General features: G+C 57.2%; 51 protein-coding genes, 1 tRNA gene and 1 pseudogene (1 of these 53 cut by a window edge). 34 read left to right on the top strand and 19 right to left on the bottom strand.

Features of this window, described 5'->3' with window-relative positions:
* Positions 1–742, bottom strand: a protein-coding gene (locus tag EAO82_RS15205) for an IS3 family transposase (protein WP_096348146.1) whose coding sequence is annotated in 2 segments (ribosomal slippage) — positions 1–487 and positions 487–742 — 1089 coding nt in all; it reaches 346 nt to the left of the window's first position. Because the reading frame shifts where the segments join, the coding sequence is not laid out codon by codon here.
* A 110-nt stretch (positions 743–852) separates the two neighbouring features.
* Here EAO82_RS15205 and EAO82_RS15200 point away from each other — a divergent pair.
* Together EAO82_RS15200 and EAO82_RS15195 are read left to right on the top strand one after the other, a co-directional pair.
* The gene (locus tag EAO82_RS15200) at positions 853–2757 is read left to right on the top strand and encodes a DEAD/DEAH box helicase (protein ID WP_179298434.1); all 1905 of its coding nucleotides are present in this window, start codon (positions 853–855) and stop codon (positions 2755–2757) included.
* Positions 2754–4205, top strand: a complete 1452-nt coding sequence (locus EAO82_RS15195; protein ID WP_096345070.1) for a hypothetical protein — start codon at positions 2754–2756, stop codon at positions 4203–4205. Before EAO82_RS15200 ends, EAO82_RS15195 begins: the two co-directional genes overlap by 4 nt.
* Positions 4206–4392: 187 nt before the next feature.
* On the opposite strand, the gene EAO82_RS15190 is transcribed toward EAO82_RS15195, so the two are convergent.
* Complete coding sequence (locus tag EAO82_RS15190; protein ID WP_096345069.1) at positions 4393–5100, bottom strand: metallophosphoesterase; 708 nt, start codon at positions 5098–5100, stop codon at positions 4393–4395.
* A gap of 98 nt (positions 5101–5198) precedes the next feature.
* Between EAO82_RS15190 and EAO82_RS15185 the strand changes: the two genes are divergently transcribed.
* The 15 genes and pseudogenes from EAO82_RS15185 to EAO82_RS15115 all read left to right on the top strand — a co-directional run bounded on the left by EAO82_RS15185 (position 5199) and on the right by EAO82_RS15115 (position 18978).
* Positions 5199–5684 (top strand): HAD domain-containing protein, encoded by a 486-nt coding sequence (locus EAO82_RS15185; protein WP_096345068.1) that lies wholly within the window; start codon positions 5199–5201, stop codon positions 5682–5684.
* Positions 5685–5951: 267 nt separating this feature from the next.
* Positions 5952–6287 carry a hypothetical protein gene (locus EAO82_RS15180; RefSeq protein WP_096345067.1) on the top strand — a complete coding sequence of 112 codons (336 nt, stop codon included), beginning with the start codon at positions 5952–5954 and terminating at the stop codon, positions 6285–6287.
* Between the two features lie 162 nt (positions 6288–6449).
* Entirely contained in the window at positions 6450–7994 is a 1545-nt protein-coding gene (istA, locus tag EAO82_RS15175) for an IS21 family transposase (protein ID WP_174958648.1), read from the top strand.
* Positions 7995–8008: 14 nt separating this feature from the next.
* On the top strand, positions 8009–8764 hold the full coding sequence (gene istB, locus EAO82_RS15170; RefSeq protein WP_153274255.1) for an IS21-like element helper ATPase IstB: 756 nt from the start codon (positions 8009–8011) through the stop codon (positions 8762–8764).
* A 64-nt stretch (positions 8765–8828) separates the two neighbouring features.
* Positions 8829–10508 carry a DEAD/DEAH box helicase family protein gene (locus EAO82_RS15165; protein ID WP_143520254.1) on the top strand — a complete coding sequence of 560 codons (1680 nt, stop codon included), beginning with the start codon at positions 8829–8831 and terminating at the stop codon, positions 10506–10508.
* Between the two features lie 92 nt (positions 10509–10600).
* On the top strand, positions 10601–10933 hold the full coding sequence (locus tag EAO82_RS15160) for a DUF6957 family protein (RefSeq protein WP_231703219.1): 333 nt from the start codon (positions 10601–10603) through the stop codon (positions 10931–10933).
* 300 nt (positions 10934–11233) lie between these two features.
* A complete protein-coding gene (ttcA, locus tag EAO82_RS15155; RefSeq protein WP_096344848.1) occupies positions 11234–12100 on the top strand; it encodes a tRNA 2-thiocytidine(32) synthetase TtcA in 867 nt (288 codons plus the stop codon).
* 174 nt (positions 12101–12274) lie between these two features.
* Positions 12275–12976: pseudogene (gene ttcA / locus EAO82_RS15150) on the top strand (tRNA 2-thiocytidine(32) synthetase TtcA); the annotation flags it as partial.
* Between the two features lie 34 nt (positions 12977–13010).
* Positions 13011–13682 (top strand): DNA-3-methyladenine glycosylase I, encoded by a 672-nt coding sequence (locus tag EAO82_RS15145; RefSeq protein WP_096344846.1) that lies wholly within the window; start codon positions 13011–13013, stop codon positions 13680–13682.
* A gap of 84 nt (positions 13683–13766) precedes the next feature.
* Positions 13767–14345, top strand: coding sequence for a C40 family peptidase (locus EAO82_RS15140; RefSeq protein ID WP_096344845.1), 579 nt, complete (start codon positions 13767–13769; stop codon positions 14343–14345).
* Between the two features lie 186 nt (positions 14346–14531).
* Positions 14532–15365 carry a phosphonate ABC transporter ATP-binding protein gene (gene phnC / locus EAO82_RS15135; protein ID WP_096344844.1) on the top strand — a complete coding sequence of 278 codons (834 nt, stop codon included), beginning with the start codon at positions 14532–14534 and terminating at the stop codon, positions 15363–15365.
* Positions 15362–16222 (top strand): phosphate/phosphite/phosphonate ABC transporter substrate-binding protein, encoded by an 861-nt coding sequence (phnD, locus tag EAO82_RS15130; RefSeq protein ID WP_096344843.1) that lies wholly within the window; start codon positions 15362–15364, stop codon positions 16220–16222. Before phnC ends, phnD begins: the two co-directional genes overlap by 4 nt.
* Before the next feature lie 33 nt (positions 16223–16255).
* Positions 16256–17062: a phosphonate ABC transporter, permease protein PhnE gene (gene phnE / locus EAO82_RS15125; RefSeq protein WP_096344860.1), complete on the top strand. Its 807-nt coding sequence runs from the start codon at positions 16256–16258 to the stop codon at positions 17060–17062.
* Between the two features lie 9 nt (positions 17063–17071).
* On the top strand, positions 17072–18082 hold the full coding sequence (locus EAO82_RS15120) for a phosphonate dehydrogenase (protein ID WP_096344842.1): 1011 nt from the start codon (positions 17072–17074) through the stop codon (positions 18080–18082).
* Positions 18076–18978, top strand: a complete 903-nt coding sequence (locus EAO82_RS15115; protein WP_096344841.1) for a LysR family transcriptional regulator — start codon at positions 18076–18078, stop codon at positions 18976–18978. The genes EAO82_RS15120 and EAO82_RS15115 overlap by 7 nt, the downstream gene beginning before the upstream one ends.
* Here the strand turns inward: EAO82_RS15115 and EAO82_RS15110 are convergent.
* Positions 18939–19655 carry a CPBP family intramembrane glutamic endopeptidase gene (locus EAO82_RS15110; RefSeq protein ID WP_096344840.1) on the bottom strand — a complete coding sequence of 239 codons (717 nt, stop codon included), beginning with the start codon at positions 19653–19655 and terminating at the stop codon, positions 18939–18941. The genes EAO82_RS15115 and EAO82_RS15110 overlap by 40 nt on opposite strands.
* Before the next feature lie 60 nt (positions 19656–19715).
* Positions 19716–20795 (bottom strand): hypothetical protein, encoded by a 1080-nt coding sequence (locus EAO82_RS15105; RefSeq protein WP_096344839.1) that lies wholly within the window; start codon positions 20793–20795, stop codon positions 19716–19718.
* A gap of 107 nt (positions 20796–20902) precedes the next feature.
* Between EAO82_RS15105 and EAO82_RS15100 the strand changes: the two genes are divergently transcribed.
* The 4 genes from EAO82_RS15100 to EAO82_RS15085 are packed head-to-tail and all read left to right on the top strand — an operon-like array spanning position 20903 to position 23529.
* Positions 20903–21208 (top strand): PepSY domain-containing protein, encoded by a 306-nt coding sequence (locus EAO82_RS15100; protein WP_096344838.1) that lies wholly within the window; start codon positions 20903–20905, stop codon positions 21206–21208.
* Positions 21192–21545, top strand: coding sequence for a PepSY domain-containing protein (locus tag EAO82_RS15095; RefSeq protein ID WP_096344837.1), 354 nt, complete (start codon positions 21192–21194; stop codon positions 21543–21545). Before EAO82_RS15100 ends, EAO82_RS15095 begins: the two co-directional genes overlap by 17 nt.
* On the top strand, positions 21545–22216 hold the full coding sequence (locus EAO82_RS15090; protein WP_096344836.1) for a response regulator transcription factor: 672 nt from the start codon (positions 21545–21547) through the stop codon (positions 22214–22216). Before EAO82_RS15095 ends, EAO82_RS15090 begins: the two co-directional genes overlap by 1 nt.
* Positions 22213–23529, top strand: a complete 1317-nt coding sequence (locus tag EAO82_RS15085; protein WP_143520253.1) for an ATP-binding protein — start codon at positions 22213–22215, stop codon at positions 23527–23529. Before EAO82_RS15090 ends, EAO82_RS15085 begins: the two co-directional genes overlap by 4 nt.
* Positions 23530–23545: 16 nt before the next feature.
* On the opposite strand, the gene EAO82_RS15080 is transcribed toward EAO82_RS15085, so the two are convergent.
* A complete protein-coding gene (locus EAO82_RS15080) occupies positions 23546–24709 on the bottom strand; it encodes an EAL domain-containing protein (protein ID WP_096344834.1) in 1164 nt (387 codons plus the stop codon).
* A 393-nt stretch (positions 24710–25102) separates the two neighbouring features.
* On the opposite strand from EAO82_RS15080, the gene EAO82_RS15075 reads away from it, so the two are divergent.
* The gene (locus tag EAO82_RS15075) at positions 25103–26311 is read left to right on the top strand and encodes an ammonium transporter (protein WP_096344833.1); all 1209 of its coding nucleotides are present in this window, start codon (positions 25103–25105) and stop codon (positions 26309–26311) included.
* 426 nt (positions 26312–26737) lie between these two features.
* Here the strand turns inward: EAO82_RS15075 and EAO82_RS15070 are convergent, their stop codons facing one another.
* Entirely contained in the window at positions 26738–27973 is a 1236-nt protein-coding gene (locus tag EAO82_RS15070) for an OprD family porin (RefSeq protein ID WP_410402914.1), read from the bottom strand.
* A gap of 279 nt (positions 27974–28252) precedes the next feature.
* Positions 28253–28849, bottom strand: a complete 597-nt coding sequence (locus EAO82_RS15065; protein WP_096344859.1) for an NADPH-dependent FMN reductase — start codon at positions 28847–28849, stop codon at positions 28253–28255.
* Between the two features lie 197 nt (positions 28850–29046).
* On the opposite strand from EAO82_RS15065, the gene EAO82_RS15060 reads away from it, so the two are divergent.
* A complete protein-coding gene (locus EAO82_RS15060; RefSeq protein ID WP_096344831.1) occupies positions 29047–30366 on the top strand; it encodes a Na+/H+ antiporter family protein in 1320 nt (439 codons plus the stop codon).
* Positions 30367–30388: 22 nt separating this feature from the next.
* Here EAO82_RS15060 and EAO82_RS15055 read toward each other — a convergent pair whose 3' ends face one another.
* The 7 genes from EAO82_RS15055 to EAO82_RS15025 all read right to left on the bottom strand — a co-directional run bounded on the left by EAO82_RS15055 (position 30389) and on the right by EAO82_RS15025 (position 40556).
* Positions 30389–32038 carry a methyl-accepting chemotaxis protein gene (locus EAO82_RS15055; RefSeq protein WP_096344830.1) on the bottom strand — a complete coding sequence of 550 codons (1650 nt, stop codon included), beginning with the start codon at positions 32036–32038 and terminating at the stop codon, positions 30389–30391.
* A 209-nt stretch (positions 32039–32247) separates the two neighbouring features.
* The gene (locus tag EAO82_RS15050; protein WP_096344829.1) at positions 32248–34215 is read right to left on the bottom strand and encodes an acetyl/propionyl/methylcrotonyl-CoA carboxylase subunit alpha; all 1968 of its coding nucleotides are present in this window, start codon (positions 34213–34215) and stop codon (positions 32248–32250) included.
* A 21-nt stretch (positions 34216–34236) separates the two neighbouring features.
* A complete protein-coding gene (locus EAO82_RS15045; RefSeq protein ID WP_096344828.1) occupies positions 34237–35034 on the bottom strand; it encodes an enoyl-CoA hydratase/isomerase family protein in 798 nt (265 codons plus the stop codon).
* Positions 35031–36218 (bottom strand): citronellyl-CoA dehydrogenase, encoded by a 1188-nt coding sequence (gene atuD, locus EAO82_RS15040; protein WP_096344827.1) that lies wholly within the window; start codon positions 36216–36218, stop codon positions 35031–35033. The genes EAO82_RS15045 and atuD overlap by 4 nt, the downstream gene beginning before the upstream one ends.
* Before the next feature lie 14 nt (positions 36219–36232).
* Complete coding sequence (gene atuC, locus EAO82_RS15035) at positions 36233–37849, bottom strand: geranyl-CoA carboxylase subunit beta (RefSeq protein WP_096344826.1); 1617 nt, start codon at positions 37847–37849, stop codon at positions 36233–36235.
* 1 nt (position 37850) lies between these two features.
* The gene (locus EAO82_RS15030; protein ID WP_096344825.1) at positions 37851–38720 is read right to left on the bottom strand and encodes an SDR family oxidoreductase; all 870 of its coding nucleotides are present in this window, start codon (positions 38718–38720) and stop codon (positions 37851–37853) included.
* A gap of 39 nt (positions 38721–38759) precedes the next feature.
* Complete coding sequence (locus tag EAO82_RS15025; RefSeq protein ID WP_096344824.1) at positions 38760–40556, bottom strand: acyclic terpene utilization AtuA family protein; 1797 nt, start codon at positions 40554–40556, stop codon at positions 38760–38762.
* Between the two features lie 135 nt (positions 40557–40691).
* Between EAO82_RS15025 and EAO82_RS15020 the strand changes: the two genes are divergently transcribed.
* Positions 40692–41339, top strand: a complete 648-nt coding sequence (locus EAO82_RS15020; RefSeq protein WP_096344823.1) for a TetR/AcrR family transcriptional regulator — start codon at positions 40692–40694, stop codon at positions 41337–41339.
* A 259-nt stretch (positions 41340–41598) separates the two neighbouring features.
* Positions 41599–42270, top strand: a complete 672-nt coding sequence (locus EAO82_RS15015) for an ATP-dependent zinc protease (protein WP_231703218.1) — start codon at positions 41599–41601, stop codon at positions 42268–42270.
* A 60-nt stretch (positions 42271–42330) separates the two neighbouring features.
* Here EAO82_RS15015 and EAO82_RS15010 read toward each other — a convergent pair whose 3' ends face one another.
* Both EAO82_RS15010 and EAO82_RS15005 read right to left on the bottom strand, forming a co-directional pair.
* The gene (locus tag EAO82_RS15010) at positions 42331–42861 is read right to left on the bottom strand and encodes a DUF2058 domain-containing protein (protein ID WP_096344822.1); all 531 of its coding nucleotides are present in this window, start codon (positions 42859–42861) and stop codon (positions 42331–42333) included.
* A gap of 52 nt (positions 42862–42913) precedes the next feature.
* Entirely contained in the window at positions 42914–43090 is a 177-nt protein-coding gene (locus EAO82_RS15005; protein ID WP_096344821.1) for a DUF2897 family protein, read from the bottom strand.
* Between the two features lie 66 nt (positions 43091–43156).
* Here EAO82_RS15005 and EAO82_RS15000 point away from each other — a divergent pair, with 66 nt between their 5' ends.
* Positions 43157–44413: a D-serine ammonia-lyase gene (locus EAO82_RS15000; RefSeq protein WP_096344820.1), complete on the top strand. Its 1257-nt coding sequence runs from the start codon at positions 43157–43159 to the stop codon at positions 44411–44413.
* A gap of 7 nt (positions 44414–44420) precedes the next feature.
* Here the strand turns inward: EAO82_RS15000 and EAO82_RS14995 are convergent, their stop codons facing one another.
* Positions 44421–45053 carry a TetR/AcrR family transcriptional regulator gene (locus EAO82_RS14995; RefSeq protein WP_096344819.1) on the bottom strand — a complete coding sequence of 211 codons (633 nt, stop codon included), beginning with the start codon at positions 45051–45053 and terminating at the stop codon, positions 44421–44423.
* Positions 45054–45213: 160 nt separating this feature from the next.
* On the opposite strand from EAO82_RS14995, the gene EAO82_RS14990 reads away from it, so the two are divergent.
* The 5 genes from EAO82_RS14990 to EAO82_RS14970 all read left to right on the top strand — a co-directional run bounded on the left by EAO82_RS14990 (position 45214) and on the right by EAO82_RS14970 (position 51266).
* Positions 45214–46380, top strand: a complete 1167-nt coding sequence (locus EAO82_RS14990) for an efflux RND transporter periplasmic adaptor subunit (protein ID WP_096344818.1) — start codon at positions 45214–45216, stop codon at positions 46378–46380.
* Positions 46377–49424 carry an efflux RND transporter permease subunit gene (locus EAO82_RS14985; protein ID WP_096344817.1) on the top strand — a complete coding sequence of 1016 codons (3048 nt, stop codon included), beginning with the start codon at positions 46377–46379 and terminating at the stop codon, positions 49422–49424. The genes EAO82_RS14990 and EAO82_RS14985 overlap by 4 nt, the downstream gene beginning before the upstream one ends.
* Positions 49425–49543: 119 nt before the next feature.
* Positions 49544–49620, top strand: a tRNA-Asp gene (locus EAO82_RS14980).
* Positions 49621–50300: 680 nt separating this feature from the next.
* The gene (locus tag EAO82_RS14975) at positions 50301–50447 is read left to right on the top strand and encodes a DUF4177 domain-containing protein (RefSeq protein ID WP_143520252.1); all 147 of its coding nucleotides are present in this window, start codon (positions 50301–50303) and stop codon (positions 50445–50447) included.
* A gap of 126 nt (positions 50448–50573) precedes the next feature.
* A complete protein-coding gene (locus EAO82_RS14970) occupies positions 50574–51266 on the top strand; it encodes a CPBP family intramembrane glutamic endopeptidase (protein ID WP_096344815.1) in 693 nt (230 codons plus the stop codon).
* Positions 51267–51290: 24 nt separating this feature from the next.
* Here EAO82_RS14970 and EAO82_RS14965 read toward each other — a convergent pair whose 3' ends face one another.
* Both EAO82_RS14965 and EAO82_RS14960 read right to left on the bottom strand, forming a co-directional pair.
* Positions 51291–52607, bottom strand: coding sequence for a sensor histidine kinase (locus EAO82_RS14965; protein WP_096344814.1), 1317 nt, complete (start codon positions 52605–52607; stop codon positions 51291–51293).
* Positions 52604–53281: a response regulator transcription factor gene (locus EAO82_RS14960; RefSeq protein ID WP_218838539.1), complete on the bottom strand. Its 678-nt coding sequence runs from the start codon at positions 53279–53281 to the stop codon at positions 52604–52606. Before EAO82_RS14960 ends, EAO82_RS14965 begins: the two co-directional genes overlap by 4 nt.
* Positions 53282–53625: 344 nt before the next feature.
* On the opposite strand from EAO82_RS14960, the gene EAO82_RS14955 reads away from it, so the two are divergent.
* From EAO82_RS14955 to EAO82_RS14945, 3 genes are all read left to right on the top strand, one after another.
* Positions 53626–54453, top strand: a complete 828-nt coding sequence (locus tag EAO82_RS14955) for a hypothetical protein (protein WP_096344813.1) — start codon at positions 53626–53628, stop codon at positions 54451–54453.
* A complete protein-coding gene (locus tag EAO82_RS14950) occupies positions 54450–55610 on the top strand; it encodes a hypothetical protein (RefSeq protein ID WP_096344812.1) in 1161 nt (386 codons plus the stop codon). Before EAO82_RS14955 ends, EAO82_RS14950 begins: the two co-directional genes overlap by 4 nt.
* Before the next feature lie 107 nt (positions 55611–55717).
* Positions 55718–56989: a nitrate regulatory protein gene (locus tag EAO82_RS14945; protein ID WP_096344811.1), complete on the top strand. Its 1272-nt coding sequence runs from the start codon at positions 55718–55720 to the stop codon at positions 56987–56989.
* Positions 56990–57298 lie beyond the last annotated feature (309 nt).

Below are 57298 nucleotides of genomic sequence, written 5' to 3'. Positions count from 1 at the left end.
GAAGGCAGCGACAGGTCTACTTCAATGCCAAGACCTTCCCGGTTGTAATCGTCAATCACATTGAACAGCCGGTAGCTGCGACCATCTTCTAACTGGTCGTGCATGAAGTCCATAGACCAGCTGGCATTGATTACCGTGGGCACCGCGAGTGGCTCGGGTTTCTCGCGTACCAAGCGTTTACGGGGCTTGATGCGCAGGTTCAGTTCCAGTTCCCGATAAATTCGATAAACACGTTTATGGTTCCAGAGGTATCCCTTTACGTTGCGCAGATACAGAAAACACAATCCAAAACCCCAGTTGCGCTGGTTATGGGTCAACCGAACCAGAAGGTCCGCGATCTCGGAATTCTCACTGTTGAGCCTGGCCTGGTAGCGATAGCAGGACTCACTGACACTGAAGGCTACACAGGCCAGGCGAATACTACAGCGACCAGCTGCAACAGTTTTTTGCGCCATCTCGCGGCGAAGAGATGGCTTTACCACTTTCCCTCAAGAGCCTCCTTGCGTAACTCGGATTTGAGGCGCTCTTCGGCGTACATTTTTTTCAGCCGCCGGTTCTCATCTTCTAGCTCTTTCATGCGCTTGATCATGGACGTATCCATGCCGCCGAATTTCGCTCGCCACTTGTAAAAACTGGCACTGCTCATACCGTGTTCGCGGCAGAGCTCCGGCACCGGTATGCCGCTCTCGGCTTGTTTCAGAATCGCCATGATCTGGCTGTCGGTAAAACGTGATGTCTTCATGCAGAATCTCCCTCCAAATAGCTTACGGAAAATTCTACTTCTAATCACCGCTGTTTTTTGGGGGGATTACCGTTACACGCCTACTGAATAAGCAATCTGTGGTACGAAATTTGGTCGATTACTTTAATCCGGACAGTAACGCTCAAGTGAGTTCAACCTCAATTGAGGTCAATGTCGATGAGGTTAAGTCCCTTTACGGCTTCAATGATAGTCAAGCAGAGGCCTTCGCTGCGCTGTTCAGGGTCCGGCCGCTCGGTCTTCTTCAGGGGCCACCAGGTACGGGGAAAACACGTTTCATAGGGGCGCTCATCCACTATGCGCTGACCAAAGGGTATGTACGTAACGTGCTTCTCTCAAGTCAATCTCACGAGGCTGTGAATAACGCGGCAGAGGCGGTACTTAAACTCTATCCGGCACTGTCGGAAGCCCCAAGCATTATTCGGGTAGGGCAGGAACTCAACGTGTCGGAGCGCTTACTACCCTTCCACGTTGCACGCGTCGAGCAACTCTACAAAGACAAATTTCAAGCCACACTGAAAGATCGCTTGATCGTCGCTGCAAGGGCCATCGGAATTCCCCAGGAAGTTTCAGCAACGCTCATTTTGCTCGAGATCACGGTGAGGCCTGTTATCGAACAGATCAACGCGCTAGCTGAAGACACAGAGCGTGACGGAGCCATTGATCGAATTGATAGCTTGATGAAAACCCTCGACACATTAAACGTTGATCATGAGTTAGAAATTGAATTGCCGAGCATGTCCGCACTCCCGGATCCAAAGTTGCTCGAAGAAGTATTTGATAAGGCTGCCAAGCGGAGCAACTGCTCGCTAGATCTAGTGGCTAGATTTAGGTCAGTAGCGCGTTTAACGCGAGACATTATCGGAAGTGTCTCTACCGCCGAGCGGAGCTTTGAGACATTCCTTGCGGGTACCCGTCAAATCGTTGCCGGCACCTGTGTTGGACTGGGGCGGTCCTCCCTTGGACTTACATCTACTGTGTTTGACTTGGTTGTGATCGACGAAGCGGCTCGATCCACTGCCAGCGAGCTGGCTGTTCCAATGCAGGCTGGAAGCTGGGTGGTGCTTGTAGGTGACCAAGAACAGCTAGAGCCCAGGTTCAAGGAGGAAGTCGTTTCTACTGTTGTTGATGAAACGGGATTCGCCGCTAACGAGATTGTTAAGAGCGATTTCGAAAGAGTCTTCGAGTCTCCAATTGGAAAAGAGATCGGCCGAAGAATAACAACTCAGTACCGGATGCTGCCACCGATTGGTCGTATGGTCTCGAACACATTCTATAACGGTGAGCTTGACTCGGGACGGGTTGTTTCTGAGCACAGCCCTGAGGTCTTTCCTGATAGTCTGAAGCATACTCTGACATGGGTTTACACGGACGACCTGAAAGAAAAGGGGTATCAGAAATCCGAGGTCGGCAAGTCTCGGAAGTCACTTACGAATCCTAAAGAGCTTGAGGTAATTATGGGGATGATTTCCGAGTGGGATAAATCTCCCGAGTTTATCCAGTGGCTAGAAGCTCGTAATGACTTGGATTATGCAATCGGAGTAATTTGTACATATGGTGCTCAGGCTACTGCCTTAAAGCAAAAACTACGAGTGGCCAGTGTGAGCAACGTAATGAGGCAGGCGATTAAGATTGATACTGTAGACAGTTATCAGGGGAAGGAAAACCTCATCGTGATTCTATCCCTCGTTCGCAATAATTCGGACGGTAGGATCGTTGATGGGAAGCCCACCATCCGGTCTGGGTTCATGAAAAGACCGAATCGAATTAACGTGGCCACAAGCAGGGCAATGGACAGATTAGTCATCGTCGGCGCCAAGCATGGCTGGGCTGCGGACGAACCCATGGCTGAGCTCGCCAAGAACTTCGATGCCGAAGTTGCAGCGGGAAATGCAGTCATCAGAGAGGCGTCGGATCTCTTGGAGGGACAGCGGGCGGCCCAAGAGGCTTCGGCCCCATCATCCAAGGCTCAAAGAGATTCTAAGGTGAGATTATGAAAGGTACTTTGACACTTAGAAGTCGAGAGCTGCCCTCCGGAGATGAACAGTCAGTCGATGTCGTTATTGGTGTTTACGATGCGCTGCTAGCCGGTCGCAACTACAAGATCGAGCATAAAGTCGCTGAGGTAGGAAAGGTGTCTCAGAGCACAGAGTTCCTATTACGATTGATCCACTCAGTGGATGGAATGCCCGAAGCGGACGTTACCAAGTTTTTTGATTTCTCCCCTCAGGAGATGACTTACCTGCTCAATGATGCAGTCAACCTTGGCTATGTGAGCCGCGACTCTGGTCGGCTTTGGACTACTCGCGCGGGGCGGGATCTCTTTGTAGCAGGGGGAGAGGAGCCTCAGATCTTCAATGTTGAAAAGCGTACATGGAATTTTGGTTTCGATCTCATCTCCTTTGCTCCTCAAGACTCCGTTAGGACTACTGCTTTTGATCACTGCTTACATTCTCTGGAAGTTGACCACGCGCTAGTCAGCAAGGGCAAAGAGCAGATCCCGGCTTCGTTCAAGCGACACTTTACTGAGCTAAACACCAAGCAGGGGTCACGTGCTCTGCTAAAACGTTCATTGTACTCGATAGATTCGGTCACTCCTGGGGATAAGTTCTCTGCCTTGGTGCCTGTGGTCGTCAAATCTCCTCAAGCATTCTTACATCAAGGAGAGCCAGATCTTCTTGAGTGGCGGCCGGAGCATGAGCTGGATGACCGGGTACAGGTGGCTACGGCAATTGGAAAATTTGTAGAAGATTTACGGTTGCATGTCCCAGAGAGCGCCGTTGACGACTATAAGATACTGATGGAATTAGCTCCTGAGTTTCTCCGGAGCTACACTCTTAAAACCGGATTTTCGGTTGAACGATACCAGCGTGATGCTGTTGCGGTGAAGGATCACAAGTTTCAGAAGAGACGGAAAACTATCGCTATAATAGGTCCATTCTTTACCCCCATCAATTCGGCTGTTCTTGACTTGGCTGTAACCCGAGCCGTCAACTACACACCAGCGACTTGTTTGCCCAGAAAGTTTTATTGGCATGCTCCCCGTAGGCCTTATTGGGGAACTACAAGGGTGCTTCCCACCATTATTCAACGAGTGCAGGACCAAATCGCTGAGAAGCTTGGTAGCGAGGAGCAAAAGCCTAGTGCAGTACTCTTGCTTGAGCGCAGCGCACAAGGCCCCCATAAAGCGTTCACGGAAAAACAACATTACCTGAATGACAGTCCCCCACAATCAGTCGAGATTTTCCTGGTGCCTGGTGTGGCGGCTGGTGTTTTGATTCATCTGCCTGGTTCATCTACCATCGGTCACGCTGTCCCAGTTGGGTTCATGAGTCTTGATCCACTAGTTGTCAGCAGAACGGAAAACTACCTCAAACAGTACGGTAGTATTGAAGTGCCAGAAGAGCGAGTATCAGAAGAAGACATTGATCTCTTGGAGGAGTGAAGTGTGGGGTTTCACGCCTGATTTCGAGGCCCAGATTAGTACCTAAACTCGAGTGTAGAGATCAGAGGCGAATCAGACCCGGCATCCGAGCCTGGGGTTGGTTATAAGCCTGGTCGTCAGGTGGTTAAAGCTGCAAACCACCGCCAGCCTGTGATTAAAGCGCGATTGCAAGTTCCTGGGCGATGGGCTAGCGGCTTCTTACAAGATCTAGTAATTCCTTTGCGCTCAGTAGGGTTGGTTGTCCGGTCCGTTCTAAAGTATCTATCCAAAGCTGGTTACCGCGTATGACAATCTTGTCTGTACCAATATGACCAGAGACAACAGCTTCCACATTCTGGATATATTCGCCATGCTGGTAGGCACGCGACCATGCCCAGGTACAGCACTTAGCCAATGATTCAGAGAAAACAATGTGCTGCATTTCGTTCCAGTCGTCGACAGGGCTTTGAGAATGGACCAGCCCAATCATCCCTATATCTGTTGGTACGCTATAGGATAAAGGGAAGTGAGTCTGTACGGCCTCTGCGAGGATACGCAGCTCCTCACTATCCAGCGAGTGGGTCCAAGCTCCACCCATGGCTAATCGTTTACTTGTGAGTTCGGGGTTCTGGACAGCAGCCCATAGCATAAGCTCATGGTTACCTATCACGCTGTGGCACCACGGGGTGGTGAGCACCCATTGTAGGGTTTGATAAGAATGGGGTCCGCGATCAATCAGGTCACCCAGTAATATTAGTCTGTCAGAGAGGGGGTTAAATTTCACTGACCTCAGCTGTTCCAAAAGTTTTGGCAGATGTCCATGAAGGTCTGAGCAAACCCAATCTCTTCCGTTCAAGTTAGCTGGAAGGATGCGGTGAACACTCAGCACTGGTGAGACTGGCTCATTAAGTCTCATTGGAAGGTTCCCATGACTTCATATATGGCGTTGGCATTCGGACTTGCCCAGCTTAGAGTACTACTCAGAGGGTTTATTATCATGCACAGGTTATCCAGATGCTGTTATTTCTCGATTACGATGGTGTCTTACATCCCGACGCCGTCTATAGGCGAGTGGATGGTCAGATCGAGCTCCTGTCTGAGGGCGCTCTGTTTATGTGGGCACCGCTGCTTGAAGAACTGCTCCAACCCTTCCCTGAAGTAGGTATCGTACTGTCCACGAGCTGGGTTAGGAACCTAGGGTTTCAGCGAGCCAAAGGTATGTTATCAGCCGCGCTTGCAGCTAGGCTGGTGGGTGCCACGTGGCATTCTGCTATGAAGCGAAACAGCACAGACACTGTTCTTTGGGATCAACAAAGTCGTTATGAACAAATTGCCACCTATCTCAATCGCTTAGGCCGATTCGATAGCTGGCTTGCAATTGATGATGATGGATCCGGCTGGCCAGAGGACAGTCTGCATAGATTAGTTAAGACTGATGGCATGCTTGGAATTTCCGAGGCAAGGGTTCGGCAAGAGATTATTTCTACCTTAAGGCGTTAGGTTCATGACAGCCTAGTTAGCGGGACAAACACAGTGCGGCTGGCCAAGGCGTTGCTTTCGTCTACTCTTGATGGTGACCCAAGGATCTCCACAAGGTGTTATTCCAATGGGGAGTAGGCGTTTCGTCAGTACGCGGCATTTGGCTAAGGCATTTCACACATGCGCGATTATTCGACGACGCTATGCAAAGCCAATTGACATTCACCACTTAAAATCACGGTACTGTGGCAAGCGGGTAAACAAGCTGCCAAGGATGGTTAAGCCTTTATGAAAAAGCTAAGCTGGTTCATACCTCTCAGCGAAGCAACGGTAGATACTCTGGTTGGCGGAGCGCCTCCTGATTTACTAAGCCTGCCCAAGTGCGAGCTCGCTGCTATCCATTTCGTGCTTCAGCTTTCTAAACCCCTAACATCACCCGTACGGTCTGCTCTCGACATGGAGCGGAAGTTTTCAAATATCTTCAATATTTCCAGCGATCAGCTTAAGGCTGCTTTAGCTGAAGTCTACGATACAGGGGGCTTCATTAAAGGCCTTGTGCATATTCCGGCCCATCGTGACCGCCCATTCCGTTTGAACGTGACCGCCTGTTCCGGGCTAACGTGACCGCTCATTCCGTTTTATCGTGACCGATTTTGGGTGATATCCCGGAATCACCGGTCACGATGCCGGAATCGTCGGTCACGTTCCCCCGGAATCACTGCCAACACACTGGAATTCTTCAACTTAATCGCGCATACCGCTTCCTTTTTTCACGAGGAAGAGCGGATGCCGGCTGCGAGGATTTCCATGCGACAGATCATCGAGGTCTTGCGCCTCAAATACGAAGCCGGTCTCAGTCACGAGCGCATTGCTCGTGCCTGCGGACTCTCCAAGGGCGTGGTCGGCAAGTACGTCAGCCTGGCCCAGGTTCAGGGCGTTACCTGGCCACTGCCGAAGGACCTGGACAAGGTTCGGCTGTACGCGCTGCTGTTCCCGGCCAAGGCGCCACCGTCACGCTTTGCCGAGCCCGACTACTTCGAGGTTCATCAAGAGCTCAAGACCAAAGGCGTCACTCTGCAACTGCTCTGGGCCGAATACGTAGAACGCCACGGCGACAAGGCGTATCGCTACAGCCAGTACTGCCACCACTACCGGCTCTGGCGTGGCCGGCAGCGCCGCAGCATGCGACAGGTCCACCGGGCTGGCGAGAAGATCTTTATCGATTACTGCGGCCCTACTGTGCCGGTGGTGGACCGCTCTACCGGTGAGGTGCGCAAGGCCCAGGTCTTTGTGGCAGTGCTGGGCGCGTCCAGTTACACCTTCGCCGAGGCTACCTGGAGCCAGAGCCTTCCAGACTGGATCGCCTCCCACCAAAGGATGTTCAGGTTCTTTGGCGGGGTACCGGAACTGCTGGTTCCGGATAACCTCAAGGCGGCGGTGACCAAGGCGGACCGCTACAGTCCGACGATCAACGAGACCTATGCTGAGCTGGCCTGCCATTACCAGACGGCGGTATTGCCAGCACGGCCCTACAAGCCCAAGGATAAGGCGAAGGCCGAGACGTCGGTGCTGTTGGTCGAGCGCTGGATCCTGGCCCGTTTACGGCATCAGATGTTCTTCTCCCTGGCCGAACTCAATGCCGCCATTGCAGCGTTGCTACCAGCCCTGAACCAGCGCCTGTTCCAGGGTCGAACCGAGAGCCGTCAGAGCCTGTTCGACGCACTTGATCGACCGGCACTGCGGCCTCTGCCAGTAGCGCCCTATACCTACGCCGAATGGCGCAAGGCCAGGCCAGGCATCGACTACCACATCGAGGTCGACAAACGCCTGTACAGCGTACCTCACGCCTTGGTGGGGCTGGTTCTGGACGTACGGTTAACGGATACCGCCCTGGAGGTCATGCACAAGGGCCAGCGGGTGGCATTACATCCCCGCCACGGGAAGAGCCGCTTCGTAACCCTGACCGAACACATGCCCAAGGCGCATCAGGCCCACAAGGACTGGTCGCCGCAGCGCTTCCTCAACTGGGCCAAGGACATCGGCCCCGGCACGCTGGAGGTGGTGCAGAGCCAGCTCAAGGACCGCCCTCATCCAGAGCATGGCTACCGCGCTTGTTTGGGATTGCTGAGTCTCAGTCGGCGCTACAGCCGTGAACGCCTTGAACAAGCCTGTGCCCGGGCGCTGTCGATCAACTCGGCCAGCTACCAGAGCATCACCTCGATCCTGAAACAGGGGCTGGACCAGTTCCCGCTGCCTCTGGCCGACGATGAGCGTGACCTGACCGACCTGCCGGCGCACACCAACGTTCGCGGCCCGCATTACTACCACTGATCCCGGAGAGACCTATGCTGACTCACAACACACTCAACACCCTGCGCCACCTCAAGCTAACGGGCATGTGCGACGCCTTGGAACAGCAGCGGGCGCAGCCCGCAACCCATGACCTGGCGTTCGAGGAGCGCCTGGCCCTGCTGGTAGACCGGGAAGTGCTGCACCGGGAGAACCGTCGGCTGGACCGGCTACTGAAGGCTGCTCGCTTGCGCGTGCAGGCCTGCATCGAAGACATCGACTATCGCCACCCGCGAGGGCTGGAACGTTCCCGTATGGCAGGCCTGGCCAGCTGTGACTGGATCGGTCAATCGCTGAATCTGTGTATCACCGGTCCCACCGGCTGTGGCAAGACATGGCTGGCTTGCGCCCTGGGCAACCAGGCCTGCCGCCAAGGGCTATCCGTCCGCTACTTGCGGGTGCCACGGCTGTTCGAGCAAGTGCGGATCGCCCACGGCGATGGCAGCTACGCCCGCCTGATGACGCAGCTGTTGAAAACCGATCTGCTGATTCTAGATGACTGGGGCATGCAGAAGGTCAATGCCCAGCAACGACAGGATCTGATGGAGGTGATCGAGGACCGTCATGGACGTGGTTCAACGCTCATTGCCAGTCAGCTACCCACCGAACACTGGCACGAGTACATCGGCTCCGCCACGCTCGCCGACGCCATCCTGGACCGGCTCCTGCACGGCGCCCACCGGCTCAATCTGAAGGGGGAATCACTGAGAAAGGCTAACGCTCAAAACGCGGTATCGATTGACCCATCGTGACCGCTCAGAGTACAAAACCCGTTCCAGCGTGAAGGCCGTGTGCAAATCGGTCACGATCACCGGAATGACCGGTCACGTTCGCCGGAATACGCACCTTGCACAGTTGTCTGAATTAGGAATAGGTATTGTCGATAACGAGAGCATCTCAAGGCATTCCTTTGTAAGGTCAGATGGATGTTGGAATTTTGATTTTGCTGAGCTTTACCGGAGAAAAAATTCGGCTTTGAATCACCAACTTGTACGACCTAGTGGCGTCACCACCAAATTAAGCGACCATCAGATTCGATTGATCAACAACATTCAGGCAAATCAAGAGGACTCCATAGAAGCTCAAGCTTACGCAGGCACGGGAAAGACGTTCGTTTTAGACGAAATCATGGCAAGAATGCCAGATCGAAAATTCATTTTTTTGGCAGACGTTGAACCCAAGCTCAGAGCGATTCGTGATCGCTTTCCTAAAGAACGTCTAAAGACTTCAACTTTTAAAAGATTAGCTGAGTCTCTGCTATCAAATGGAAGCAGAGCTCTACAAATTAGAATGGTAGAGGCATCTAGGTTAACACTATCTTATTCAGGTCTAGCTGAGCGAGCCTCTCTTAGTGGTATAGGCAGTCAGAGTGCGACTCAGGTAGCAGCAATATGCTGGGCAGCTATCTTCAAGTTTTGCATGTCAAAAGATCCTCAGATCACCCTGGATCATATTCCATTATTACCTGCTCAAGGGTATAGCAACTATGAAAAACAAATCTTGATAGCTGCGGCTACCACTCTATGGGTAAAGCTCTCACATTGGGACTTAGAAGCCCCTCTTCTACCAATCCGAGGCTACCATAGAATAAAACAAGCTTCATTGGCTCAGCTCTACATTCCTGAGAGCATTGACACGATACTGATCGACGAGGCTCATGACCTTACTGCGCCGATGGTTGAAATACTCGATAGATCTCCTCAAACGGTAATATCCCTCGGTGACCAGCTCCAAAATCTTGAAGGTAGTTATATTCCTCATAATGCACTAGTACGACATCGGGATATGAGTATTTCCCTCCGGGCAGGCCAGCCTTTAGTTCATCATATCAATCAAATCATAGAGCTTTTTCCTGCCGCGCCGTCAGACCCCTTCGTCGCGGATAAAGAGAAGGAGATGATTGTTGCAGAGTATCCGGCTAACTCTTTTCCACCTGAGCATACCGTGATACTTGTAGCAGATGATTGGGGGCTTTTTGATTGGCTTATACGCAGCCGTCACATGAATCAGAGTGTGGCCGTTGTAGACTGGGATTCGAGTTTTGAGCGGTTTTTAGAAAGCTGCCTTAATTTGTATTTACGCGATGAAAAACCAATATCGGGTCCGATTACACACTATAAAACGTGGGGTCAGCTTCGTGATCAGATGATGTGGAATGACGCTTTCGTCCGGGTTGAGCAATGGCTGGGGACGGTTGGTGCCAGATATGGTGTTTCAGGCCTTTATAAGTGTGCCCACATTGGCGAGCTTTCAAACAAAAGACTTGCACGATCATTAATCGCAACAGTTTTTACTGTCAAAAACTTTGAGTTCTCACGATTAACGATTTCTGAAGATCTGTACTATGCACCTGATTTAAGAGGTAAAAAGTTGATGTCTAAAAAGTTGGCATTGCTGTACACAGCAATGACGAGAGCTTCTGGTAAGCTATACATTCCTGAGAGTCATCGTGAGTGGACTTCATATATCAGACGCGAGTCAAGTTTTCTGAAATAACCTTTGCATAAGTTGGGGGGGTGAGCATGAGAGGTCTTGAAGAAATGTCACAACTTTTGTATGGCCCCGGCGTGGCCATGCCGGGGTCAAGCATGACCAAAGAAGATGCTCTTTTGTATATGCGAGAGCGACAAGATCTTAGACCGTACTGCATTGTACGCGACTGGATATGGGTTGATCTGGACTTAAATCAACAGCAGCTAAATGTCTTAGAGTCAACTGGTAAGCAGCCAGCTATAATATATGCGCACACTGTCCTGTTTGACTCCGAAAAACGCCTCGATATTGGTGATTTTGTGCGCACTTCGCCACTTGTTGCTTTCGAGGATGGGTACCTGTTTGCGACTGCAAACACAACTTATGTATTGCTGGGAAATGGTGTGCGTAAGCTTGCGAAGGTAGAAATGGTAGGACGTATTTTTTGAGGGCGAGTTGCAAGTGTGGCCGCAGAGGAAGAGGCATCATTGAGTCAGCCATTTTGAGCCAGCTCGGCTAGTTGCGTTTGCTAGCCCCTAGGCTTTCCTTCGACACTCACGGCTCAGCACAGCCCAAAATAGAGGGCATCCCTCTTGTTTCAGGTTTAACCTCACGCTTACTCGTTTTGGGTTCGCTTCCGTCCGAGAGAAGTGTAAAATTACACTGAAACTGATTGGCGGTTGATAGGGGTTTTATTATTTTTTGAAGAACCTCAGGCTAAATTTGTGACGAGACAAGGCGCATATCTAATGAGAGAAAAAGAGCAGCACAATGCAAACAAGCTCCTAAAGAGGCTTCGTGGCAATGTTGGAAAGGCTGTAGCTGATTTTTCGATGATTGAGGCGGGAGACAAAATATTAGCTGCGGTCAGCGGGGGGAAAGACTCATATTTTATGTTAGATTGCCTCCTGCATTTAAAGAGAGTAGCGCCGTTTAATTTCGATGTTGTTGCTGTCAACCTTGATCAGAAACAGCCAGGTTTCCCTGAGCGTATCCTGCCGGAATATTTTGAAAACAATGGAATTGACTACTTCATTATTGATAAGGACACATACTCGATAGTTAAGGAAAAAGTGCCGGAAGGTAAAACTACGTGTGCGCTTTGCTCGCGCCTTAGAAGAGGTTCGCTGTATGGTTTTGCAGAAGAAATTGGCGCTACGAAGTTAGCTCTGGGGCACCATATGGATGACATGGTTGAGACACTTTTCTTGAATATGCTGTTCAACGGGAAAATGAAGGCGATGCCTCCAAAATTGTTAAGCGATGACAAAAGAAATATTGTCATACGGCCCTTGGCGTATTGTCGTGAGAGAGATATTGCGAAATTGGCTGAGCTGAATAATTACCCAATAATCCCTTGCAATCTGTGCGGCTCCCAAGAAAATCTCCAGCGTCAGAATATAAAGCAAATGCTGCTTGATTGGGAAAAACGCCAACCAGGCTGCATTGAGAGTATTTTTAATAGCACGCAAAATATCAGTCCCAGCCAATTAGCAGATCGAGCTCTCTTCGACTTCCATAGCCTCGCTTTAAACAGGGAGGATGAGGTTAACCGTACTCAAGACATGCGTGTAGAGATATCTTCGACTAGTTTTATTGAGGCAATCAATCTCTGATATTGAGTGAAGTCGGAGGTTCAAATGCGAGTGCATCTTCATGTTTATACCCGGTTCGCGCATCAAGGATTTTATATTCTTTACAAAAAATTCCAATTGTGTAAAGGTATTTATGTCCAATAGTCCGTGTTATGAGCATCGCGGGGCTTTCTTTGATATGTTTATGGCCTATAAGGCAAAGACAGCTACACCTTGCTGGATATGCTGCTGCACCTGCAAAAGGTTGCGCCCATCCGCTTTGATCTGGTCGCGGTGAATCTCGACCAGAAGCAGCCTGGCTTTCCTGAGGAGGTATTGCCAGCGTACCTGCAGGCATTGGGAGTGGAATACCACATCCTTGAGCGCGACACCTACTCGGTGGTGATGGAAAAAGTGCCGGAGGGTAAAACCACCTGCTCACTGTGCTCGCGCTTGCGCCGCGGCAACCTGTACACCTATGCCGATGAAATAGGCGCGAATCGGTTGGCGCTCGGGCACCATCGTGACGACATAGTCGAAACCTTCTTTCTCAACATGTTCTACGGTGGCAGTCTCAAGGCCATGCCGCCCAAGCTGCGTTCCGATGATGGTCGCAATGTGGTGATCAGACCGCTGGCTTACTGTAATGAGAAGGACATAACCGCGTACGCCGAGCTACAGGCATTCCCGATTATCCCGTGCAACCTGTGCGGTTCGCAGGAAAATCTGCAGCGCAAGGTGATCAAGGAGATGCTGCAGGGCTGGGAGCGCGAAAATCCAGGGCGGGTGGAGAGCATCTTTCGCTCGTTGCGGCACATTCATCCGTCGCAACTGGCTGATACCCAGCTGTTCGATTTCGCCAATCTTCGTGTTGATGAAGCAGCGACGCCACGCATGGTCAAATTGATGAATCTGTGACGCTACAAAGCTGTTTTTTGCCTGGGGGGCCTAAATGCGTGACTATCGCTGGTTGCACGAGTTCTGTCTGAACCGTTTTGGCTCTGCCGCTGCGTTGGAGGCGCGGTTGCCGACGCCGCGCAGCCCCGAGACACTGCGCCAGATAGCCGACGACCGCTATCTCTCCACGCTGGCTCTGGGGGTATTCCGCGCGGGCTTGAAGCACAGTCTGGTGGACGCCAAGTGGCCGGCTTTCGAACAAGCCTTTTTCGGTTTCGATCTCGATAAGGTCGTGTTGATGGGCGGGGAGCATATCGAACGCCTGATGCAGGACGCGCGTTTGATCCGGCACCTGGGCAAGCTTCGCAGCGTACCGCGCAATGCGCAGATGCTGATGGATATACGTACGGAACACGGCAGCGTCGGCAACCTGATTGCAGATTGGCCGGTGACGGATATCACCGGGCTCTGGCGTTTGCTCAGCAAGCAAGGCAATCAGTTGGGAGGGCTATCTGCACCGCGGTTTTTACGCATGGTCGGCAAAGATACTTTTGTCGCTACCGACGATGTAGCCGCAGCGCTGAAGGCTCAGAACATTGTTGATAAAAAGCCGACCAGCCAACGGGATCTGGCCGCTACTCAGGCGTTTTTCAATGAATTGCACGCGCAAAGTGGCCGACCTATGTGCCAGTTATCTGTCATGTTAGCCAGCACCGTCAATAATTAAGTGGGTCGAATTTTGGGAAATAAGTTGACTATCTGGGACTTGAACGGCATGGTTCAACCATTGTCACACTTGCCGGTAGTCCCTATGCGCGTAAAAGCTCTCGCTGTTCTGGTCATGCTTGCCTTGGTGGCAGGGTGTTCCAGCGCGCCCAAGCCACGTGTCGCGGCCACCTCGACGCCCGCTTGGAATACCTCTACTGACTCCTCCTCGACCTCGTCCAGGTCAACCAAATCACCCAGATCAACCTCGAACTACGCTCCTCTGGTGCGCACTTTGCCGCCAATCAATCAGGATGTTGTGTTCCACGCCATCAGCCTGGTGGGCACGCCCTACCAATACGGCGGCAGCACGCCGGAGACCGGCTTTGATTGCAGTGGCTTGATCAACTATGTCTACCGCCAGGCTGTGGGTATGGCGCTGCCGCGCACTACTGCCGGCCTGAATGCCCTCTCTGCGGAAAACCCGGCTGTGGGTGCTCTGGAGCCGGGTGATCTGGTGCTGTTCGCGATGAACGGTGGCAACCGCGTTAACCATGCCGGTATCTATGTCGGCGATGGGCGTTTCCTGCACGCCCCCAGCAGTGGCGGCAAAGTCCGGATGGACAGTCTGCAGGCCAACTTCTGGCAGCGCACTTACACCGGCGCCCGCCGGGTACTCGAGTAATCCCGCTGCGTTTTTACCCCTCGTTTATTTGATGCTCAAGATCGGATTGCGCTTGTAGTTCTATTCAGGCGTGGCCGAGCTGTCGTTGAAATGTCATTGCCCCGTCACCGTCGTGTCATGAAATCACCCTAGCGTTGCATTGTGAGTTGCAATACAGCGGCTCGCATTATTGCAAAAGGTGATCATATGCCGCCGAACCTATCTCAACCGGCGATGCTGACGGTAGACAAGCTGGGAGTAATCTATCCCGGTGGCGTGGAGGCATTGCGCTCTACTTCCGTGAGCTTTCAGCGTGGCGAATTCACTGTGTTGCTGGGCCTTTCTGGCGCCGGTAAATCCACTTTGCTGCGTACGCTCAACCATCTGGTAACCCCCACTAGCGGGCAGGTCGTGTCCAGCGAATTCGGCCAGCTAACCGACGCCGCCAATCTGCGTCAACATCGCCGCAAAACGGCCATGGTCTTTCAACACCATCAGTTGATTCTGCGGCACAGCGCGCTGGACAACGTGCTGACCGGACGCCTGGGGTACCACGGCACCTGGCGCAGCTTCTTTCCGCTGCCCCGTGCAGATCTGCAACTGGCAATGCATTGCCTGGAACGTGTCGGCCTTGCCGACAAGGCGCTGATGCGTATCGACCAACTATCGGGTGGGCAGCAGCAGCGGGTGGGTATTGCCCGGGCCCTGGCACAGCAGCCAAGCATGATCCTCGCTGATGAGCCGGTAGCCAGCCTGGACCCGGCGACATCGGAAAAGGTTCTGTCGCTGCTCAAGCGGATCTGCGCCGAGGACGGCATCACTGCGGTGGTGTCCTTGCACCAGCTGGAATATGCGCAACGCTTTGCCGACCGGATCATCGGGCTGGCAAACGCTCACATCGTTTTTGACGCCACTCCTTCGCAGCTCAACGATAACCAGTTGGCGCGTATCTATGATGGCCATCGCCGGCCCCGGCCGGCTGAGACTGCCGCCTCTGCATTACCTTCCAATGCTGTTACTGAACTGGAGATCGCACCATGAATCTTTTTCGCACTGTTGTTCTTGCTGCAGGTTTGACCTTTGGCGCGGCCCAGGCCGCGATGGCTGCTGATGCCAATCCCGATACCCTGAAAGTGGCGTTGCTGCCGGATGAAAATGCTTCCGAGCTGATCAAGCGTAATGAGCCGCTGAAGAATTATCTGGAAGACAAGCTGGACAAGAAAGTACAGCTGATCGTGACCACCGATTACTCGTCAATGATCGAGGCCATGCGTTTCGGTCGTATTGACCTGGCCTATTTCGGGCCGCTGTCCTACGTGTTGGCGAAGAGCAAAAGCGAGATCGAGCCTTTCGCAGCGATGGTGATCGACGGCAAACCGACATACCGCTCGGTGATCATTGCCAACGTCGAATCCGGGGTTGAATCCTATGCCGACCTGAAAAACCACAAGATGGCTTACGGTGACCGGGCCTCGACCTCCAGCCACCTGATTCCCAAAACCGTACTGCTGGATGCCGGGCTGACAGCAGATAAGGACTACGAGCAGCATTTTGTCGGCACGCATGATGCGGTCGCCGTCAATGTGGCGAATGGGAATGCGGACGCGGGCGGGCTTTCCGAGGTGATCTTCAAGCACGTTTCCGAGAGCGGTCTGATTGATGCCAGCAAGGTCAGAGTGCTCGGTTACAGCGGCGAGTTTCCGCAGTACCCCTGGGCCATGCGTTCGAACCTGGATGCCGAGCTCAAGGAGCGTATCGCTGATGCCTTTATCAGCCTTGAAGACAAGGAAGTGTTGGGCAACTTCAAAGCAGAGGCCTTCGCACCCATTGAAGATGCTGACTACGACGTTATCCGCGAGATGGGCAAGCTCCTGAATCTTGATTTTGCCACCATGTAAGGGGTACCGATGAACATGCACTCCAGCGAAGCAATGCCCCAACCGCTCTCTGAGCATGAACAGACACTTGATCGCTACAGCCAGGGTTGGAAGCGGCGCCTGCTGCAGCTGCTGGTACTGCTCGGCATCATACTGACTGCCGCCTGGTATGTCGGCTTGTTGAACGCAGGCACACTCGCCGAGGGTGTACCGGCGATCATGACACTGGCGGGGGAGTCCTTCCCCCCCGACTTTGGCAACGCAGCCGACTGGTTTCTGCCACTGGTGGATACCCTGGCGATGAGTATCGCTGGTACGGCCGTGGCAGTGCTGTTTTCGCTGCCTCTGGCGTTTCTGGCGGCACGCAATACGTCGCCTCACCCAGTGGTGTTCCAGCTTGCACGCGTACTGCTGAATGCATTGCGTTCGGTGCCAGAGCTGATCATGGGCATCATCTTTGTGGCCGCCGTGGGTTTTGGCGCGTTGCCGGGCGTACTGGCGTTGGGTCTGCACTCGATAGGCATGGTCGGCAAGTTTTTTGCTGAAGCGATTGAGCATGTGGATGAAGCCCCGGTAGAGGCGGCCAGGGCGGCGGGCGCCTCGCCATTGCAGGTGCTCTATCACGCGGTGCTGCCCCAGGTGATGCCGCAGTTCGCGGACGTATCCATCTACCGCTGGGAATACAACTTCCGCGCGTCCACGGTGATGGGCATGGTTGGCGCAGGCGGGATCGGCTTCGAGCTCATGGGCTCGCTGCGCATCATGCAGTACCAGGAAGTGTTCGCCATTCTGTTGGTCATCCTGTTGATGGTCACCCTGGTTGACGCCCTCAGTGGCCGCCTGCGTAAAGCATTCAAATAAGAGAATTTTATGAAACCACGTGTAGTCATTACGCATCGGGTACATCAGGAAGTGCTCGACATGCTGGCGCCGCATTGCCAATTAATCACCAACCAAAGCGATGACACGCTGCCGCCCGAGGAAGTTCTACATCGGGTCCGCGATGCCCAGGCGATGATGGCGTTCATGCCGGACCGTGTCGGGGCTGATTTTCTTGACGCCTGCCCACATCTGCAGGTGATAGGCGCGGCGCTCAAGGGTTTCGATAACTTCGATACACAGGCCTGTAGCGAACGTGGTGTGTGGCTGACCTTTGTGCCGGACCTGCTGACAGTGCCGACGGCAGAATTGACAGTGGGACTGACGATCGGCTTGCTACGTCAGGTCAGGGCCGCTGACGCGTATGTGCGCACGGGGCAGTTCCAGGGCTGGCGGCCGCAGTTCTACGGGCTGGGTATCGAAGGTACGCGTCTGGGCATCATCGGTATGGGCGCGATTGGCCAAGCCCTGGCTCAGCGCTTCAAGGGCTGGGGTGCGCAGATTTGCTACAGTGAGGTACAGCCGCTGGATAAGGCGCAAGAGACGGCGCTGGAGATGCAACACTGCGCGTTGGATACGCTGCTCGAGGAGTCCGACGTGGTGATCCTGGCATTGGCATTGACGCCCAGAACGTTGCACACGCTGAACGCCGCGCGACTCGCGCAGATGAAACCTGGGGCCTTTCTGATCAATCCCTGCAGGGGCTCGGTAGTTGATGAGAAAGCCGTATTGAGCTCGCTGCAAAACGAACACCTGGCGGGCTATGCAGCCGATGTATTCGAAATGGAAGACTGGGCTCTGGAAGGGCGGCCGCGCTGCATTGATCCGGACCTGCTGGCCCACCCCAATACCCTGTTCAGTGCCCATATTGGATCAGCCGTCAGCCGCGTGAGGCTGGCGATAGAGCGTCGCGCCGCGGATAACATTTTGCAGGTGCTGCTGGGCGAGGAGCCGCAGGACGCGGCTAATCGGCCGGTCAATCCCCGGGCGGTTGTATGTTGAACCTCACCTGGATCAATACCTTGGTTACCTTGTTTCAGCAGGGCAGTTTCAAGGCCGCTGCTGACAGCCTGGGGTTGGCCCAGCCTACGGTGACCCAGCATATCCAGAAGCTTGAGGAGCAACTGGGTATCGCCCTGGTGCAGCGCGGCCGCAGTGGCTGCCACCCCACTGCGGGGGCCCAGCGGTTGATGCCTTTTGCCCTGAGCATGCTGAGCCTGAACCAGCGTGCACTGGCAGCGGTGCATGGCGAGCAGTGGCGGGTCGGTGCCAGCTCCAATATCGGCATCTATCTGCTGCAACCGCACGTACGGTCGTTTTTGGCCGAGCAAGGCGATGCCGCACTCGACCTGGTGATCGACAACAATCCGACTATTGCGCAGAAGCTGAGCCAGGCTGAGATCGATATGGCGGTAATGGAGTGGTGGCAGCCGCTCGATGGCTTCGAGTCCCGGCCGTGGCGCAATGAGCCTGTGGTGGTGATTGTGCCGCCGGATCATCCGTTCGCCTGCCTGGCAGAGATTACGCCGGAACATCTCGCCGGTATGGCACTGATAGGCGGAGAATCCGGTACGGGTACCGGGCGGCTGCTGGCTGAGTTCTTCGCACGCGCTGATCAGCTTCCCAGCGTGTCCATGCAATTGGGCAGCACCGAAGCGGTCAAGCAGGCGGTACGTGCAGGGCTGGGTATTTCGCTGGTGCTTGCGTCTACTGTAACGCAAGAGGTGGAGAGGGGTGCGCTCTGTGCTATTCCTCTGGCGGGGGCTGGCTTGAACAAGGAGCTGATGCTGGTTTGGCGCACGACCGCCGGAGCCCAGGTGCCGCATTTTATCCAACATTTACTTGCCAGCCCGGCGCCTCATTCCAGCGCTACCAGTAGCAGCGTCAGGCCGTTGTAGAGCGCGTGGGCAGCAATGCACAGGATCAACTGGTCGTATTTCCAGCGCAGCCAGCCGAGCAGGGCGCCGAGCAAGGCAATCACCAACACGCCCCCGGGGCTGTAGAAACTGTGCATTAAGGCAAAGATCAGCGTGGTCACTGGCAATGCCAGCCAAATGCCCGGGCGGGTGCGTTGCAGCGACTTGAATAACCAGCCGCGAAAGACCACTTCTTCGGCGATCGGTACCCAGAGGATGGCGATCAGTAGCCCGGCTATCAGGCGCGGCCAGGGTAGATCGAGCAACGGTGTAATGGCTTGGGGCCGACTGGGTGCTTCGGGCTCCAACGCGATGGGTAGGCGGATATCCAGCCAGCTGGCGAGCGGATCTGCGCCCAGCACCATGGCAACAGCAAACAGGCTGGCTAGCAGCAAACCGGGCAACGAGAGGCCGGCGCCCCAGAGCCAGGGCATCGGCTGGCGCGGTGAAAGTAACCAGGCAATAATCAGGCTGCCCAGAATGACTAACCCGGCAAACAGCGCATCCAGCAGCAGGAATTGCGTATCGATATGCCAACGGATGCCGCTCAATTGCATCAACAGGGCTGCGGCATGATGGCTGAACAGGGCGAGCAGGGCGTAGGCGATGGCCAGCCGCGCCAGGATCAGCGCATCGTCCAAGGCATGCCTGCTATCCATGGGCAGCGCCAGTTGGCGCCTCACGCGGCCAATCGACCAGGTGATTGCAGGTCCCTACTGTTACAGCGGCTTGATGCGTTCATGCATTTTTCCTGAGTCAGCCAATTCGAGAAATTCATCGCCGAGCCGCTGGCTCTCGGCCATGGCGGTGCGCCAGTAACGCTGGCGGCCAGCGTCATCGCCGAGAAAACGATTGAAGTCGCGCCTATCCGGCAACTTGCCGAAGGGTAATTTGGCGAGATAGTCGCGCGAGGGCGACATCAACAACACGTTTTTCAACTGCTCGAGATTACCCCGACGCCAGGGCAGGCTCTTGTCGAACCAGCCAGGGACAACGCGATCAAGAAAGTGCGGGTAAAGCACCACGCCGGGGGCCTGGTAAGGCAGGTCGAGGTGATAGTCGAGCAGACCGCCATCCCGATAGACGCCAAGGCGAGCGCCGGGAATATCGCGTACCCCCTGCATAACCCAGGGGATGGCGCCGGAGGCCATCAACGCAGAGCGCAGGTTGCCGGTGTTTAAACTGATGTGCTCACTGGGAAAGTCGACCAGGTCCGCCAACGGCGGACGCTGACGCGGATCATGCAGGATCACCCGTTCGAAATAGCGCTTCAGATGTCGGCGGCCCAGCAGGTTGGCGCCAATCACCCCGCCCAGCCCCAAACCCAGCCGCGAGCGCGTATCGTGTTGCAGCAGGCCCAGGCTTTTCACCACCATGATGTTCAGATGGTACTGGGGGTTGTGCAGAATGCTGTGCGCATCCCCACCCAGCAGGTCGTCGAGCATGGCTCCGCAGCGCTGGCTGATCTGCGCCATACTGATGCCCTTGGGAAACTGCATGCTGGTGTACAGCTCGCCGAGCCGACGAAGACCCTCTACCGGATCGGGCAAGCAGGCGCTGGCAAACCGCCAACTGCCAATCGATGCGCCAATCAGGCTGCGCGGTTGTGGCGTGCGCGGCAGCCAGTCACCGAACAGGGCCAGATCCAGACCCTGAATGCCCAGCGCCTTGGGGCCGCCGGCAGCACCGGGGATCATGTGCACGTCAGCCGGCTGCAGCCCTTGCTCACGGATATGCACTAGTGCCTGATGGCCGGCGCGTAGTTCCAGTGCCGGGGATGAAATATGTATTGCGGTCATGCGGTATCCTTGTTGCAGCCTGTTTTTCCAGGACCGACCGTTTTTAAGTTTGGCTTCAGCTTGGGCTACTAGTATGCAAGCGTACTCAAACAACGGAGATCTATAGTATGAAAAATCTTATCGCAATGTCCTGTGCTGCTGTTCTGACTCTGGGTAGTGCTGCTGTGTTGGCCGATGACGTACGCATTGATGAAGCTCAAAAGCTGATCACTGACGGTACTATTCAGTCCTTTGACAAATTGAACGAAAAAGCCCTGGCCACTCAGGCCGGTACCATTACTGATACCGAGCTGGAGCAGGAATACGGCCGTTATATCTACAAAGTCGAAATCCGCGATGCACAAGGTGCAGAGTGGGATATTGATATGGATGCTACCAATGCTGAAATTCTCAAGAATGAAAAAGACAGCTAATCGTTCCCGCAGTAACCAGAAAGCCGCCTTGCGCGGCTTTTTCTGTTGGGCGCTGTTAAGTTTGTCGCTGGGCTGGGCCACAGTCAGTTACGCAGGGCGGGATATCGATCAGGATGAAGCGCTGTATCTGGTCGAGCAGGGCGTGGTCAAACCCCTGCAGGAATTTCTCGACGATGCGCTCGAACGCTTCCCCGGGCGCTTTCTGGAGGCGGAACTGGAGTGGGACGATGGGCGCTATGTCTATGAGTTGGAAATCGTCACCAACGCGCACCGAGTCCTGGAGCTGGAATACGATGCGGTGACGGGCAAGCTGTTGGATATCGATGAGGAAGATTGATGCGGTTGTTACTGGTGGAGGACACCGTCGAGCTGGCGGACAGTCTGTGTGCTGTGCTCAAGGATGCTGGTTACGCGGTGGACTGGCGTGCCGACGGCCGCGATGCGCTGATTCTGGGTGAACAGGAGCCTTATGATCTGTGCATTCTGGATCTGGGTTTGCCGGGGATGGATGGGCTGGAGATTCTGACGCGTTGGCGCGCCGCCGGAGTCGCCTTGCCAGTGCTGATACTGACCGCCCGCAGCAATTGGAGCGAGCGAGTCGAGGGCTTGCGCGCCGGCGCGGATGATTATCTGATCAAACCCTTCCACTCCGAGGAGCTGCTGCTGCGGGTGCAGGCATTGCTGCGGCGCAGCCACGGGCGTCAACCGCAAGCGCTATTGCAGGCGGGCGGTCTGGCGCTGGATGAAAGCAAGCAGCAGGTGTCTGGAGCAGGGTTGGACGCTGTGCAACTGTCTGCTACCGAATTCAAGCTGCTGCGCTATTTCATGCTGCACACTGGCCAGTTGTTGTCGAAAACGCGGTTGTCCGAGCATCTGTATGAATATGAAAGCGAACGCGATTCCAACGTGATCGAAGTACAGATCAATCACCTGCGTCACAAGGTCGGTCGCGACAGTATCCAGACCCGGCGTGGGCAAGGTTACATATTTTGCGGGCGCGCGCAGTGAGAAGCATTGGCCGGCAACTGGGCCTGGGGTTGATTGCGATCATGCTGGCCACCGTCATGCTGGTGGGGCAGGGTAGTGTCTGGCTGTTCGATCAGGCCCTGCGCGGCTACCTGACTACGGTGCTGCAGCGGGAAACCGATAGCCTGCTGACCGCCCTGCGTTCCGGTCCCGACGGGCTGTATCTGGATGTGCAACGGATTGATCCGGATTATCAGCGGCTGTATTCAGGGCGCTATTTTGTCATCGACGCCGGCGAGCGCTGGCGCTCGCGCTCACTCTGGGACACCCGCCTGCCGCTGGACGCCGAAGGCCTGCACAACACTCTGGTAGCTGGCCCGGATGATCAACAGCTGTTGGTCTGGTCCGGGCGCTACGAGCTGCCAGAAGAGGCGGTGCGGATCAGCGTCGCCATCGATTACCTGCCATTGCTCAAAGCCTTTGATCGGACTCGCTGGCTGATCTGGGGGCTGGGCGGCGTAGCCATTCTGATCAGCCTGCTGGTCCAGCAATTGCTACTCAGGCGCGCGCTGCTGCCGTTGCGCCGCGCGCGGGGGGAGTTAGCCGAGTGGCATGTTGGCAAGCGCCTGCAGCTCAGTGAAGAAGTGCCTGAGGAGCTGCAGCCTCTGGTCGCCGAGATCAATCATCTGGGTCGCCAGGTGGAGCAGATCATCAAACGATCGCGTAGTGGCCAGGCAGACCTTGGCCATGCACTGAAAACGCCGTTGGCGGTCCTGGAAACGCTGGTAGGCGAATGCTCCGGACGCCTGCCAGAGGACAAGGTGCAAGCGCTGAAAACTCAATTGGTGTCGATGCGCGGGCAGATGGAGCGCGCCTTGCAGCGCGCCAGACTGGCGCCGGAAAGCCAGGCCGGACGACGTTTCAACGCCGCTGAGGATCTACCCTGGCTGTTGGAGTCACTGGAGCGTATTCATGGTGACAAGGTACGCATGCAAACCTTGATTCATCCCCAGGCGGCTGCGGACTGGCCGTTTGAACGCGAAGATATGCTCGAGCTACTAGGCAACTTGCTGGATAACGCCTGCAAGTGGGCGGGGGCAACAGTGCAGTTCGAATGCGCACTGAACCACAAGGAGCTGATCTTGCATGTCCGTGATGACGGTCCCGGCGTGCCGGAAGAAGAACACGCGCGGATCCTGCGTCGGGGTCAGCGGCTTGACCAAACCGTCAACGGCCAAGGTCTGGGTTTGGCTATTGTCGGTGATCTGGTCGAGGTTTACCGCGGGCAGGTGACCTTGGCAGAGGCCGCCCTGGGCGGCCTCGAGGTGACAGTGGTGCTGCCCTGGCAGAACTGATCCGTGGTCAGGTTGATCAGATCAATGCTGTATCGATGTCGACCAGCAGCAGATGTCGACTGTTGTCGATGAACAGCCCTGAGGTGATGCAGTACTGGTTGGTTGTGGCGTCCCTATAGCGGTTGGACAGGATCACCCGGCTGTCTTGCCCGGCTTCGGCGAGGATCTGATAGAAGTAGGGGCGCCAGGACCAGTTGTGATCCAGGTAGCGGGGGTCAGCCTGCCAGCTATTATTGGTCCACTCATAGTTGGGCGAAATCTGCGTGCCATGGGCATCGCAGAGAAAACAGCGGAGTAGCCAGGGGTAGGCTTTGGGCGAGGGCAGGTCGGTCGGTTTGCCGCCCTTGGCCAGCCATTGTCTTAAATCACCGAAGAGTACCGAGAGCGAGTTGCGCAGTTCCATCAGTTTCGCGCGCTCTGCCAGCTTGCCTGCCGCGTAGTCATCACGCATGCGTGAGAATTCTGCTTGTACCGCATCGGGCGGGAGAAAGTTCTCCGCGGGGCGAGCAAACAGGTAGCCCTGCACATAACGCGCGCCACATTCCAGAGCAAAGTGCAGCTCCTGTTCGGTTTCCACCCCTTCAGCAATAATCCAGCAGCCACTCTTTTCCGCCATCAAAGCCAGAGCCTTGACGAAATCGCCGCTATTGCCGTTGCCGCTGGCGGCCTGACGGAATAGCTGTATATCCAGTTTGAGAATATCCGGCTCCAGGGCCAACACGCGATCCAGCATGGAATAACCAGCGCCAAAGTCGTCTATCGCAATGCGGATGCCTGCTTCTCGATAGCGACGTACGGCGTCCGTGAGCTCCTGAAGGTCCCCTTGCAGCTCAGTGATTTCAAAGACCACCTGTTCCGGCGGCAGGCCTATTTCTTCCAGGAGTTGCAGGCTGGGCAAGGGCTTGCCCGGTTCAAGCCGGCTGACCCATAGCGGCGAGATATTGATGCTGATAAAGCCATCGGGGTTGTCCCTGAAGGCTTCCAGAGCCATGCGCCGGATCGTTCTGTCGAGTTCCAGCAGATCGTCAGGGTCTACACCGGGGTCGGTGAACAGCGGGCCGGCGCTGACAATCTGGCCCTGTTCGTCGCGAAGCCTGGCAAGGGCTTCGTAGCCAGCAATGCGACCGGTGGCGGTATCGATCAGCGGTTGAAAAAACGGCAGTGGTTGACCATTGAACACAACTTACTCCAATTGAGAGGGACAGCGGCTGGGCGGTGCATGCAAGATTATAGCCAAGGGAAATGAACGCGGTGGCATTACCGGGTTTAGACGGCCGCCTGCCTTTAGTTGAAATCTATCCTGTCTGTTATTGGTGCGTTGAAATCATCTTGGTATGGCGTTTGCACTCTTGTGGTGAGTTATTGCAGATGGTGCGCACGATTATGGTGCCAATCCATTCAGCCAGTAACCTACACCCTTAATAAATGTCTGAAAAACATAGAAAAAATTCACCGGACAGAATTTATGCGTAATTCCTATTGGTGTCGCGCTGGTGTGATGCGCACCATTTAGACGCTGAAACAGGTATTCATGCATTTATCTGGTGCGTTTTTCATATAAAAGAGGCTCGCTATGGAAAACCTGCACAGCGCTGTGGAAACACTAATGCATGGCGCCAACACCATGTTCATTTTGATGGGCGCGATTATGGTTCTGGCCATGCACGCCGGCTTTGCGTTTCTTGAGGTAGGCACTGTACGGCAAAAGAACCAGGTTAACGCGCTATCGAAAATCATCAGTGATTTTGCCATCTCTGGCTTGGCGTACTTTTTCATCGGCTACTGGATAGCTTACGGCGTGACCTTTTTTCAGGGGGCCGAGGCGCTGACCGACCAGAACGGTTATTCGCTGGTTAAATTCTTCTTCCTGATGACCTTTGCTGCAGCCATCCCGGCGATCATCTCTGGCGGCATTGCCGAGCGCGCACGCTTCGCGCCCCAACTGGTGGCGTCGCTGTTGATAGTCGGCTTTATCTATCCTTTTTTCGAAGGCCTGGTATGGAACGGCAACATGGGCTTTCAAGGCTGGCTGGAAGCACGCTTTGGCGCGCCCTTCCATGACTTTGCCGGCTCGGTTGTAGTGCATGCGGTCGGCGGCTGGTTGGCGCTGGGCGCGGTGCTGATGCTGGGTGCACGGCGCGGGCGCTACCGCGACGGGCATGTGGTGGCTATGCCGCCATCGAATATTCCGTTTCTGGCACTGGGAGCCTGGATCCTGACCATCGGCTGGTTCGGCTTTAACGTGATGTCGGCGCAAACCATCGATGGCATCAGTGGTCTGGTGGCCGTCAATTCGCTGATGGCGATGGTTGGCGGGACGTTAGCCGCGCTGCTGGTCGGCCGCTTCGACCCCGGCTTTTTGCACAACGGCCCGCTGGCAGGGTTGGTGGCGGTATGCGCCGGCTCGGACATCATGCACCCGATCGGTGCGTTGGCCACGGGTGCAATTGCCGGCGGGCTATTTGTCTGGACCTTCATCCTTACCCAGAACAAGTTGAAAATCGATGACGTGCTCGGTGTATGGCCCCTGCACGGACTGTGTGGCGTCTGGGGTGGTGTAGCGGCAGGTATCTTCGGCGCTCAGGCGCTGGGCGGTTTGGGTGGTGTCAGTCTGGTTTCCCAGGTGGTCGGGTCGCTGGCTGGTGCCATTTTTGCGCTGGCAGGCGGTGTTTTGGTTTACGGCGTGATCAAGGCTACCGCGGGTATTCGTCTGAACGAAGAAGACGAGTTCATGGGTGCGGATTTGGCCATTCACAAGATTGGGTCTGTGTCTGATGACTAATTGGGTCTTTTTCTAAGCGTAGGTTGTGTCCAGTCCCGTGCAGGGGCGCCGCTGGCTGTTAGCCTGTGCGCGACACGCTACAAGCCATCCTTGGGGCTCGGCGGCGCACATCCCTGTGCGCCGACGGTACGCGCACAGGCTAACAGCCAGCAACGCCCGAGAGCATTGAGTAGTCTGAACCATAAAAGCGGGTTTTCTTGTCGCACGCTCGGTGTCTGATTGGCGGTCTTGACCTGGCCCCGTCCAGGACCGTCAGAGCACAGGGATGTGCGATGACGAGCCCCAGGGACGGCTTGGAGCGTGTCCTGGACGGGGCCAGGTCAAGATCGCCACAGCACTCAATCCCAAGCCACAGCATGTCCCCAAACTCCGAAATCATAAAAAAGCCCAAGCATTTGCTCGGGCTTTTTTGCAATACAAAGACGATTACATCAAAGGAATGGTGTAGTTGACGATCAGACGGTTTTCATCCAGATCACCCGTAGCTGCGTTAGAGCGCACCATCGCATTACGCCATTGCAGCGCTACGTTCTTCAGCGGGCCGGACTGAATGGTGTAGGTGAAGTCGATATCCCGTTCCCATTCCTTGCCTTCTCCGCCGCCAACAGCAGTAAAGTTGTCGCCGCTAACGTAGCGGATCAGACCCTTCAAGCCGGGGATGCCGTATTGCGCAAAGTCCAGATCGTAGCGTGCCTGCCAGGATTTTTCGTCTGAGCGAGCAAAGTCCAGAATCTGAATATAGTTGGCGATATAGGGGTTGTTTTCGGCAAGGTAGGGGAACGCGGTGTCACCGTCGCTGTGCTGGTAGCCGAGGCGGAACACGTGTGGGCCCGTTCCGGCTGAGAGCATAATCGACTTCATCTGGTGATCGATATCGAGCGGCTGATTGCCGTTGTCGGACGTATCAAAGTACGCCAGATTGGCACCCAACGCCCAGTCACCCAGACTGACCGTCTGAATCAGGTTAACCAAGTTCTGCTCGTACACATCGTCCAGTTCGCCACGCCACAAACCGAGGGTCGAGCCGATTTCAGTAAACTTGTAGGTACCCCCCAGGTAGTTGAAACGATCAGAAGTACCGCCCACAGTCGCGCCGATGTCCTGACGATCCGTACTGGCGCGGTAGTTGACCTGGCGCAGCTGGCCGGCCTGAACATCCAGGTTTTCGATCTCACCCATGCTCAGGGCGCCGCCGGTATAAGTCTGTGGCAACAGACGGATGTCGCTGGCCTGGGCTATCGGAATGGTCGGGAACAAATTACCGACCTTGAGGACGGTGTTGGAGGCCTTGGCTTTTACCGTGCCGGTAATGTGGCTGTAACCATCCGGGCCTTCGTTGCCAAAAGCGCTGGGCAGCAAGCCGGTACCGGCAGTGTCGTCCTCGGAGTGGAGCTTAAGCCCCGCAGCGCCATAAACATCCAGGCCAAAACCGACAACGCCCTGCGAGTAGCCTGATTCAGCTCGCAAGATAAAGCCTTGAGCCCATTCTTCAGCTTTGGACGCAGCGCCGGGAGGAGTGGAGCGGAAATCGCGATTGAAATAGAAGTTGCGCAGTTGCAGCGACGCTTTGGTGTCTTCGATAAAACCAGCCGCGTTGGCGGTGGTGGCTAGGGGAGCTGCCAGAGTAAGGGCCACAGCAGCTGCCAGGGCGTTGGTCTTCACATGCTTCATTATTGTTCTCCTGGTGTGATCAAGTGCAGGCCGGTGCTCGCCGGGCGCGGAAACAAATAAAGCACTTAAGCAGGAGATGCTCTCTAAGACATTCGTCGAACTGTCATAATTCGGCCCAGACCGACCCTCGAGAGGCTGATCGACCTCGCGGCGAAACAGTTGTTTTTGACAGCTCGATGCCGCTGACAGCGACGTCAATCGTGACGGCCAGCGGCTATTAGACTTTAGCAGGGTGCCGCACTTTCAGTCATAAAAGCGCGGTGGGTGGGCTCACATGCCGTTGGCAAAATCCGGATTGCTCATGTCGATTTCACTGCGCAAAGGTTTGAGCGCCTGAGCATAGCGCAGCAGGATATCCAGGTTGTAATCCATTCGGGCGCGAATACGGCGGTCATCCTCAGCGACCGGTTCAGGCATGTTCAGCACGTTCTCCACGTTGCGCACGATCAGGTGCTCGGGGATGTAACAAAGCCGGCAATTCTTGTAGCTGGAGGCACGCAGTTCGCTGATCGGATAGGCGCCGCCAACGCCTGAGGAAATGCCGCCCAACATCGCCGGCTTGTGCGCCAGCTGCGCCTTGGTTGCATACAGGAAGAAGTTCTTGATGGCCGGACAGGCCATGCCGTGCCATTCGGGAGCAAGAATCACTAGCGCATCGGCCTTGGCCAGTTGCTTTTCAAACATGCTCCAAGGGCCAGTATCTTCTGCAGGCCACAGCGGTAACGGATAGTTGCCCAGGTCGATTACCGATACGTGTTCGGCATCCAGTTGATGCTGACTGATCAGCGCCTGGCGCATAAAACGCGCTACTTTGGCGGTCTGGCTGTTGCTGCGACTGCTGCCGGCGACGATGGCGACATTGAGCATGGGGCGTCCTCTGAAATGGATGATGCGCGACATGCTAGCGCTGCTGGCGGCAGGGCAATAGCGCAAAAAAGTGATCGAAACTATCGAAGGAGTCTGACGAGCAATTTTGCCCCGGGCTTTTTGACAGTTCTCGCAGCTTACGGCAGAGTACGCGCCCTTCGGCAATTGCCTTCCTTCCTTGATATGAGAACTGGACAATGAACGCTGTGATAGCCGCTGTAGCGGTGATGCTGGCCCTGAGTCTGTGCCGCGTGCATGTAGTAGTCGCGTTGATCATCGGCGCGGTAGTCGGTGGCCTGATGGGTGGCCTGGGCCTTGAAGCCACGTTAGAGGCCTTTCAGGGCGGCCTGGGCAAGGGCGCCAATGTGGCGCTGAGCTACGCCCTGCTGGGTGCCTTCGCGGTGGCGATTGCCAAGTCCGGCCTGGCCCATGCGCTGGCGGACAAGGCCCTGATTCTGGTCAACCGCCAGGAATCGGGCGGGCAGGGCATGTTGCGTGGGCTGTTGCTCATGGTGTTGCTGGCGGTGGCGATCTCTTCGCAGAACATTCTGCCGATCCATATCGCCTTCATCCCGCTGCTGGTGCCGCCCTTGCTGTTCGTCATGGCGCGCCTCAAATTGGATCGCCGTCTGGTGGCTTGTGTACTGACCTTCGGCCTGATAACGCCCTATATGTTTCTACCGGTCGGCTTTGGCGGGATCTTTCTGAATGACATCCTGCTGGCGAACGTGGCCGAGAGTGGCAGTGAGATCGAAGGTGTGAACGTGATGCAGGCCATGGCCTTGCCGGCACTGGGGATGCTGCTGGGTTTGGGCGTAGCGGTGTTTATCAGCTACCGCCGGCCACGTGAGTACGATGTGACACCAATAGAGACGGTCGAGCGCCTGGAAAAGGGCTACAACCCGCGCTCGCTTTTGGTCGCGCTAGTGGCGGTGGTCGCCGCCTTTGCGGTGCAGCTGTGGCTGGACTCGATGATCATTGGTGCGCTGGCCGGTTTTGTGATTTTTTCCATCTCCGGTGTGGTGCGCTGGCGTGAAGCCGATGACGTCTTTACCGAAGGCATGAAGATGATGGCGATGATCGGTTTCATCATGATCGCCGCGGCGGGCTTCGCCGAGGTCATGCGTGCTACCGGGTCCATTCAGACGTTGGTGGACAGCTCGGCGGGCATCATCGGTGATAACCGCGCACTGGCTGCATTGCTCATGCTGCTGGTGGGTCTGCTGATCACCATGGGCATTGGATCGTCGTTCTCGACCATCCCGATCATCGCGGCGATTTATGTTCCGTTGGCCATGCAGCTGGGTTTCAGTCCATTGGCCATCGTCGCGCTGGTGGGCACTGCGGCCGCACTGGGCGATGCCGGCTCGCCCGCGTCAGACTCAACTCTGGGCCCGACTGCGGGTTTGAACGTAGACGGTCAGCACAACCATATCTGGGACACGGTGGTGCCAACCTTCCTGCACTACAACCTGCCATTGATTGCCTTTGGCTGGTTAGCGGTGATGGTGCTCTAAAGGCCGCTTGAAGCTTCCGGGTCTAGATCCGGAAGCGACTTACCAGACCGTCGATCTGCTTGCCCAACTGGGTCAGATGCTGGCTGGCTTCGGCGGTTTGCTGCGCACCTTCGGTGGTTTCGCGGGCCAGTTCGGCCGCTTCGGTCACGTTGCGGTTAACGTCTTCGACCACGGTTGACTGTTGGGTGGTGGCACTGGCAATCGAAGCGTTCAGCGCGACCATCTGCTGCATGGAATGGGCAATCTGTTCCAGCGCAGCACCCGCAGCATTCACCTGTTCGACGCTCTGCTCGGAATACTTGTCGCTCTGATTGATCACGTCGACCACCACCTGGGTGTTGGTCTGCAGTTTGCTGATCATGTTGTGAATTTCTTCGGTGGACTTCTGCGTGCGCTGAGCCAGGTTACGCACCTCATCAGCAACCACCGCAAAGCCACGACCCATTTCCCCGGCCCGTGCCGCCTCGATAGCCGCGTTGAGTGCCAGCAGGTTGGTCTGCTCGGCAATGTTGCGGATAACGTCCAGTACCGAAGTGATCTCGTTGGCATCGCTGGACAGGGTTTCCATATGCTGCACAGCGGTCTTCACGCTGCCAGACAAATGCTGGATCTGCTCGATGGTTTTCTCTACCTGAACGCGACCGTTGTTGGCGCCTTCATTGGCATTTTCCACTTCCTGAGCGGCGGCGTTGGCGTTCTGCGCGACGTCCTGTACACCATAGGTGATCTCGTTGATCGCGGTCGCCATCAACTCCATACGTTCGGATTGGCTGGTCATGCCGCGCAGGCTGTTATCACTGATCTGGTCCAATTGCTGGCCCGCGCTGATCAACTGCCTGGCACTGTCGCCTAGCTGTTGCACAATGCCGCGCAAATTGGCGGTGAAGGTGTTGAAGTGCAGAGCCAGTAGAGACAGCTCGTCTCTGGCGTCATCATCGAGTTTGCGCGTCAGGTCGGCTTCGCCGCTGGCAATGTCACGCATGGCCTCGACCACGCGGTTCAGCGGTTTGGAGATGCTGCTGCCAATGACGAACAGAATAGCGATCATGACTGCGGTAATGCCGGTGATAATCAGCAGCAGACGGATCACCTCATCACGGAACTTGGCCTCCATATCTTCGATAAAGATGCCGGTACCGACCATGTAATCCCAGGGTTTGAAATGCTTGAAGGCGGCGATCTTGTCCTGGCCTACATCTTCACCGGGTTCCTGCCCGGGGCGGGTCCAGGTGTACTCGATAAAAGCGGTGCTTTGCGTACGGGCCATGTTGACCATGTCAACGATGACGTTACTGCCGCCGGTGGAACTGTTGATGTTGCTCAGGTCCATGCCTTCGGTCTGTGGCGCCATGGGATGCATAATCATGACGTTGTCCATGTCATTGACCCAGAAGTATTCTTTTTCGTCATAGCGGAGCCCGCGCAATGCGGCCAGCGCTTGCTGACGAGCCTGTTCGCCGGTTAGCTCGCCGCTGACTTCCAGGCTGTGGAAATACGCCATCATGTCATGGGCGCTCTCCACCAGATGGGTGGCCTTGGTAATCTCCGCCTGGCGAAACTCTTCACGCATGCTCAGAAGCGAGACCACGGCGAGCAAGGTCATACTTGCCAGCGCAACGATGAGTATCAACCAGATCCTTTGACTGATCTTTATCCGGCGCAACAAATTCATCTACAACCTCCAGGTTACCGCGGCCAACTGCTATTTTTATTAAGGGTCTAATGACCTGACACATCCTGCAATCTATGTCGGCAGCCGGAGGAAAAACCTGAGCGATATTTTCTTGGCGCCAATGATGTCAATTTGACGGCATTTGCGCTTTGATTCAATAGGCATTGATCTGTATAGCTGGCATCTATCGAGCACTATTGGCCAAAGCGTTATGGGCTGATTTCCAGCAACCGCTGACGATGCCGCACCTGTTGCCCGGCGCTGACCGCGACGCTGGAGATAACGCCGTCGCAGCCGGCTTTGAGCTGATGCTCCATTTTCATCGCTTCCATCACCATGAGCAGTTGCCCGCGGCTGACCTGATCACCTTCGCTGGCAAGTACGCTGACGATGGCGCCGTCCATCGGTGCATGCAGGCTGTTGCTGTCGGATGACTGTGCAGTGCTGGCTGGCCGCTGGCTGGCATCCCGTAACGTCAGACTGCCGTTTTCGCCCTTGAGCCAGATCTGCTGACCATCGATTCGATAGGCCAGGGGCATGCGCACGCCGTCGAGCTCAATCCAGGATGGCGGCTGATCAAGAGCTGGTAACTTGAGTTCGAGCAGTTGCTCGCCGACGCGGGCCTGCATCAAGCCGGGGGTAGTGGGGGCTTTCGGTGTGAGATAAACCGGATATATTTCGCCTGCATGCTCAAGCAAGTAGCGGCTGGGCAGACTTGCGCTGTTGCTCCAGCCCGGCATCCGGTAGCGCGCGGCGGACTGTTGAAAGAGAAGGGCCGCTGCCATTGCCAGTTCCGGAGCGGAGGGTGGTTGCGGCGTCAGGCTCGGGTCTGCGGCGAATTGTTCGGTGGTCAGCGCGGTGGTCGCCTCGCCTGAAATAAAGGCGGTGCTTTGCAACAGGTTGATCAGGAAGCGCTGGTTGGCGACAACGCCCAGCAGCACCGACTGCTCCAACGCGCGAATCAGTTTCAGGCGGGCCTCTTCACGGCAGTTGCCGTGGGCAATCACCTTGGCGAGTAGCGGATCGTAAAAGGAACTGATGATCTGGCCCTCTTTCAGGCCGTGATCCACCCTTACGCCGGCACTATCGGTGGGCTGCCAGCAGCGAATCTGGCCGGTCTGCGGGATAAAGTCGCGGGTGCTGTCTTCGGCGTACAGGCGCACTTCCATAGCATGACCTCGCAGGGCTATCTGCTCTTGCTGCAGCGGCAGCGGGCGCCCTTGGGCTACGCTGATCTGCCAGGCGACCAGATCCACACCCGTGAGCATTTCGGTCACCGGATGCTCGACCTGCAGGCGCGTATTCATTTCCAGAAAGTAGAAATCACGCTGCTCGTCGAGCATGAACTCCACTGTGCCGGCGCCATAATAGTCAACGCTGGCGGCGGCCTTGACTGCGGCATCGCACATGCGTTGGCGCAGTTTGGCGGTCATCACCGGGCAGGGCGCCTCTTCGATGACTTTCTGATGGCGGCGCTGCACCGAGCAATCACGCTCGCCCAGGTGCAAAAGATTGCCGTGCTGATCGCCAAACACCTGCACCTCGACATGCCGTGGCCGCAGCAGTGCTTTTTCCAGAATCAGTTCATCACTGCCAAATGCGCTGAGCGCTTCCGAGCGGGCGCTGCGAAGTTGTGCGAGCAACTCGCCGGGTTCGCTGACCAGGCGCATACCGCGACCGCCGCCACCGGCGCTGGCCTTGATCATCAGCGGATAGCCAATTGATTGGGCGTGCTTGCTCAGGGTCTCGTCATCCTGTGCGGCGCCTTCGTAACCGGGGATGCAGGGAACGCCAGCGGCGAGCATGGCGATCTTCGACAGGCGTTTGCTGCCCATCAGGCGAATGGCCGCAGCGGAGGGACCGATAAAGCAGATATTCGCCTGGGCGCAGGCCTCGGCAAAATCGGCGTTCTCGGAGAGAAAGCCATAGCCCGGGTGGATGGCGTCGGCGCCTGTGCGCTTGGCCGCAGCAATGATTGCCTCGATATTCAAGTAAGACTGGTTGACCTGCGCCGGGCCGATACAGATCGCTTGGTCAGCCAGCTGCGGATGCAGGCTGTCGGCATCTGCCTCGGAATAAACCGCTACGCTGCGATAGCCGAGAGCGCGCACGGTGCGCAGAATGCGACAGGCGATTTCGCCACGGTTGGCGACCAGTATGCAGTTGAAGGCGCTCATGCGGATTCCTTGGGCATTCGATTATTCAGCCCAGCTGGGCGGTCTTTTCTGCACAAATGCCTGGGTGCCCTCGGCGCCTTCGGCTCCGGTGACGGACTCGGCAAAGGCCTCGGCTGCCTGGTCGAGCAGGCTGTGCATCGACTGCTCGCCGCAGGCCAGTAACAGGTGTTTGGTACGGGCATTGGCCTGGGGTGCGCATTGGCGGATCTGCTGCAGATAGCTGTCGAGCTGCATTTGCAAGTCCTCGCTATTGTTCTCACTGTGGTGCACCAATCCCAGACGTAGCGCTTCGTCGCCATTGAAGCGGGCGGCGGTCAGCGCCAGGCGACGGGCCTGGGTCAGGCCGATGCGCTTGACCACGAAGGGTGCGATCTGCGCAGGAATGACACCCAGGCTGGTTTCTGGCAGACCGAAGCGGGCATCCTCCAGGCACAAGGCAATATCCGCTATGCAGGCCAGACCCAGGCCACCGCCCAGCACCGTACCTTCCAGCACCACCAGCACCACTTGCGGCTGTCGCTCGGCCAGCTCCAGCAGACGGCCGAAGTGCCTGTTCAGTTCGCGGTAGGCGTTCTGGCCAGTGGCTCTGGCGTTGGCCATGTCCTTTATGTCGCCGCCGGCACAGAAATGACCACCGGCGCCGCGCAGAACGATGGCCCGTAGCTGCTCGTCATTGGCGGCGATGGTCAGGGTATCGATCAACTCTTCAAGCATCGTCAGGTTCATGGCGTTGCGGCTGTCTGGCCGATTCAGGGTGATTTGCAGCACGCCGGGCTGCTGGTCCAGCAGTAACGTCTGGCAGGCAGGGTAGGTCATCACTGGGTGCCCTCACGCTGGGTGGGTGAGGCTGGCCGTTTGCCGGGCAGGGTGCCCATCAGCTTGCAGATGATGCCGAGCATGATTTCATCGGCACCACCGCCGATGGAGACCAGGCGCACGTCGCGATAGGCGCGGGCGACCGGGTTGTCCCACATATAACCCATGCCGCCCCAGTACTGCAGGCAGGCGTCGGTCACTTCACGGCCGAGCCTGCCGGCCTTGAGCTTGGCCATTGAGGCCAGTTGGGTGACGTCCTTGCCGGCCACGTATTGCTCGGTGGCCTGGTAGACCAACGCGCGCAGGCATTCGATCTCGGTTTGCAATTCCGCCAGGCGGAAGTGAATCACCTGGTTGTTGATCAGCGGCTGGCCGAAGGTCTGGCGTTCCTTGCAATAGGCGATGGTGCTGCTGATGCAATGCTCCAGGCCTTTGAGGATATTCGCTGCGCCGAACAAACGCTCTTCCTGGAATTGCACCATCTGCATCATGAAACCGGCGCCTTCCTGGCCGAGCAGGTAGCGCTGGGGCACGCGCACGCTGTCGAAAAAGACCTGCGCGGTTTCCGAGCTGCGCATGCCGAGTTTATCCAGTGGCTGGCTCAGGCTGATGCCGGGGGTGTTCATAGGCACCATGATCAGCGACTTGTTGCTGTGCGGCTTGCCGTCGGAGGTATTGGCCAGCAGACAGATGAAGTCCGCCGAGGGCGAGTTGGTAATCCACATCTTGCTGCCGTTGATCACATAATCATCGCCGTCCTTGCGCGCTGTGGTACGGATGCTCGCAACATCCGACCCGCCGCCGGTTTCCGACACACCGATGCAGCCGACCCATTCACCGCTGATGGCCGGGCGCAAAAACTCTTCGCGTAGCGCATCCGAGCCAAAGCGCGCAAGGGCCGGGGTGCACATGTCCGTCTGCACGCCGATGGCCATGGGCACGCCACCGCAATGAATGGTGCCGAATTCTTCTGCGGCAACGATCGAATAGCTGTAATCCAGCCCCATGCCGCCATAGGCTTCAGGTTTGGAGATACCCAGCAGGCCGAGATCACCAGCCTTGCGGAAAAGCTCATGCATGGGGAAAGTGCCGGCCGCCTCCCAGTCATCTACATGGGGATTGATCTCCCTGTCGATAAACTGCCTGACTGTGCGGCGCAGGGCGTTATGTTCTTCGGTAAACAGCATGGGATGATCTCCGATTACAGGCGGGCAACGCCAAAGGTGTTGGGGGACAGCGGCCGGGCCGCCGCTTCAGCGCAGATATCCAGCAGCAGGCCGAACAGCGTACGGGTGTCGCGTGGGTCGATCAGGCCATCGTCCCAGAGGCTGGCGGTGCCATAGAGTGCGCTGGATTGGCTGTCGAGCTTCTGCGCGGTGGCCTGCTCAAGCATATCCAGCATCGCCGGATCGGCAGTCTTGCCGTCGCGGGCGTGTTTGCCTTCGGTAACGATGCGCAGGACTTTGCCGGCCTGCGCGCCGCCCATCACCGCGGTGCGGCTGTTGGGCCAGGCGAAGATAAAGCGTGGATCCAGGCCGCGGCCACACATCGCATAGTTGCCCGCACCGTAGGAGCCGCCGACCACCAGCGTCAGCTTGGGCACGCGGGCGTTAGCCACCGCCTGGATCATCTTCGACCCATGTTTGATCACACCCTGGCGCTCGGCCTCGGTGCCGACCATAAAACCGGTGGTGTTATGCAAAAACAGCAGCGGGGTATTGCTCTGGTCACATAGCTGAATAAATTGCGCGGCCTTGGCTGCACCCTGGGGCGTGATCGGGCCGTTGTTGCCGATCAGCGCGCAGCGGTGACCGTAGATACTCAAATGGCCGCAAACGGTTTGACTGTCGAACTCGTTCTTGAACGGCAGAAAGGCCGACGCATCGGCGATGCGGGCGATAATCTCGCGCACGTCATAGGGTGTTTTCGGATCGGCCGGCACGACGCCTAGCAGCTCTTCGGCGTCATGCAATGGCGGCTCCCAAGGCTGGGCGACAGCCTGCGGTAAGCGTTCATTCCACGGCAGGCTGGCGAGAATATCGCGGGCCAGGCGCACACCGTCGGCGTCATCCTCGGCCAGATATTCTGCGGTGCCGGCGACCTCAGCGTGCATCTGCGCACCGCCGAGTTGTTCCTCAGTGGCGATCTCGCCGGTCGCGGCCTTGAGTAGCGGCGGGCCGGCGAGGAACATCCGCGCCTTGCCGCGTACCACCACCACATAATCCGACAGCCCTGGCTGGTAAGCACCGCCGGCGGTGCTGGAGCCATGCACCACAGTGATCTGCGGAATACCGGCAGCGGACAGCCGAGCCTGGTTGGCAAAGGCCCGCGCGCCTTCGACGAAGATCTCCGCCGCGTAACTCAGATTGGCGCCACCGCTTTCCGCAAGCGTAATCACCGGCAATTTGTTCTCCGCGGCGATCTGCTGCAGGCGCAGGGATTTTTTCAGCCCGCTGGGGGAAATGGTGCCGCCCTTGATCGCGCTGTTGTTGGCAATCACCAGGCAGCGCACCGCTGATACGTAGCCGATGCCGGCGATCAGCCCGCCGCCGGCCAGCGTGCCGTCCTTGTCGTCATGCAGCTTGTAGCCGGCCAGCGCGCAGAGTTCTATAAAGGGGGCGCCGGGGTCCAGCAGCAGGCCGAGACGTTCACGTGGCAATAACTGACCGCGTTGTTCAAAGCGCGCCTTGGCCTGCTGGGCCTTGTCCAGCACCTGCTGCTCGACGCTGCGAAAGCTGTCGATGGCGGCAAGCATGGCCTCGCGGTTGGCAGCAAAATCACTGTCAGACGGATTGATTTGCGATTCAAGAATGGGCATATCAGTCACCCTCTTTAAGCACGTCGGGGGTCACTGCGCGGTGGAAACCATCGAAAGGCGCATTGTTTTTTGCTGCCGGCAGCGGCCATACCGCGTTGCCCAGGCTGGCACCGCCATCAATGCGCAGGCTCGCGCCATTGATAAAGGCGGCTGCCGGGGAGAGCAGAAAGACAATTGCCGCCGCCACCTCTGCTTCAGTGCCCAGCCGCTTGAGCGGCACGCCGTCTTTCAGGCGCGGGATGATTGCCTTCATGGCGCCGTCGTAGGTGTCCATGCCGCTGGAGGCGATCCATCCCGGTGCGACGGCGTTGACCGTCACCCCGGCATGCGCCCATTCAAAAGCAGCGGTCTTGGTGAAGTTGTCCATACCGGCGCGTGCTGCGCCCGAGTGGCCCATGCCCGGCATACCGCCCCACATATCGGCGAGCATATTGACGATACGCCCGCCGGTTTTGCACATACTCTGATTGAACACCTCGCGGGCGACCAGAAAGCCGCCGACCAGATTGGTCCGCATGACGGTCTCGAAGCCCTTCTGGCTGATCGCCGCTAAAGGCGAGGGGAACTGTCCGCCAGCGTTATTGACCAGTCCATGAATCGCGCCGTGTTCTTGCACCAGGGTCGTGACTAACTGGCGCACGGATTCCTCCTCGCGGATGTCACAGCGCTGCCAGGATGCCCGCCCGCCGTCTTCAATGATTTCGGCGCAGGTGTTTTCCAGTTTCTCCGGCTGCCGACCTACCAGCACCACGTGGGCGCCCAGCGAGGCCAGCTCGTGGGCGGTGCAGCGACCGATCCCGCTACCGCCGCCTGTGACTACGATGGTCTGATTTCGAAATAAGTCGGGCTTGAAGATGCTGCTGTAGCTCATTGGTTTTTATCCCGTTATTGTTCTGATCAAGCACGTTGGTCAAGCGTGTTGTTGAAGTAAGTCGGGCGGAATGCTGATCGGGATTTCCAGCAGCTGCTGGGCGAAAGCCTTGCCCTGCGGATCGATGCGCAAGCTCGCCACGCCGCCGCCGCCCAGGCTGTTTTCCAGCAGAAAATTCAGGCTGTGGCAGCCGGGTAGATACCAGCGGGTTACCCGACCGCGCTGCGGGTCCAGTACATGGGCCATCCACTCGGCGACTGCCTGCTCGCTCAGAGCCGCTGCGATCCAGGGCAAATACTCCGCTCGCCGGGCCATGACGCCGATATTGCTGTGGTTGCCTTTGTCGCCGGAGCGAGCGACGGCCAGCTGCATCAAGGGCACCTGCATCAGCTTGGCGGTTTCCTTGAGGGGTGGTGCGGGTCCCGTTGCGGTCGATACCGGCCCGGTTGAGACGGCTGCCAGGTCAGGCAGCCCCACCGGCGAGGTCTGCCCATTCAATTGCACGCTGAGTTCGCAATCGGCTTTGTCGATGAGAAAAGAGAACAGTCGAATCATCGGGTATACCGTCGGTCGGCCGCCGACGATGCCGGTCAAGCCCGGTGCCATGCCGGTCGCGGCCTGGGCGATCTCTCGGGAGAACAGCACCAACGCCTGCTTGTTGGTATGGCTGACCGCCATCTTGATCACCACCTCCCGAGTGTCGCCCCGGCGCGCTTGGGGGCCGTAGGTAGCCTCGCTGCCGAGTAGCTCGATATCCACCCGGCGGTAATCTTCCCAGCCACGTTGGCTAAACATCTCTCGGGTTCTGTTGATAATCGCCTGACTGACGCGTTCCGCCTTGGCCACGGCTTCTACCCCGGCCATCAGGCAACTCGCTGTGCACTTGAAACCATCAGGCCAGGTAGCGCTGACTTTGTACTGGTCGGTGGGCGCGCGGCCCTGGGCTCCAGTGACTTCAACCAGATTTTCCGCGACTTGCCTGAGCTTGACCGCGGTGAAATCGCAGATGACATCAGGCAGCAGATAGTTACCCGGATCGCCGATTTCATACAGCAACTGCTCGCCTACCGTCAGTGGACTGATCAGCCCGCCACTGGCGTCGGGCTTGCTGATCAATATGCGCCCAGTCTGGTCTATCTCAGCAATGGGAAAACCGATGTGCTCAAAGTCGGGTACTTGCTGCCAGTCGGTAAAGTTGCCGCCAGTGCATTGCGCGCCACACTCGATCAAATGGCCTGCCAGTGCCGCCTGGGCGAGGCGATCGTAATCGTTCCAGGCCCAGCCGAACTCATGCACCAGCGGCGCGCTGACCAGTGCGCTGTCCACGATACGGCCGGTGATGACAATATCGGCGTCCTGCTGCAGAGCGGTGACAATCCCGGGTGCGCCCAGATAGGCATTAGCGGAAACGCATATAGCGGGGAGGGGCTCGTCACTGAACATGTCTTTCAGGCCCTGGCTTTTCAGCGTGGGAAGCTGAGGGCGCAGATCGTCCCCCAGCAGCACGGCGATATTCAGGTTTACACCTGCGCGTTGGCAGGCCGCTTGGAGCGCGTTTGCGCAGCCTTGGGGATTGATGCCACCGGCATTGCTGATGACCCTGATGCCGCCTGTGGCCAGTTGCGGCAGCAGCGGCTCGAGCACCTCGACAAAGTCGGTGGCATAGCCGGCGTCTATGTTTTTCATCTGGGCGCCGGCCATGATCGACATGGTGATCTCGGCCAGGTAGTCAAACACCAGATAATCCAGCTGCGCGCCATTGACCAACTGGGCTGCCGCAGTAGATGTATCACCCCAGAAGGCACTGGCACAGCCTATGCGTACAGCTTTATTCATGTGCTTCTCCGTTGCATCTGAACTCACCTTACCAAGCAAGCGCTTGGTTTGAAAAGTCATGATGAATAGCGTTTAATGCCTCCCACTGACGTTTGGCGTAAATGCCATCTTTCCTTCGTGAATCTAGAGAGCCTGATGCAGCACAGCGCCCCTGAAAATAACCAAAAAGTACTTGGCGAGCTGATGGCCGCGGGGCTGTTGACCGACCCGGCTACGCCGCGTGGCCGGTTACTGCAAGCCTCCGCACATCTGTTCAGCAGCAAGGGCTTTGAGCGCACAACGGTGCGTGATCTGGCCGCGGCGGTTGGCATTCAGTCGGGCAGCATCTTTCATCACTTTAGAAGTAAAGACGACATTCTGCGGGCGGTGATGGAGGAAACCATTCACCGAAATACTGCGCTGATGCGCATGGCAATCGAAGGTCTGGAAGATCCGAGGGAACGCCTGCTGGCGCTGATTCGCTGCGAGCTGCAATCGATCATGGGTGGTACCGGGGAGGCCATGTCGGTCCTGGTCTATGAATGGCGTTCGTTATCCGAAGAAGGTCAGTTACTCATTCTGGGGCTGCGTGATATCTATGAAGGCGTCTGGCTGGATGTGCTGCAGCAGGCTTATGAAACAGGTCTGGTAACGGTGGAACCTTTTGTCCTACGCCGTCTGCTGACTGGCGCATTATCCTGGACCATCACCTGGTTCAACCCTCAAGGGCAGATGAGCCTGGACGATTTGGCCGAAAAGGCCTTGGAAATGCTGACCTGTTCCGCGAATAAGCATCCGATTTAGCCTGGGGTAATCACTTGGCGGCATTGTGGTGGCAAACTAGACAAAAGCTATATGGATGATCTGTTTCAGCAGTTGAGAAACCAGGGTGAGCTCTCACGCCTGCTGGCGCTGCATGGCTTAGCTGACGCCGACTGAGTCTGTACGTTTTATGGAAATAGGCTAAAATGCCGCGTCCGTTCAGAGTGAAGCGGACAGGTTGATAGGGGGCACTTATGCCGAACTGCCCTGTCTACCCAGTACTCTCTTCAAAGGATTCCCCATGCAATCAGCTTTTAAAACGTCTTTTGTGGCCGCCCTGATGACGGCCAGTATCGCCTTTGCCGGTGCTCTGCATGCGGAGCCCGAAGAGAAGAAAAAAGGTAAACAGAGCTCGGAAGAAGTGCAGATCGACAACAAGGTCGTCGTCGGCTGGATTGAGAAGGGTCGCATTCTTCCTGAGCACACAGCGGTCAAGATCAAGGTCGACTCGGGCGCGCTCACCTCATCCATGCATGCCGTCAATATTGAAGATTTCAAGCGCAAGGGTAAGCAGTGGGTCCGCTACGACGTCCCGGTGAAGGATGCTGACACTGGCGAATTAATTGAAATGGAGTTCGAGCGCCCGGTCTTCCGGCGCATTCTGGTACGTGGCGCCGGTGGCGAGGATCGTCGTCCCGTGGTCAAGATGTCGATCTGTATGGGTGACCGCGTCTATGAAGAGCAGTTTTCCCTGCGTGATCGCGGCGACATGACCTATCCGGTGTTGATTGGCCGTCGGACTATTGAGCATATCGGCCTGATCGATGTGTCACGCACCTTCATGCTGCCGCTGGAATGCTCCAAATCGGATGAAGAAGAAGAGCGTGACAAGCAGGAGCGCATCAAGGATGACGAGGCGTTGGATAGTGACGTCGATGCACCTGAAGAAGTAGAGGAAGAGCACGAAGAGTAATCTTCAGTAGCATACTGACTAAGTGCTCTTGACCAGCATGTGGTGAACGTCTTTATTGACTCACCACATGAGGTCATCCGGTACCTGAAAGGCAGCGTAGGGGTCATCCTCTGCCGGGGCCTGCTGTTCCACCTTGGCAATATGCACGGGCCACTGCGGCGCCCGTTCACTGACCTTGTGCGCGATCTCAATCGGTATCAGTTCAAAGTTGCCTGACATCCGAACCACGCCCAGCTGGCCTCGGCTCAACTTGCCAAATTGCTCTTCGGTGACATAGATCTTCTTGATCTTGTTCTTGCTGGCGAACTGGTAGGCGGTCTCACCGCCGGCCCTGTCCAATTTGTTCTGTTCGATCAACTGCTTGGCCTGGGCCTCACGTTCCTTGCGTGCAGCGTCGTCCTTGCGTTGCTGATTGAGGGCGCGGTCGCGCTCGGCCTTCTCTGCACGGGCTTTATCTACCGCAGCAGCTGAATCATAAGACTTTTCCGGTTCGTTTTTCGCGGCTTTCTTTTTTGCCCGCTGGGCTTGTTTGAGCTTCTTCTCGTCGACCAAGCCGGACTTGAGTAACTGAGCTTGCAGTGAATTGACCATACTGGGGAGCTACCTGCCTCGAGCGGTGAATAATAAAGGGCACATTCTAACGTCAATCCTGCTCTTTTTCCCGCGCTTCCTGTGCTTCAACTTCAGCCTGCCGCGCCTTGATTCGCTTCATTTTTTCCTTGCTGATGGGCATTTTGTAAGCAGTTATGTAGACTTTATAGAGTGCACCCGCGACGGTTAACACCGCGAGTACTACGAATATCCAGCCAATTAAAGACATGAGCATTTTCCTCTGGGCAGTTGTCCATAGCTTCATGATGCTCAACACCCGTTAACAAGGCAAATTATGCTTGCACCCGAGTTGGCCGATACTCTGCGCGGCCGCATGCCCATGCTCTGGCTTAATCCTGGTAGTCGCAGCCTGGAAGATCCTTTATCCCCCGATCTGGTTGATGCCGCGGAGCGGCGGTTGCTGCGTGCCGGCCCATTGCTGGCAAAGATATTGCCCGGCTTGGCTGGTAGCGATGGCCTGATCGAATCGCCACTAATGGATGCGCAAGCCTTGCGTGATGCGCTGGGCGGTCAGTCACGCTGGCTGTTCAAGGCGGACAACCGTCTGCCGGTCGCGGGCTCGGTGAAAGCCCGGGGCGGGTTTCATGAGGTGTTGGAGTTTGCGGAGCAAGTCGCCCTGAGCCACGGATGGGATGGAGTCAATTTCGCCGACCTGGCTGAGCCGCGCTGGCGCGCCTGCTTTGCTACCTACCAACTGGTGGTGGGTAGCACCGGTAACCTGGGTATCAGCATCGGGCTGATGTCCCGCGCGTTGGGGTTTGCTGCCCAAGTGCATATGTCAGATGACGCCAAGCAATGGAAAAAACAGCTGCTGCGTGACCAGGGTGTAGATGTCGTGGAGCACGCCGGTGACTACGCCAAGGCGGTCGCTGCCGGTCGGGCCATTGCCGAAGCCGATCCGCAGGCGCATTTTGTCGATGACGAGCGCTCTCTTTCGCTATTTTGCGGTTACGCCGTGGCCGGGCGGCGCGTCGCGGCGCAGTTGGCGGAGCAGGGTATCGAAGTTAACGCCGCCAACCCACTTTTGATCTATCTGCCCTGTGGCGTCGGTGGCGCACCAGGGGGCATCACCTATGGGCTCAAGCAGGTGTTTGGTAACAATGTGCACTGTTTTTTTGCCGAACCACTTGAATCGCCCAGCGTGTTGGTGCAGCTGGCGTCCGGTGTGCGTGATCCGATGTCGGTGCACGATATAGGGCTGAGTAACCGCACGCTGGCTGATGGTTTGGCGGTAGGCCAGGCCTCAATGCTTGCGTCGACCTGCATGCAGGATCGTCTGGCGGGGGTGTTCACCGTGCCGGATACGTCGCTAGGCTATTATCTCGAGTTGGCCTGGGAAAAGCTGGGCGAGCGCGTCGAGCCCTCGGCAGCGGCGGCCTTTCCCGGACCTGGTTGGATCACTGGGTCGCAGGCGGGCCTACAGTGGTGTGCCCGGCATCAGATTGATCCTTCCCGAGCGACCCACATCCTTTGGTGCACGGGCGGCAGTCTGGTGCCTGACGCCGAATTCCAGCAGTGGTTAGGCCTGTAACGGGTATTCAGGGCCGCATCGAATGTCCAAGCATGCCAATGGTGTAGCTGATCAGCGCATCGGCATCGGGTAGATCCGTGGCCTTTTGATCCGGCTGACGGGCCTCCATGATCACGCCATGCAGTGCACCACGCAGAAAGTAAGCGGTCATTACCGGATCGGCCACGCGCTCTGGGCTCAGGCTCCCGTCGGCGATGCCCTGTTGCAACACCTCCACCATCAACTGCATGACCTGGTTACCGCAGCCTTGCAGTGCCTGGCTTTGATCGTCCTCATCAAGCAAATGCGGAAAAGTACCTGACTGGGTCAGCACGTCAAAATAATCAGGTTCCTCGCAGCTGAACGCGTAATAAGCCGCGCCCAAAGCCCCGACCTTTTCTATGCCCACGGCATCGGACTGGGCCACCGCGACAAACCTGTCACGCAGCGCCTGCACTGAGCGCAACATGATGCCGCGCATGATCGCGGTTTTGTCTTTGAAATACACATACAGCAATGCACGGCTCAGCTGCGCTGTACGAGCAATTTCATCCATTGAGCATTTATCGAAGCCCTTACTGAAGAAGGCCTTCTCGGCGGCGTCGAGAATGCTGTCCCGGCGTTCCTGTTTTTCCTGCTCACGACGTTGATCTAGGCTCATAGGCGTTCTTTTCAATCCTGTTCTGTTCTCTTTCATGCTACCCGAGGTCGTTCTGAAATACGCATTTGCTGGTTTGTTTTACTAGCTTGTTGACAAAATGTCAATTAATGACAATATGTAAAGCATAGGTTCCCCAGCGGCCGATATTTTGGAGTACATCATGTCAACGGCAACGGTTAAAGCTAATGCTCTCATACTCGCTCTGCTTGCTTCGGTCGTTTTCCTGAACGGTTGCGGGCCTGCTGGCAGCGCGGATGCGGCGATCAGTGCGCAGCCACATGTGGTGCCCGTACGCGCGGTGGAGGTCACCGGTAGTGTCGCCGCGGAGCCACTGCGTTTTGCCGGCTCGGTGCGTGCCAGAGATCGCGCCAGCCTGACCTTTCAGGTGGGTGGCGTGCTGCGTTCAAGGCAGGTGGAAATAGGTCAGCAGGTGCAGGCCGGCGAAGTGTTGGCCGCGCTTTACAATCCGGAACTGGTACCTGCGCGTGACGCCGCGCGCGCCCGATTGAATGAATTACAGGCGCAGGCAGAGCAGGCGCGTCGTGAGCAGCAGCGCGGTGAGCAACTGTTCGAGCGCGGCGTGCTGTCGACCCAGGAACTGGAACAACAGAGCGCCCGATTGGCGGCATTGGATGCGGGCGTTGGCAGTGCCAGGGCCGCATTGAAACAGAGCGAACAGTTGAGTGCTGAAAGCCAGCTGCGGGCACCTTTTACCGGCCGGGTAGAGGCGCTGCTGGTGGAACCAGGGGAATTTGTCGCGCCTGGCCAGGCGGTCATGCGGCTGGCTTCATCCAACGGGCTGGAAGTCGAGGTCAGGGTGCCTGCGCATCTGATCGGCGATCTGGTGGTAGGTCAAACGTTGCCGGTCTGGTCTAGCCTGACCGGGTCGAGCCTGACCGGGTCGAGCCTGACCGGGTCTAGCCTGACCGGGTCTAGCCTGACCGGTCCGCAGGCGGACGGGCGGCAGGCAGTAGGGCGGTTGTTGGAGTTGGGGCAAGGTGCTTCCCAGGCGGGGGTTCTGTACCCGATGGTGGTCAGCCTTGACTCGACCCAGTTCCGTTCCGGCGACGCGGTGGAGGTCGGCATCGAGCGCAACATGGGCGATGCTTTACGGGTGCCGCTGTCAGCGGTAATGCGCTCCGCCGATGGATTGGCGGTATTTCAGGTGACCGAGGAGGGCAAGGTCAAGCGCGTACCAGTCAGCGTGAGCGCAATGCAGGGCGAACAGGCGATTTTAAGTAACAGCCCGCTAAAGCAGGGTGACCAGGTTGTGTATGCGGGGCTGACACGCTTGGCCGATGGCGATGCCGTGGAACTGCTGCCATGAACCTTCTCGGGCTGGTACGCCCACGACTGATCAGCCTGGTGGTGGTCATGCTGTGCCTGCTCGGCATAGCCTCATACCTGACCATGGCCCGCCAGGAAGACCCGAGCTTTCCGCACCGTGCCGGGCTGATTACGGTGGTTTATCCCGGCGCGACGGCTGAAGCAGTAGAGCGGCTGGTGCTTGAGCCGTTATCAGATGAGCTATCCCAGGTCGAGGAGCTGGAATATTTTACCGCCACCGCGCGCACGGGTGTGGCGCTGATCAGCCTCACTCTCGAAGATGCGATCTATGACACGGATTCCGCCTGGGATCGGGTGCGCCAGGCGATGACGCGCGCCGAGCTGGAGTTTCCGGACGGCGTGGCGCAGATTTCACTGGATGATCGCATGATCGATATTCCCGCCGTGGTGTTGGCCGTGCGCGGCGATGCCTCGCTGGTGCACCTGGGGCTGGAGGCGGAACGCCTAAAGCGCGAGATGCTGGATATTCCCGGATTGTCGCGTATTGATCTGGAAGGCAAGGCTGACGAGCAGGTCACCATCGCCCTGCGTGACGCGCAGATGAGCCGCCTGGGCATTTCCCCCGCCTATCTGGCATCGATCCTGGCGCAGCGCAACCAGGTTATTCCGGGTGGCTTTGTGGTCTCCGGTGACAAGCGCATGGGCCTGTTACCCAATAGCGAATTTGTCAGTATTGATGCCCTGCGCGGTACCCAGATCCCACTGCCGGAAGGTGGTGAGATACCGCTGGAAGCCATCGCCGATATCTGGCGCGGGCCCCTGGAACCGGCTCAGCCGAAAGCCTGGTTCGACGGCGAACAAGCGGTCATCGTTAGTCTGACGGCGGTAAGGGGTCAGCTCGATGCGATCCGCTTCGGGGAGCAGGTGCGTGAACGCCTTGAGCAGTTGCGGCCCGAGTTTGCGCCGTTGCATATAGAAGAGATGTTCTTTCAGCCGGATCAGGTCAAGGAGCGGCTGGACGGGCTGGAGTGGAACCTGCTTGGCAGTGTGCTGATCATCGTGCTGGTGGTGTTTGCCGGCATGGGCTGGCGCATGGGCATTCTGGTCGCCACCATGCTGCCGATGGTCGCCCTTATCAGCCTGGGCATTTACGATCTTGGCGGCGGCATACTGCATCAGATTGCGGTAATCGGCATGGTCATTTCGCTGGGCATTCTGATTGATAACGCCATCGTCATGGTCGAAAACGTGCAGGATCGGCTCAACCGTGGCGAATCCCGAGCTCAGGCCGTGCGTCATGCCATCGCTGAGCTGGCCGGGCCTTTGGGCGCCTCGACAGCGACAACCCTGGCAGCTTTTACGCCCTTGCTCCTAGCCAAGGGTGGCACAGCCGATTTTACCCGGGGCATTCCAGTGATGATCATGCTGACGCTGACGGTCAGTTACCTTCTGGCGATAGGCGTCGCACCCTTGCTCGCCGGCCGTTTTCTCAAGCCAACGCAAACACGCTCTAGCCGGGTAATGGAAAATATCGGCAATGGCCTTGCCCGATTCAGTACCGGATCGCCGGTGTGGATGATCCTGCTTGGCGTGGTCATGGTTTGCCTGAGCCTGGCTTTGCTGCCGCAGTTGAAACTGCAATTTTTCCCCAATGCTGATCGGCCGTTAGTGGTGGTCGAGCTGTATATGCCGGAAGGCACCGACCAGCAGCGTACTGAACAAGTGGCCGCCGAGCTGGAGAGTCGGATTCGCCAGCGGCCCCAGGTCACGCAGGTGCATCGGTTCGCCGGGTCTGCCGGCCCCAGCTTCTATTACAACCTGATGCGCGCACCCCAGGCGCCTAATCGGGCGCGCATTGTTATTCATACCGAGGATCTGGCTGCCACTAACGGGATCATCCACTGGGTCCGCGAGCATGTGGCCAGCAGCATGCCTGAACTGGATGTGGTCGCCAGCACTCTGGGTCAAGGCCCGCCGCGGGCAGCGCCGGTCGAGGTGCGGCTCTATCACCCTGACGACAACGTGCGCATAGCCGCAGCCGAACAGGTGTTTGCGCTGCTCAAGGCCAGCGAGGGCGCGGTGGATGTGCGGCATGACATCGATCTGGGTGTGCCGATGCTACGCGTGGACGTGGATGATGCCCTGGCGTCGCGTTACGGTCTGACCCGAGCAGATGTTGCTCAGGCATTGAATACCCGCAGCCTGGGTCTCACCGTGGAGCAATATCGCCAGGAGCGCGATCCTCTGCCGCTGGTGCTGCGCTCGCCGGAGGGCACGCGGCAGTCGTTGGAGCGCTTGATGTCAGCCAGCGTATTCAATGACGAGGGCGAGGCGATTCCGTTGACGGCATTGGCGCGTATCCAGCCGGGCTGGCAGCCAGCGGGTATCCGCCAACGCAACGGGGTGCGGGTGTATACCGTTACCGCGGGCCTGGAGGACGGTTACAGTTTCAGTCAGGTGCTTGATCATATGTATAGCGGGCTGGCCGAAACACCGCTGCCAGCCGGCGTGCGGCTGGAGCTGGGCGGTGACAGTGAGGGCTCCGGTGATGCCAACAGCGCGATCTTTACCACCGCGCCCGTGGGTATGCTTCTGCTGCTGTTTTTCCTGCTACTGCAGTTCAACTCCTTTCGCCGTGTCGGCATCATTTTACTCACTGTGCCCCTGGCCGCAGTGGGGGTGTTTCCGGGTCTGGTATTTTCCGGTTCACCGTTCGGCTTCCAGTCGGTGCTGGGAATTATCGCGCTGGTAGGAATTGTAGTGAACAATGCCATTGTGTTGATCGATGTGGTGGATCAACGTCTGTCAGAGGGTATGGATATCAAAGAAGCGGTCTACGAGGCGATAGTGCGTCGTACGCGGCCGATCCTGTTGACCACGGCCACGACCATCGCCGGGTTGCTGCCGCTGGCATTCTCCTCCTCCACGTTATGGCCGCCTATGGCCTGGGCGATTATCTCCGGTTTGCTCGCCTCCACGGTACTCACTTTGCTGGTTATTCCGGCGGTATGCCGCCTGGTATTGAAGGCGCCCGCGAGTTCGTCATTAGCGATTGAGGGCCATGCTCAGACATCGAATGAATAACTGCGCTAACTGCTTGACTGGCTTCGCAGAATGTTTACAATGCGCGCCTGTTCAGACGGACGGGTTAGATTGAATTGGCGCTTGCGCCAGCCAATGGACCTCAGCCGCTGTACCGATGCGCAGCGGTAGTTCAGTTGGTTAGAATACCGGCCTGTCACGCCGGGGGTCGCGGGTTCGAGTCCCGTCCGCTGCGCCATCTTGTAGAAGCCCCGAGTAGCGATACTCGGGGCTTTTTTTGTTTGAATCCCCGTTTTTCTACTCCTCCATGTTCACGCAATCTTGGCCCGCTATGTTTGTGACCTGGCGGCTCAGGCAATCTTTTGCCGGGCCGCATCACCAGCTCATTCCAAACCGGAGGTCCCAGGATGCTACACCGTCATTGTCACTCACACCGCCGATCCTTGTTGCTAGGCTTCGCTGCGCTGATATGCGCCGCCGCATTGTATGGATGCGTATCGAGTGCCGAACGGCACCAGGCGAACTTTCAGGAAGATGCCAATACATGTGCCAGTTTCGGGTCGACATATGGCTCGGCTGCTTATAACGAATGCATGCTTACGCAGCAATACCGACGCGACGTCAAGCAACGTGAGTCGCTTGAACGAACCCAGATGACCACCGAGATCGCTAGAAACGCTCAAATCATGGCTGATCGGGCGCGCAAACAACGCTGTGATCGCGATCCGGATCGAAAGGAATGCCGACAATAGAAGGGGAAAGTTTACTAACTGTCTTTCTCAGGGGCCGAATGCTTTCAGCTCTGGTAGGGCGTACCCAACTTGCGCAGTCTTATATGCAAGGTATGAGGTTTGGGAGATGGCGATACGGCCCTGGAACACCGATTGAAATTTTCAACAAAATTAGCGGGAGATACACATGCTTTGGGAATACTTAGTGATCGAAAAGACGCTCAATTCCGACAAACTGAACGAGCTAGGCGCGCAAGGGTGGGAGCTCGTCGCAGTCGTCTCACCGGGGCATTTCGTGCTGCACTACTTTTTCAAACGTCTGCTGAAAGAGTGAATTCGTTCCGTCAACTTGCTCCAGAGAGGCCTCACTGCCGCGACTCAGGTTCTGCCGAACGTCTGTAACCCAAGATGGCTGTCAGTTGCATTTCTGCACGCCGGATTCGCCTCATTGGAGTTGAATATGGAAACGATTACGAACCCCAGGCTCGATACGCCAGGTTGGCCGGAAGTCGCAGTTGGCCTCATAGCCTATGTTGTGCTGCTTGTCCCCTTGGCATTAGCCTTTGGGCTTCTTCCTCACGATCAACCCGTTCTTCTAGGCGTCATTGGGTCGACGGTGGGAGGTTTGGCTGGTACGGGCGCCTTCGCTGCGGCGGTTGGCTTGCGGATCCGGTCTCTACGGCCTTTTGGTTTCAAGCCCGTCGCCACGCGTTGGCTCATAATTGCTGCGGGGCTGGGTATCGCTGGTTACGGTCTCAATCTGATCATCCAGTCCGTCTATGTAGCCTTTTTTGGATATGACGATCCCCAGGGGATTCTGCATGCGGCAGCGCGAGGCGGTGCTCTTCCTTTCATCGCGTCTCTGATTGGCGGCGCCGTTTTCACCCCGTTCGGGGAAGAAGTCTTGTTCCGGGGAGTCGTCGCAAATGCCCTCAACCGCTACGGCTTACTGGCGGGCGTTGGTCTCAGCTCGATCATATTCGGGCTGGCGCACGGTGTGAGCGTAATCCTGCCCGTGGCAATCATGGTCGGGGCGCTGTCTGCTATTCTCTTTCGCCAAACAGGGGCCATATGGCCCTGCATCATTTTGCACGGCGTCTATAACGGCGCGAATAGCGTTGCCTCCGCGCTGAGCTTTACACCAATGCAGTGACGATACCACGCGCGATCGTCAGCGTCAGCCTGCGGTGAGATCAACTCGCACGATCGTACCGCCGCCAGCCGCGTCGAAGAGTGATACCCGCCCACCATGCCGCTCTATCACCTGCCGCACCAGATTGAGTCCAAGACCGCTTCCCGTGGAGCGTGGGCGAAGCCGGTGGAAAGGCTCGAACACGCGTTCGCGCTCCTCAGGCGGTATGCCGGGGCCGTCGTCCTCTACCTCGAACGCGGCTCCGATGACACGTACCGTGACATGGCGGCCGCCATGTTCGATTGCGTTCTGGACCAGGTTAGTCACCACACGTTCGAGAGCCGCCGCATCGCCGTGACACGGCAGCCTGTCATCGATCCGCACCTCTATGGTTCGATCGGATGCAATCAGTAGGGGAGCCAGATCCCCTACGACCCGGCGGACCAGCTCGGCGAGATCCAGCTCATCGGTTTTCATGTCGTTATCGAGTCGTTGAATGTCGAGCAGCTGCTCGGCCAATGTGGCCAATCGCTGCACGTCTGCGCCGAGGCTGCGCGTGGCCGCATGCTCCGCGCTATCCACCTTGACGCTCAGGATGGCGATGGGCGTGCGTAGTTCGTGCGCAGCCGATGCGATAAACCGCCGTTGCTGCTCGTAACCTTCATCAAGACGCTGGAGCGCTTCGTTTACCGCGCGAACGAGCGGCGCAATCTCGGTCGGCACATGTTCCTCGCTTAGCCGCCGGCCGCGCCGATCCGTATCGATCTGCTCAGCCTCTTGTGCTATGCGAGACACGCCGGCAAGCGATCGCCTCACAATCCACGGGGTCACAATGAGAGAAGTGAGGGCCAGCAACAGGAAGATCGGCAGAATGACGATGTTGGAAGCCATCAAGACAATAAAATTCAGCTCGTTGAGCTTGCCATGAGCGAGAATCGTCAGCGGCCCGGCTGCCCCGTCCTCCCTGCGAATCACCGCTGCCAAATCATATGGTGCCTGGCGATCCCGCAGTTGGGCATAGGACAAATCGCTCAGGTTGCCAATAAGTGATGAATATTGCGGGGGCACTTGCCCGAATGCGACGCTTCTGCCAGCGTCATCTTCGGACACGAACCACAAGTCGGGTGAGGTCGCGCGCAATTCCTCCAGTTCTGGCGTCATACGCACGGCAAGCTGACCATCGTCCTGACGTACTATCGCGCGGGCGATCACCGGGATGATCTGTTCGTCGGCATAGGGGCCGCCGCTGTCGATGCGGATTGCCACAGCGAGCAGGATTGCGAACGAGACCATCAGCGTGGCCAGATGAAAGATCAGCGGATAGATGATCAGCGGCCGCTTGAGGGAGGGCGGCTTTCTCACGACGACTCGCGCAGCAAGTAGCCGACGCCTCTGATCGCGTGGATTTCGATCCCCGCCCCGGTTTCCTGCAGTTTCCGCCGCAGCCGTGAGATATGCGAGTCCAGCGTATTCGACTGCACCTCGTCATCGAACCCGAAAACTGCCTGCTCAAGCGACTCGCGCAGCACCGTTCTGCCGCGTCGCTTCAACAGCGCCGCCAGCACACGCAGTTCACGGCGCGGAAGCTCCATGCGCACTCCTGCCACAGCCACTTCCTCGTTCGAGAGATCGAAGACGAGGGAGCCGGCACGGATCTCCTCACCGGCCAGGTCGGCAGGACGCCGCCGTATTGCGCGGATGCGGGCTAACATTTCGTCCAGTGCGAACGGCTTGATGAGGTAGTCATCAGCACCCTCATCGAGCCCAAGGATACGGTCAGAGACCTCACCGCGCGCGCTGAGAACGATGATGGGAAGGCCAGGATTGTTCGCACGCAGGACTGGAACGAGCGCCAGCCCTTCGCCGTCCGGCAAGGTGCGGTCCAGCAAGACCAGGTCGAAGGAGGTGAGCAGCGCCGCCTCCCGCGCGCTCGCCAACCGGTCGGCATGATCAACGATGAAGCGTTCCCGCTCCAGCGCCGCGCGTAACGTCTCAGCCAACTGAAGTTCGTCCTCGACCAGTAGAATTCTCACCATAGCACCTCGTGTCGGCGCCGCCGATCGCCAATAAACGCTGAGTATGCCCGCAATAGGTTGCGGCAACATTGCGTCACCGGCAAGGGGGTCGCTCTTGAGTTGGCGCGGCCCAGTCGGCACGGCGCAGATCGACGATAAAACCTTTATGAGTACTTCGAGCCTGATTGCCGACGATGGACGTCTCGCAATGCGAACAATAGCCTGGTTTAGCGGGCCCTTCGCCGGAAGTCGCAGCCTTTTGTTTGTGTGACTTCCGGCGTAAGAAACCCACTGGTGCTGGTACGGATGCATCCGCCAAGCCGCAGGCGTAAACTCGTCTGACCTCTCCCCGTGCGAGTGATGCATTGCAAAGCCTTTATATTCTTCAGCTCACGGCAGCTTTCTTCCTGTTCGGCTGGCGCCACTTGCCCGAGCCGTACCTGGGATGGCTGTTGCTGCCGGTCTGGGCGGTGGCTGGTTACCTTATCTTTGCCTCCAGCATCGAGGCCGCACGCCTGCGTCGCAGCGCCTGGTTGAACCAATACCTGCTGGCTGATTCGCTATGGCATGTGCGGCTGCGGGGTGGTTGGCTGCTGAATAGCTGGCATCTGCTGCTGTCAGCCGTACTGGCGCTTTTCATGCTGGTCAAACTGCTGTGGCTGAGCCCCTGGTTATGGCTGATGTTGCTGGTCGGCCTGCCACTGCTGTGGTGGCTGGACAGCAAGCTCCGCAGCAGACTGCAAAGCCATGTAAAACCGCCGTTACTCAATGCCGTGAGCCGCCGCCTGCTGGTACCGTTGGGTGCTGCGCTATTTTTGTGCGGTTATCTGCTGATGTCGCTCAGTCTCTCGCAGCCGAATATGCAAGGCATGGACTGGATCGATGCGCTGGGCAGGCATATGCAGGATAGCCAGAGCAGTCTGCCGCTGCTGGCGCTCAGTGAAAGAGCCCACCAGATACTGGAGCTGAGCGTGCAGTGGGCGCTGCAGAATACCCTGGGTGATGCTGATAACAGCGGTATCCTCGGGGTGCTGGCGTGGAGCCTGCTGTTGATCAGTGGCAGCGCCTTTATCTGGGCCTGGATGCGCATGCTTACTGGCATTGCTGCGCTTCGTAGCAAGCCCGCTGGCGTGAAGAATGCTGAGACCCAAGCCGGCCACAGGCAGGCCGCAGCTGCGCAGGAGCATCGATGAAACGCCTTTATGCAAGCCGTTGGGCCAAACCGCTGGCCATGCTGGTGATGGTAGCACTGCTATTCGCCGGCCTGACTGCGGGCGTGCGTTTGCTGCAGGAGCGGGCCAGCGACAATCAGCTGTTTGCGGTGCTGATCAACGATCAGCAACTGATCCTCGACGGCGCTACCCTGAGCCGGTTCAACACGGACCTGTCGCGCCTCAGCACTCAGCAACGCCGCCATGCGGACAGGTATATTCAGCAGTGGCTGGACCGCTGGCTGGATGACAGTTTCGCGTTGGCACATCAGGCGTTGCCCGGTTATCTCGACTGGTATTATTCGATGCCCGGTTCCTACAGTCGTCTTTACTATGCGCTGAGCGGGGATCTGGATGACTATCTGCAACGGCGCCTGAATACTCACTTACTGAAGCAGTCGGGATTGGACGCCAGGCTAGCGGCGCTGGAGTCCGAACTCGATACCGAACTTTCCCGGGTGTTGGCGGAGCAGGCAGATGTAGTGCGCCGACAGTTGCTGGGTATCTATGCCCAGCAGCAGCCTACTGCGCCTGCCAGAGAAAGAGCGATTGAGTTTAATCTGAACGTCGATGCTGCGTTGCAGCGCGGCTTCAGCCCGACAGAGGCGGACCGCCAACGCTGGCGAGTCAGTTCCCAGGCGTCCATGGTGGCTGGCACCGGCGCCTTTGTATTGCTGGCGCGCCGCGCGCTGGTGCCGAGGCTGATGGCGCTTTCATCCATGCAGGCGGCCCGTCGCGTATTGGCGGGCTTTGCCGTGCGGTTGGCGCCACGCATGGCCTTGGCGATTACGGCTGGCGGCAGCGCGGCGGCGGTTACCGCGCCCACTGGTCCCGGAGCGCTGGTGGCCGGTGGAGTGGCTTTTGTCACGGCCGCAGGCACCATTGTGATCACCGATTTTGCCCTGCTCAAGGCTGAAGAGATGCTGTTGCGCGATGAGAAGCAGCAGCAGGTCAGTGATGAGTTGCTCGCCAGTCAGGTAGCACTGCGTGAACAGCTGCGCGCACAACTGGAAGAGGCGGGCAGCGCCTCGCAGGCATTTATTCAGCAGACTTTGGCGCGCAGTTACGATCAGTCCGGTGTCGAACAGCGCTTTCATATTCTCGGTCGGCCCGCCCCGGGCTCCGCCGCCGATCGCTGACAGAGCCGAAACCGATCCCTCTTCTTTGGGCCCCTTCTTCAGGCATGAAAATTGCCTTGTTTAACCTGAGGTCTTAGCAGCTTAACCGCGTCATCTGGAGGGCAGTCATGGCGAGTGCGTTGGATTTCATGCTCGCCGCCCGGCGTAGCGAAATGCAGGGTCTACGCAGTCTGGAGCTGACCTGCGAACTGGTCGGCTGCATCGGCCGTTTGATCCATGCACTGCAACGCGAGCGCGGCTTCTCGAATATTTATCTGGGCAGCCACGAGGAGCGTTATCGCGCAGGCCTCGACGACCTGACTGCAGATAGCCAGCGCATGCAGCAACAGGTAGTTGAGTGCTTCGCCCGCATTGATCTGGAATCTGGCTGCGGGGCTGACAAGGCGCGGCTGTTCAACCATATCGCTTATGTACTGCACTATTTCGAGAGTTTCGCGGAATTACGCCGGCGGATTCGCTTGCTGCAGATTCTGCCCATGGACGCGACCCGCGCCTTTAGCCGGCCTATCAAAGGGCTGTTGAATGTGGTGTTCGAGGCAGCCGATACGGCCGTCGATCCGCAAATTACCCGCCATCTGGTGGCGCTATTCAACTTTATGCAGGGCAAGGAGCTGGCTGGGCAGGAGCGGGCGGCGGGGGTTGCCGGTTTCACGCTGGGCTATTTCGATCCTGCAGCGCAGGCGCATCTGCGCTTTCTGGAGGACGCGCAAAAGCGCTGCTTCGAGATTTTCAATGACTATGCAGAGCCGGGCCTGCGCCGGCTATGGCGCAACTTACGCGCTGATCAGACGGTCGTGGAGTTGGCTAGACTTAGGCAGGTTGCCCTGCGCTCTTCGCAGGCGTCACCCATTGCCCCTGCGCTGGCGGAGATCTGGTTCGAGCTGGCCAGCCAACGCATTGATGTGATGAAACAACTCGAAGATCAGATGACCGAGCACCTGCACAGCCAGTGTCAGCGCAAGATCCTTCAAGCCCAATCGGATCTGGATAACCATCGAGCGTTGTTGAAACGCCTGGCTAGCCTTGATGAAGACGCCAGCCTCTTGGCCACCCGGGTTTTCAATCTGCAGTCAACCGATCTGGATGCGTCGGATTCCCTGGGAGGCCAGCTCAATCGCTCGGTGATGGATGTGTTGCATGCCCAGAACCTGCGTTTGCAGGCGTTAGGCGTCGAGCTTGAAGAGGCCCGCCGGTCGTTGAACGAGCGCAAGCTGATTGATCGCGCCAAGGCGCTGTTGATGAAGCAGCACGGGCTCACCGAAGACGCGGCCTATCGCATGTTGCAGAACGCGGCCATGGAGCGCAGCCAGCGACTGGCTGATGTGGCGCAGCATCTGCTCAATTACGCCGAGCTGCTGCAGGGCAAAGCGAAGCTCTGATTGCACGGTGCTCCCCGCCACCGAAACGCACCTGCTCAGCGCATTCGCAACCCGCTCGCCCCGTTACTGTGCGAGCGCCCCGGCACTTTCAGCGACTAGCCCAGCCATCAACCTCTTCGATAACCAGAAGTCTTTGTTTTTGCAATGATTCAGATTTTTGGCACGCATTCTGCTTTATACCGGTAGGCCTGAGTTATCGACTGGCCTCTACATATGAATATGGGCAACGGCGTCCACCCGAGTTTCGAGCTATTTATCGAAACCTGCGTGTACGCCGTTTTTTTTGTGCTTTTTTCAGGGGATTGAGCA

The sequence above is a fragment of the Halopseudomonas pelagia genome, assembly GCF_009497895.1.
GTDB lineage: Bacteria > Pseudomonadota > Gammaproteobacteria > Pseudomonadales > Pseudomonadaceae > Halopseudomonas > Halopseudomonas pelagia_A.
The sequence above is the reverse complement of the archived record's forward strand: the minus strand, read 5'-3'. Positions and strand labels throughout refer to the sequence as shown.

Excerpts from the sequence above, each read along its gene's own strand:
- phnC (WP_096344844.1), top strand. The coding sequence starts at position 14,532 with ATGCCGCCGAACCTATCTCAACCGGCGATGCTGACGGTAGACAAGCTG.
- EAO82_RS15010 (WP_096344822.1), bottom strand. The coding sequence starts at position 42,861 with ATGGTCAATTCACTGCAAGCTCAGTTACTCAAGTCCGGCTTGGTCGAC.
- EAO82_RS15190 (WP_096345069.1), bottom strand. The coding sequence starts at position 5,100 with ATGAGACTTAATGAGCCAGTCTCACCAGTGCTGAGTGTTCACCGCATC.
- EAO82_RS15090 (WP_096344836.1), top strand. The coding sequence starts at position 21,545 with ATGCGGTTGTTACTGGTGGAGGACACCGTCGAGCTGGCGGACAGTCTG.
- EAO82_RS15060 (WP_096344831.1), top strand. The coding sequence starts at position 29,047 with ATGAACGCTGTGATAGCCGCTGTAGCGGTGATGCTGGCCCTGAGTCTG.
- EAO82_RS15145 (WP_096344846.1), top strand. The coding sequence starts at position 13,011 with ATGCGTGACTATCGCTGGTTGCACGAGTTCTGTCTGAACCGTTTTGGC.
- ttcA (WP_096344848.1), top strand. The coding sequence starts at position 11,234 with ATGAGAGAAAAAGAGCAGCACAATGCAAACAAGCTCCTAAAGAGGCTT.
- EAO82_RS14970 (WP_096344815.1), top strand. The coding sequence starts at position 50,574 with ATGGAAACGATTACGAACCCCAGGCTCGATACGCCAGGTTGGCCGGAA.
- phnD (WP_096344843.1), top strand. The coding sequence starts at position 15,362 with ATGAATCTTTTTCGCACTGTTGTTCTTGCTGCAGGTTTGACCTTTGGC.
- EAO82_RS15100 (WP_096344838.1), top strand. The coding sequence starts at position 20,903 with ATGAAAAATCTTATCGCAATGTCCTGTGCTGCTGTTCTGACTCTGGGT.
- EAO82_RS14960 (WP_218838539.1), bottom strand. The coding sequence starts at position 53,281 with ATGGTGAGAATTCTACTGGTCGAGGACGAACTTCAGTTGGCTGAGACG.
- EAO82_RS15140 (WP_096344845.1), top strand. The coding sequence starts at position 13,767 with ATGCGCGTAAAAGCTCTCGCTGTTCTGGTCATGCTTGCCTTGGTGGCA.
- EAO82_RS15015 (WP_231703218.1), top strand. The coding sequence starts at position 41,599 with ATGCAATCAGCTTTTAAAACGTCTTTTGTGGCCGCCCTGATGACGGCC.
- istA (WP_174958648.1), top strand. The coding sequence starts at position 6,450 with ATGCCGGCTGCGAGGATTTCCATGCGACAGATCATCGAGGTCTTGCGC.
- EAO82_RS15050 (WP_096344829.1), bottom strand. The coding sequence starts at position 34,215 with ATGAGCGCCTTCAACTGCATACTGGTCGCCAACCGTGGCGAAATCGCC.
- atuC (WP_096344826.1), bottom strand. The coding sequence starts at position 37,849 with ATGCCCATTCTTGAATCGCAAATCAATCCGTCTGACAGTGATTTTGCT.
- EAO82_RS15075 (WP_096344833.1), top strand. The coding sequence starts at position 25,103 with ATGGAAAACCTGCACAGCGCTGTGGAAACACTAATGCATGGCGCCAAC.
- EAO82_RS14975 (WP_143520252.1), top strand. The coding sequence starts at position 50,301 with ATGCTTTGGGAATACTTAGTGATCGAAAAGACGCTCAATTCCGACAAA.
- EAO82_RS15105 (WP_096344839.1), bottom strand. The coding sequence starts at position 20,795 with ATGACCGCAATACATATTTCATCCCCGGCACTGGAACTACGCGCCGGC.
- EAO82_RS15110 (WP_096344840.1), bottom strand. The coding sequence starts at position 19,655 with ATGGATAGCAGGCATGCCTTGGACGATGCGCTGATCCTGGCGCGGCTG.
- EAO82_RS15025 (WP_096344824.1), bottom strand. The coding sequence starts at position 40,556 with ATGAATAAAGCTGTACGCATAGGCTGTGCCAGTGCCTTCTGGGGTGAT.
- phnE (WP_096344860.1), top strand. The coding sequence starts at position 16,256 with ATGCCCCAACCGCTCTCTGAGCATGAACAGACACTTGATCGCTACAGC.
- atuD (WP_096344827.1), bottom strand. The coding sequence starts at position 36,218 with ATGCTGTTTACCGAAGAACATAACGCCCTGCGCCGCACAGTCAGGCAG.
- EAO82_RS15055 (WP_096344830.1), bottom strand. The coding sequence starts at position 32,038 with ATGAATTTGTTGCGCCGGATAAAGATCAGTCAAAGGATCTGGTTGATA.
- EAO82_RS15120 (WP_096344842.1), top strand. The coding sequence starts at position 17,072 with ATGAAACCACGTGTAGTCATTACGCATCGGGTACATCAGGAAGTGCTC.
- EAO82_RS15005 (WP_096344821.1), bottom strand. The coding sequence starts at position 43,090 with ATGTCTTTAATTGGCTGGATATTCGTAGTACTCGCGGTGTTAACCGTC.
- EAO82_RS15065 (WP_096344859.1), bottom strand. The coding sequence starts at position 28,849 with ATGCTCAATGTCGCCATCGTCGCCGGCAGCAGTCGCAGCAACAGCCAG.
- EAO82_RS14995 (WP_096344819.1), bottom strand. The coding sequence starts at position 45,053 with ATGAGCCTAGATCAACGTCGTGAGCAGGAAAAACAGGAACGCCGGGAC.
- istB (WP_153274255.1), top strand. The coding sequence starts at position 8,009 with ATGCTGACTCACAACACACTCAACACCCTGCGCCACCTCAAGCTAACG.
- EAO82_RS14945 (WP_096344811.1), top strand. The coding sequence starts at position 55,718 with ATGGCGAGTGCGTTGGATTTCATGCTCGCCGCCCGGCGTAGCGAAATG.
- EAO82_RS14985 (WP_096344817.1), top strand. The coding sequence starts at position 46,377 with ATGAACCTTCTCGGGCTGGTACGCCCACGACTGATCAGCCTGGTGGTG.
- EAO82_RS15185 (WP_096345068.1), top strand. The coding sequence starts at position 5,199 with ATGCTGTTATTTCTCGATTACGATGGTGTCTTACATCCCGACGCCGTC.
- EAO82_RS15030 (WP_096344825.1), bottom strand. The coding sequence starts at position 38,720 with ATGAGCTACAGCAGCATCTTCAAGCCCGACTTATTTCGAAATCAGACC.
- EAO82_RS14950 (WP_096344812.1), top strand. The coding sequence starts at position 54,450 with ATGAAACGCCTTTATGCAAGCCGTTGGGCCAAACCGCTGGCCATGCTG.
- EAO82_RS15115 (WP_096344841.1), top strand. The coding sequence starts at position 18,076 with ATGTTGAACCTCACCTGGATCAATACCTTGGTTACCTTGTTTCAGCAG.
- EAO82_RS15195 (WP_096345070.1), top strand. The coding sequence starts at position 2,754 with ATGAAAGGTACTTTGACACTTAGAAGTCGAGAGCTGCCCTCCGGAGAT.
- EAO82_RS15180 (WP_096345067.1), top strand. The coding sequence starts at position 5,952 with ATGAAAAAGCTAAGCTGGTTCATACCTCTCAGCGAAGCAACGGTAGAT.
- EAO82_RS15020 (WP_096344823.1), top strand. The coding sequence starts at position 40,692 with ATGCAGCACAGCGCCCCTGAAAATAACCAAAAAGTACTTGGCGAGCTG.
- EAO82_RS15165 (WP_143520254.1), top strand. The coding sequence starts at position 8,829 with ATGACCGGTCACGTTCGCCGGAATACGCACCTTGCACAGTTGTCTGAA.
- EAO82_RS15095 (WP_096344837.1), top strand. The coding sequence starts at position 21,192 with ATGAAAAAGACAGCTAATCGTTCCCGCAGTAACCAGAAAGCCGCCTTG.
- EAO82_RS15000 (WP_096344820.1), top strand. The coding sequence starts at position 43,157 with ATGCTTGCACCCGAGTTGGCCGATACTCTGCGCGGCCGCATGCCCATG.
- EAO82_RS14990 (WP_096344818.1), top strand. The coding sequence starts at position 45,214 with ATGTCAACGGCAACGGTTAAAGCTAATGCTCTCATACTCGCTCTGCTT.
- EAO82_RS15160 (WP_231703219.1), top strand. The coding sequence starts at position 10,601 with ATGACCAAAGAAGATGCTCTTTTGTATATGCGAGAGCGACAAGATCTT.